The organism is Methylotenera mobilis JLW8 (genome assembly GCF_000023705.1).
In the GTDB taxonomy this organism is placed as follows: Bacteria; Pseudomonadota; Gammaproteobacteria; order Burkholderiales; family Methylophilaceae; genus Methylotenera; species Methylotenera mobilis.
In genome coordinates this window covers 1,787,817-1,845,487 of record NC_012968.1, presented here as the reverse complement: position 1 = coordinate 1,845,487, position 57,671 = coordinate 1,787,817, and the positions used below count along the sequence as shown (strand labels likewise).

The window sequence follows — 57,671 nt, the reverse complement described above, 5'->3', positions numbered from 1 at the left end:
AGTGGTGTCTGCGATTCGTAGCTTTATGCTGGAGAATCAATTTCTAGAAGTAGAAACGCCAATGCTACACCCAATTCCGGGCGGTGCATCGGCTAAGCCGTTTATCACGCATCACAATGCGCTAGATATGCAAATGTATATGCGTATTGCCCCTGAGTTGTATTTGAAGCGTTTGGTAGTAGGTGGTTTTGAGCGCGTGTTTGAAGTGAACCGTAACTTCCGTAATGAGGGTTTAAGCGTACGCCATAACCCAGAATTTACCATGATGGAGTTTTATGCGGCTTATACCGATTACCTATGGTTGATGGACTTCACCGAGCGTTGCATACGCGCTGCAGCGATTGCGGCGACAGGCTCTGCCGTGTTGCAATATCAAGGCCGTGAACTGGATTTAAGCAAGCCATTCCAACGTTTGACTATTGTGGGCGCCATTCAGAAATATGCACCGCAATATACGTTGGAGCAATTGAATGATGCCAACTTCTTGCGCGCAGAAATTCTTAAATTCGGCACCAAACCATTTGACCATGCAGGCCTAGGCGCATTGCAATTAGCGTTGTTTGAAGAAACCGCAGAAAGCCAATTGTGGGAGCCTACCTACATTATTGATTACCCTGTGGAAGTTTCACCGTTAGCACGTGCATCAGACAAAAACCCAGAAATTACCGAGCGTTTTGAGCTGTTTGTAACAGGGCGTGAGATTGCTAACGGCTTTAGCGAATTAAATGACGCTGAAGATCAGGCCGCACGTTTCCATGCACAAATGAAGGCGAAAGAAGCGGGTGATGCCGAGGCGATGTACTACGATGCAGACTTTATTCGTGCGCTAGAGTACGGTATGCCACCGACCGGCGGTTGTGGTATCGGTATTGACCGTTTGGTGATGATGATTACGGATAGCCCAAGTATCCGTGATGTGATTCTGTTCCCGCATATGCGTCCAGAAGCTTAAGTTTTAATTAGCGTTACTTGTTTTAAGCTTTAACTTGCTTCACCAAGGCCGTGGCTAGTAGATACTAGCCACGGCTTTTTTGTTGCGTAAATGCAACAAAAGTATAGCCTGTGAAAAATTATTTTTATAAATTGAACCATGTCATGAAACTGTAATACAGCTACCGCAAAATCGCCTCTGTCAAAAAACGCAGTAAATAATTATTAAATTAATAGAGGGAATGTAAATGAACTACAAATTACGTAGCTTGGTAGCTGCGAGTCTTACTGGCGCATTAATGTTAGGTGTTGCACAACAGGCATCTGCAGATTCTACTACGGATATTGTGAACGCGTTAGTTGCTAAAGGTGTTTTGACGGAAGAAGAAGGTGCTTTGTTGACTAAAGGCCGCGAGATGGAGTCTGTTAGTCAAGCAAAAGCAATGAAAAAAGCCTCTAAACTTAAAGTTTCTGATGCAATTGATAATGCTGAGCTTTATGGTGATATTCGCGTTCGTGTTGAGCAAAGAAACGGTGAAGATGTCGCAGGTAAAGAGCAAGACAGAACACGTGATCGTTACAAGTTGACATTGGGTGTGAAAACAGAGTCAGGTAACTTTTATACTGATCTAGCGTTGGCTATGGGGCAACATGGTCGCTCAGATAATGCAACATTTGGTTCGGCATCAGGTGGTTCTAATGGATCTAATACTAAAGAAGCTGCTTATATCAAACGAGCAATGGTTGGCTACAAAGCGACTGATTGGTTGGCTCTCGAAGCTGGTCGTGTGGCAAATCCACTTTACACCACGCAAATGGTATGGGATTCAGATTTAACTTTTGAAGGTTTAGTGGAAAAAGCTAATTTCAAAGTCGGTGATAACAAGTTTTTCTTAACAGGTGTTCAGTCACAATACCTCGGTGATACAAGGAAGTACGGAGGTACAGCAACTACAGCTGATTCAATATCAAACTGGATTATGGCTTTCCAAGCTGGTGCAGAAGTTCCATTGGCAGATGGTGTTAAAGGTAAGGCTGCATTAACTTACACAACATACTCTAATAATGACCGTGCTGGTAAGTTTGTTCCTGCAATTGGATCTGCTACTACACTAGGTACTAATGTCGTTGGTACAAATAATTTAAGAACAATTGAAATTCCAGCCGAGTTGAATTTTAGTACATCAGGTCCATTAAGTTACTCGTTATTTGGTGATTATGTTAAAAACCTAGATGGTAATGATCGCCGTGATGCAGCAGTTGCGGGTATTTCAGGTGCAGCAAATAAGGCTAAGTTAGATTCTAACGATGATAGCGCTTGGTTGCTAGGTGTTGGTATCAATTATAAAGCCGGTCCAAAAGTTGCTAAAGGTGATTGGTCTGCTAAACTTTGGTATCAAGATGTAGGTGTCTATGCGGTTGATCCTAATGCGGTTGATTCAGACTTTATGGATTCAAAAGTTAACATGAAGGGCGTTGTACTTAAGACACAATATAACTTACAAGAAAATGTGTTCATCAACTTTGCTGCTGGTCATGCTACAAATAAAAATGACAAGATATCTACCGCAGGTGTAGCAGGTGATCTTGGTTATAATTTGAAAAGCTATGACTTATACCAATTAGATTTAACTTATAGATTCTAATTAGAACTAACTAAAGTTAGTGACTTAAGATATTTATAAGTATGAATTAAAGCCCGCTCAAGTAGCGGGCTTTTTTATGAGTAATAACCTATTCACTTACTGTATGGCTAGGCATTTTAAATAGCGGGTTGTGCTCTTTTAGTGCGCGAAACAGCATGCGTGTTTCCAGTAGGTTCCATACCCTTAGCATGGCCTCAATAGAGTCAAACGGTTTAGTGAGAAAGTCTTTAGCGCCTAGGGATAGCGCTTTTCTTTTGGCGGTAATCGTGCTGTCTGCGGTGAGTATCAGCACCGGCAGGTATTCGTCTGGTGTGATGCGTTTTGATAGCTGCTCTAGCACTGCGTAGCCGTCTAGTTCAGGCATCATCAGATCGAGCAGAATAATATCCGGCTGTAGTGCGTTAAATAAATCCATGGCGCGAGTTGGGTCTGTCGTACTCAGCACCTGGGTGAAGCCTTCTCTTGCTAGTAGCTCTTCAAGTAAACGCAAGTTCGCATCAGAGTCATCAACAATAAGAATCTTTGCGTTAAGAATTAGTTTTTCGTTCATTTTTTTCAATCGAGTTGAGTAGTTTATTCAGCGTTTGGTTAAATGCTGCAATATCCAAGGGTTTGGTAAAGTATTCATATACCCCCATACGCTTTAGTCTACCAATACTTGCGCGCGTTGCATCTGCAGATAGAATCAGAATGGGGATATGTGCATGATGGGCGTGGTTTTGGATGTGCTCAACCAAGTTAACGCCAGAGCCATCTGGTAGATTCAAATCAATTAACGCAATATCCGGTGTAGATTTTACTAAAAAAATTTTGGCCTCTTGTATGGTGCTAACCGCATACAAATGAAAATTAGCGTTCCTGGCAATGATTGCCTCGATAAGCGCTCGGTTACTCGGGTTATCCTCTACGTAGAGTATTTTGGCTTGATGACGTAATGAGATGCTATTTAAGGCGGACGGTTCATCAATCGCGGGTTTTGGCATTCCTACCAGCTGCTTGTAGGGCAGAGTAAGTTGGAATAAGCTTTTATCACTCGCGATATTAATTTCCCCGCCTAGTGCTGCCATCATTTGGTTGCTGAGCGCCAGCCCTAGGCCTACACCTTCTACCTTGGTATTTTCTGCACCTAGGCGTTCAAACGGGGTGAATACCCGATGGTGCATGGACTTTGGGATGCCTTTGCCTTCATCGGCTACTTCAATGATTACCTTGTCATCTTTTTTGTAAGCTTGCATATACACTTTGGCATTGGCAGGGCCATATTTCAGTGCGTTAGAAATCAAGTTAAGCACGATTTGCAAGAGTCTTTGTCTATCGGTGGCAATGACGAGATCTGGTGGGTAGTAGGTTTTAATCTGAATATCCCGAGCTTTAGCCAGTGGGTGCATAAAATGCGTGGCTTCATCTAGTAGCGCAGAGATGTCGCATGGTTGTATGTCAATTTGCATATCGCCAGATTCGATCCTGGCGATATCCAGCACTTGGTCAATAAGCTTCAGCAGATGCTTACCGGCAGCAGAAATCATAGACAGACTTTCCTTTTGTTTCAGGTCGGTTAAGTCTGTTTCCAGGAGGTGTGCAAAGCCTAAAATGGCATTTAGCGGGGTTCTCAGCTCGTGGCTGGTTCTTGATAAAAAGATGCTTTTTTCAGCATTAGCCTCTTGTGCCTGTAGCTTGGCTAGGTTTGCTTCATACATGCTGTTGCTGAGTAGTTGTGCTGCTTGGTCTAGTTCATGCGCTAATTGGCCAAGCTCATCTTGGCTGATGGAGGGCAGTGCCAGTGCCTCGCCTCTGGCTAAGTGTGCTGCGCTGTCGCGGATGAGTTGTACGCGTTTGACGATGGTTCTGGAAAATACCCATGCGCTGGCCAGTGTGCCTAAAATACCGGCCAATGCCGAAATAATGGTGAGGTTGATATTGCGCTGACGTTCATAGTTCACTTGCTTTTGGTCGTCTGCTACCAGTTTTGCTTCTCGCGCACCCATTTCTTCTATCAAGGTGCGTAGGTTGTTTAAAGTTTTACCCTGCACGCTAAATTGTCTGACCAGTGTCGTGTTGTCAATTTCTAGGTTGCTACTGGCTAATTGAGCTAGGTCTGCTAGGTTTTTATTGACCAAGGGTTTGATGCGACTGAGTCTTGTGATTTGTTCTTCATCCTCGAGCTCCACCTCCAGTTTATTGAGTGTGGCGTCTAGATTTTTATTGGCTTGAAAGTAAATGCCCAGAAATGATTTTTCACCCGTGAGTAAATAATCACGCACACTGGTCGATGCCTCTACCAGTTGGGTATGCACCGCTTGAATATCACGCTGGTTTTGTAGGGCAACCCTTAGTTTGTTTTCGAGTATGGCGGCTTGCTTCTCGTGCAAGTAAAGCGAGAGCAGCGAAAGCAGCAAAATGGTGAGCGGCAATGCAATCACTATCGGCCCTTTAATCCGTAATGGCAGATCCTGCCAAATAGATGATGGAGCTCGCAGTTGCTGTATGTTTAGTTTCATCTGAATATTAATCACGCTAATCTGTGTCGTTAAGCTCTGTAGCCCAGCTCATAGGCCTTGACCGCGGCCTGGGTTCTATCACGTAAATTGAGTTTGCTTAACACTCTTTCTACATGAATTTTAACGGTTCCCGCTGAGATGCCTAATTTGGTTGCTAACTCTCGATTGCTTAAGCCGGATGGCAATAAGGCAAACACTTCGCGCTCTCTCGGCGTGAGGTGCTCAATAACGGTGAGGTCTTTATCTTCTGCGCTCATGGACGATGCTTGTTTAAGCGCTAGGCCGAGTATGCCACTGATTGATTGCAGCGTGATAAGTTCATGCGGTGAGAGTTGCAGGTTTTGTCCCGACAGAGCGATGAGGCCGACAGACTGTTGACCAATCGCAATTGGTATCAGGTATTCTTGGTCAGCATCGCTGGGTGTGTAAGTCCAGAACATGCTGCCCTGATATTGATGCGCCTTAAATTTCACGGGATATTTCAATAGCGAGGCAAAAATACCCAGCATAGGCACGCGAGTGCCTTGCGGCAGGGTTTGCCCTTTAGTGGCAACGATGTTGAGCTTGCCGGCTGACTCGGTTGCGATAATGCCATGTTCTGCCGCAATGTAGGCGGCGATTAACTCTAACAAGTATTGTGGCGAATCTGTGTTCCAGCCAGTTTCAAATAATGCAGCGCCCAAGCTGTTAAATAGCCTGACCTGTGCTTCTTTTGCCTGCGATTCGCGGTTGTTGAGTCGAAACTCTCTAGCGCTTTCCATAGAATCTCTTCGTAGAGGTATTAAGGAATTGTGTATGCCGAACAGTATATACTGATATACCTATATCGGTAGACTTTTGTTGCCATATCTCTCTATACAATTGACCCCGTTGTTAACGAGTTATTGTAATTAAGCGCCAAATACAAGGCGTAGCCTAAATACAGGGCGCAGCAATAACGATATAGGAGAAAAGAATGAAAGTATTGTCAGCATGGTTAATAGGTTTAATGTTTGTGCTTAATGCGTATGCCTCTGAAACACAAGACACAGAGAAAGAAAAAACAGCGCCGGTTAAAGAGAGCAAGGCTGAAACGGTAGAAAAGAATCAATCAGATAAGCACGATGTGCTTAAAACTAAATTTCTGGGTAGTAGACCTTACATGGAAAGCAAGCCAAGGTAGTTAATTCAGTTAAATATGCCTGGGGTATGGATTCCATTCTTGGCTCATCAATCATATTGTAGAGATAGTAATAATGAAAATAGCGACGTGGTTTAGTGAAATAAAAAATGATTTACCAGCGAGCATCGTGGTATTTTTCGTCGCATTGCCTTTGTGTTTGGGTATTGCGCTTGCGTCTGGAGCGCCATTGTTTTCCGGCGTCATTGCCGGGATAGTAGGTGGTATTGTAGTTGGCATGTTTAGTGGCTCTCAGCTAGGTGTGAGTGGGCCGGCTGCGGGGTTGGCAGTCATTGTGCTCACTGCAATCGGTACTTTAGGTTCATTTCAAGCATTTCTACTGGCTGTTGTGATGGCTGGTGTGATTCAGTTTCTGTTGGGGTATTTTAAGGCAGGATTTATTGCGTACTTTGTGCCATCTTCAGTGATCAAAGGCATGTTGACCGGTATTGGCTTATTAATTGTACTGAAGCAGATACCGCATGCACTGGGTTATGATTTTGATTACCAAGGTAGCGAGTCTTTTGTGCAGGCTGATGGCAGCAATACGTTTTCAGCGCTGGCTGATGCTTGGTCGTTGTTAACACCTGGTGCGCTATTGATTGCAGCCGTATCTATGCTGATATTAGTGCTATGGGATACTACGCTGACCAAGAAGCACCGTATATTTGAATTGCTACAAGGTCCGATCATCGTGGTGCTGGTTGGTATTTTGTTTAACTGGCTGTTTCAGAACGGAGTTCTAAACTTTACTTTAGCAGAAAATCAGATTGTGCAATTGCCGGTAGCACATAGTGTGGGCGACTTGATCGGACAGTTTACAACGCCTGATTTTTCGCAAATCACCAATATAGAAATTTATAAAGTTGCTGTGGTCATGGCGATTGTTGCAAGCTTAGAAACACTATTGTGTGTAGAAGCTACGGATAAGCTAGACCCATTAAAACGCGTAACACCTACGAATCAGGAGCTTAAAGCGCAAGGGATTGGTAATGTGCTCTCTGGCTTGATTGGTGGCTTGCCGATTACACAGGTAATTGTGCGTAGCTCAGCTAATATCACGTTTGGTGCTAAGACTAAATTGTCTGCGATTTTGCATGGTATTTGGTTATTATTGAGCGCGGTGACCATCGCTGGTCTGTTAAATATGATTCCTCTAGCCAGCTTGGCCGCTATCTTGATTATGGTGGGTTATAAGTTAGCCAAGCCAGCATTGTTTGCGCATATGTATAAGTTAGGCTGGGAGCAGTTTGCACCATTTGTGGCGACAGTTGCGGCAATTTTGTTGACTGATTTGTTAACTGGTATTGCCATTGGTTTAGTGGTTGGTGTGTTTTACACCTTGCACCATAGCTACCGTAACTCGCACTATATGAAAGAAACCACCACCACAGAAGATGGCCGTGAAGTACACCATATAGTGTTGGCCGAAGAGATATCATTCTTTAATAAAGCGAGCATTTTGAAAGTGCTGGAAGTGATTCCTGGCAATGCAAAGGTGATTATCGATTGTTCTAATTGCAAATCAATTGCATATGATGTTGTAGAATACATCCGTGATTACCCGCTTCATGCAAAATTAAGAAATATTGAAGTGGAAACGATTAAATTTATTCAACCTAAATATTAATCAACTGAATTAGAAGTTTGCTCATTATTATCAAAATAGGAAATAAGCATGTATAAACACCCATTACTTAACCGCGACCAAATGTCACCAAAAGAAGCTTTGGATATTTTAGTGGAAGGTAATATTCGTTTTATGAATAACTATTCACACGATAAAGACTTTCAAAGCTTGCTGAACATCACGCGAGATAAGCAACATCCTTTTGCGTCTTTTTTGAGCTGTAGTGACTCACGTGCGCCAGTTGAGCTATTATTTGATCAGGCATTGGGCGATATTTTCAGCGTGCGTTTGGCGGGTAATATTGCTTCTGATAAAGCGATTGGCAGCTTGGAGTTTAGCTCTAAGTATTTAGGCAGTAAGCTGATTGTGGTGATGGGGCATAGCAGCTGCGGCGCAGTAAAAGCAGCATGTGATGACTTTAAAGACGGTCATATCGGTGAAATCATCAACTTTATTAAACCATCAATTCGTCATGAAAAAACGGTGTTAAATAAAGAAGACAGAACTTCAAAAAATCCAGACTTTGTTGAGAAAATCAATGTGTTAAACGTTAAGCACCAGATTGAGACCATTATCCGTCAAAGTGATATCGTGAACGATATGATTGAAGCGCGCCAGATTGCGATTGTGGGTTCTATTTATGACCTGACCACAGGTAAAGTGAAATTTTTGGAAGAGACTTATATTGGTTAGTCATCTGCCGGTGAGGTATCAATAAAAAAAGCCACCTTTTTAGGTGGCTTTTTTGTATGAAAGCATTGATGTGCGCAGGGCTCAAGGCAAAGTGCGCAAGGCCTATAGTACAGCTTAGGTTCTCTAGCGGTGGCCTTCTTTTGCCATGTTAATGCTGTATTTTGGAATTTCTACCACCAAGTCTTCAGTACCTACAAGGGTTTGGCATGAAAGTCTGGAGTTTGGCTCTAAGCCCCAGGCTTTATCCAGTAAGTCATCCTCTTGCTCGGTAGACTCGTTCAGGGATTTAAAACCCTCACGCACAATTACATGACATGTCGTGCATGCACAGGCCTTGTCGCAGGCGTGATCAATATCAATATCATTATTTAACAAAACATCGCAAATAGACTCACCTGTTTGTGCTTCAATGGCTGCGCCATCTGGACAAAGTTCTACGTGAGGCAGGATAATAATTTGTGGCATATTGGCTTCTCAATCATACGGTGGTGCTAATTTTGTTAGTACCACATTGTTTTTAAATTATGTTTTAAAGTTATAAATCTGTAGTTGTGAATCTGAGCTTATAAGTCTAAGTTTTCTAAATGTTTTCCAGCTAAGGCACGGCTAACACTTGCATCCATACGCGCTGCGGCAAATGCTTCAGTTGCATGGTTGAGTGCATCCACAGCCTGATGAATTGCCGTTGCGTCGTCAGCGGCTATCAACTGCTGCAGATTTTGGATTTCGGCCTCAATCGCTGCTACTTCATCAGCGCTGATCAGGTTGCTGTCTACCGCTAACGCTGCGCTGATAGAGCCTATAATCGCACCAGCATCTACCCTGGCTTCTGCCAGCATGCGAGCTTTTTTGTCTTCTTCTGCACTGTTGAAAGAGGCTTTCAGCATATTGGTGATTTCATCTTCAGACAGGCCGTAAGATGGTTTTACCTCGATGTGTGCTTCCACGCCAGTGCTCTGCTCGCGTGCTGATACTGAGAGTAAACCGTCGGCATCTACCGTAAAGGTGACGCGGATTCTGGCTGCACCAGCAGCCATTGGTGGTATACCGCGCAGCTCAAAGCGGGCGAGGGAACGACAATCACTTACTAAATCGCGTTCACCTTGTACTACGTGTACACTCATAGCAGTTTGTCCATCTTTATAGGTGGTGAACTCCTGAGCGCGTGCGATTGGTAAAGTGCTGTTACGCTGAATCACTTTCTCTACCAGCCCACCCATGGTTTCCAAGCCCAGCGATAGCGGGGTGACATCCAGCAATAATAGGTCGTCATCGCTCTTATTGCCGGCCAAGATGTTGGCTTGAATCGCGGCGCCAAGTGCTACCACCTTGTCTGGGTCTAAATTGGTCAGAGGCTCTTGCTGGAAGTATTCTTGTACCGCATGGCGGATGTGCGGCATGCGCGTAGCACCACCCACTAGCACCACGCCGTTAATGTCTTCAATGCCAAGTTTGGCATCGCGCATGGCTTTACGGGTTGGTGATAAGGTTTTGCTGACCAAGTGCTCAGTCACCTCCACCAGCTGCGGTGCGGTTAAGGTAACGTCAACCAAAATACCATTGCCTAATTTACAGACGATCTGCGCTTCAAAATTGTCTGTGAGCCACTCTTTGGCCTGACGTGCTTTGGTGAGCAGTAGTCGGGTGTCTTCTTCACTCAGTGGGGAGAAGTTTTCGTTAGCGGTGCGCACTTGGTCTAACACCCAGCAGTAGATACGGTGGTCAAAGTCGTCACCGCCTAAGGCTGCGTCACCATTAGTAGCAAGTACTTCAAATACGCCCTTGGATAAGCGCAGGATAGAGACATCAAATGTGCCACCGCCTAAGTCGTAAATAACAAAGGTACCTTCTGCTGCGTTGTCTAAGCCATAAGCTACTGCGGCAGCTGTTGGTTCATTGAGTAAACGTAACACATTTAAACCGGCTAAGCGTGCTGCATCTTTAGTGGCTTGGCGTTGAGCGTCATCAAAGTAGGCAGGCACTGTAATGACCGCACCTACAAGTTCTCCACCTAGTGACTTCTCTGCGCGGGCTCTCAGGGTTTTTAAAATCTCAGCTGAAATTTCCACTGGTGTTTTAAGGCCTGCGCGGGTTTGCAATTGTAAGCTGCGTGTGGCGGTTGAGTCTGCGTCTTCAACAAAACGATACGGGATATGCGCTTTGTTGGTGATGTCGTTTAGATTACGACCCATAAAGCGTTTGACCGATATGACAGTATTGATCGGGTCTTCACTTTGGTGTGCTTGCGCCTCGTGGCCGACGACAATGTCACCATTGGGCATATAGCGTACTACCGAAGGCAACAGCGCATGGCCAAAGTCATCTTGCAGCACGGTGCTCATGCCGCTGCGTACAGTCGCAATCAACGAATTGGTTGTGCCTAAGTCTATGCCTACCGCAAGTCTATGCTGATGCGGTGCTGCACTCATGCCTGGTTCTGAAATTTGGAGTAATGCCATAAGTTTACAAGTTGCTTATCTGTTGGTTGCTACGCTAATGATTTAACTGTGCTAATCATCTAATTGTTCAATGATTTGGTCTATGTCTGCACGAACTTTATCGATAAAAATGAGTTTGCGCGTGATTTCTGTTGCCGTGGCGAGGTCTTGCTTGATATCGAATAACTCAGATAAGTTGCTAACCAAGGCTTTGGCTTCTGTCGCCAACTCACCAGCAATGCTATCTAGTTCGGCGATGTCGCGTGCTGCTTTTGCATCTTCAATACGCTCGCGCCACTCCATTTGCTGCATTAAAAAATCCATAGGCATGGCGGTGTTGGTGTCGGCAATGGCATCAATGCCATGTTGTTCCAGCATATATTTAGCGCGCTTGGCCGGATTTTTTAATACGGAGTATGCCTCATTGGCCGATGTAGCCAAGTGCATGGCAGAAAGTCTTTCTGTAGCCGGTGCCGTAATAAATCGATCCGGGTGGGCTGCAGACTGAATTTTGCGATAATTGTTTTCTAGTGCGTTTGCGTCGAGATTAAACTGTTCTGCAATAGAGAATAGTTCAAAGTGATTGTGGGGCGTGCTCTGCATGTGCATCAAAATTAAACAGTGAAGCTTTCACCACAACCACATTCATCTTTAACGTTAGGGTTGTTAAATTTAAAGCCCTCGTTCAGGCCCTCTTTGGTGAAGTCTAACTCGGTACCATCTAGGTAAACCAAGCTTTTTGGATCAATAATCACTTTAACGCCATGGCTCTCAAATGCAACATCTTCCGGATGCATTTCATCCACAAACTCTAGGGTGTAAGCCATGCCTGAGCAGCCTGTGGTTTTAACGCCCAAGCGTAGGCCTACGCCTTTACCGCGATTCGCAAGAAATTTTTCAACGCGGCTGGCCGCGGTTTCTGTGAGTGTAATTGCCATGGTTCTCTGTTTAATCCTTTAAGACTGCTATTTTATACTACAAAACAACGCTTACTCCGTTCGCCCGCATTTGGCTGAGGCCATGCGGTCTGAGAAGAGCATCAGGCTGATAGCCAAGGCGCGTTCGTAGTGTATGTAAGCTTAAGCGTTTTCTTTTGCAGCTTGCTTAGCTTTAATATCCGCCACTGCAGCTTTAATTGCATCTTCAGCTAATACTGAGCAGTGAATTTTTACTGGCGGTAATGCAAGTTCTTCTGCGATTTCAGAGTTCTTGATCGCATATGCTTCTTCAATGGTTCTGCCTTTTAGCCATTCTGTTACTAATGAGCTAGAAGCGATCGCTGAGCCACAACCGTAAGTTTTGAACTTAGCATCTTCAATAATGCCGCTGTCGTTTACTTTGATCATTAGTTTCATCACGTCGCCACAAGCTGGTGCGCCCACCATGCCGGTACCCACTTGCGGGTCGTTTTTATCTAGAGAGCCAACGTTACGCGGGTTCTCGTAGTGATCTAATACTTTGTCTGAATATGCCATCTTAGTTCTCCTGTGATGAATTAAAATGCATCGCAAACTCTGCGTTGGCAAGCCTTGCCGTACTAATTGTACTGTCTGCGGCTTGCCGTCTTGATTTTGCTTCGCTTTTAATTCACTTAAATAATATAACTGCTACAAAACCCGACCATGTTTGTATGACTAGGCTGAAGTGCATGAAGTTTAGTTTTCTAAACACATGCGCCGCTGGCTAAGTCAGACATGTAAAGCGTGTTTTCTAGTGCGCTGCCCATTCTACTTTTGATAAATCTACACCATCTTTAAACATTTCCCAAAGTGGTGAGAGTTCTCTTAATTTATCAATTTTGCCTTTCATTAAACTGATGGTGTAATCTACATCTGCATCAGTGGTGAAGCGGCCAATTGAGAAGCGGATTGAGCTGTGCGCTAACTCATCGCTGCGGCCAAGTGCGCGCAATACGTAGCTAGGCTCTAGGCTGGCTGAAGTACACGCTGAGCCGCTAGATACCGCAATGCCTTTTACCGCCATGATCAGTGATTCGCCTTCAACATAGTTGAAACTGATGTTCAGGTTGTGAGGCACACGTTGCTCAAGGTCACCATTCACATAAACCTCTTCAATGTCTTGCAAGCCATGTAGCAGCTTGTCGCGCAAGCGGCGGATGCGTACATTTTCTTCATCCATTTCTTCACGTGCGATACGGAACGCTTCGCCCATGCCAACAATTTGGTGGGTGGCCAAAGTGCCTGAACGCATGCCGCGCTCATGACCACCGCCGTGCATTTGCGCTTCAATACGGATACGTGGTTTGCGACGCACGTACAGCGCACCAACGCCTTTAGGACCATAAGTTTTATGCGCACTGAAGCTCATTAAATCTACAGGTAGCTTTTCTAAATCAATATGCACTTTACCTGTGGCTTGTGCGGCGTCCACATGGAAAATAATGCCATTTTCACGGCAGATATTGCCAATGGCAGTAATGTCCTGGATCACGCCGATTTCATTGTTCACAAACATGACAGAGGCTAATACTGTGTCTGGACGAATCGCTGCTTTGAATTTTTCTAAATCCAGCAAGCCGCTTGGCTCTGGGTCTAAGTAAGTGGCTTCAAAACCTTGACGCTCAAGTTCACGCACGGTATCAATCACCGCTTTATGCTCAGTGGTCACGGTAATGATGTGTTTGCCCTTAGCTGAGTAAAAGTTAGCAGCACCTTTAATGGCAAGGTTGTTAGATTCGGTTGCACCTGAAGTCCATACGATCTCACGTGGATCAGCGCCTACCAATTTGGCCACTTCTTCACGTGCGTTTTCTACTGCTTTTTCTGCAGTCCAGCCATATGGATGGCTGCGTGAAGCTGGGTTGCCAAAATGCTCTGTAATGTATGGAATCATTTTTGCGGCAACGCGAGGATCTACAGGCGTGGTGGCTGAGTAATCCAAATAAACTGGATGTTGGTCATCCCCAGAGCCTTTCAATACTTGCATTTCAATTGATGCTGACATTTCTTAATTATCCTTACCAGTTATATATATTCAGTAGTGGTGTGGGCGGTTTAGGCTGCCACACCGGTGAGCTGTTTTAGTCTCAAAATTTCATTTTTAAGCGTGGTTAAAAAATCTGTTACCTGCAATAAAGTGTTGTGTGCACCAAAGCTAACGCGCACTGCGCCACGTGCTAAGTCTGGCTTAATACCCATGGCCAGCAATACATGGCTAGGCTCCGTGCTGTCGCTTGAGCATGCAGAGCCACTGGCAACGGCATAACCTTTACGGTCTAATGCGGTTACTAAGGTTTCGCCCTCAATCCCATCTAATGCAAAAAAGCTGGTGTTGGGCAAACGAGTGCTTTGTTGGCTGAATATCGTGACATCCAGCGCTTTTAAGCCAAGCTCAAACGTATCGCGCAACATTTGTGTGTGGCTGGCAAACTGTGCCACATTGGCAACTGCCAGCTCACAAGCGGCACCAAAACCAACAATGGCGGCAACATTTTCTGTACCGCTGCGTAAGCCTCGCTCTTGACCACCACCATGTAATAACGGCTGTATGTCCACGCGTTTATCTAAAATCAGTGCTGCTGCGCCTTGTGGACCATGAATCTTATGGCTTGAGACTGTCATGGCGTGCACGTTTAAATCGGTAAAACTTACCGGTACTTTGCCCAGGCCTTGCACTGCATCTGTATGCATAAAAGCACCAGCTTTACGTACAATCTCTGCAATCTCAGCAATATTTTGGATGACGCCGGTTTCATTATTGGCGAGCATCACAGAAGCAACACTGGTCGGCTTTTGCAATTGTTGCTGTAACTGTGCAGTCGACAGCACACCATGTGCATCTACACCAATCGCGTCGCTTAACCATCCTGCTTGCTGCATCGCTCTCGCTGGACGTGAAACACAGGGGTGCTCAATCGCACTATATAAAATTTGGCTGCCAGCTTGGTTACCGGCAATGCCTTTTACTGCAAAGTTGTTGGCCTCAGTGCCAGATGCAGTAAAAATGACTTGTGAGGCATATGCGCCACAGGCTTCAGCCACTTGCGTTCTGGCATGTTCAACTGCATCACGCGCTGAACGACCAAATACGTGACGGCTGGTTGGGTTGCCGCTTTGCCGTTGCATCCAAGGCAACATGCTTTCTAGCACCCTCGGGTCTAGCGCGGTGGTGGCGTTATGATCTAGATAAATGCTGGACATCGTTTAAACTTAATCAGCCCACCTAGTTAGCAATGGCAGCGCTGTTAATGGCAGCGGCTTTATCTTGCGCTGCTGTGCAACTACGTGGCGTGAATAATATTTTTTGCCCACTTTTTTGCGATGCCACCATGTCTGCAAGGGTGATGCCGTCTAAATACTCTAAAATTTTGGTGTTTAATGCAGACCATAAATCATGCGTCATGCAGCGACCCTCATCTCGGCAGTTTTCATGGCCGCCACATTGTGTAGCGTCAATTTGCTCGTCCACCGCGTGGATAATTTCAGCCACTGAAATTTCACTGTGACTTTTGGCTAAATTATAACCACCACCTGGGCCACGAATGCTTTTTACCAAACCTTGTCTACGTAAACGGCTAAATAGCTGCTCTAAGTATGAAAGTGAGATGTCTTGTCGCTCGCTAATGCCTGCTAGAGTAACTGGCTTGGCTTCGAGCGCGTCTTTTGTTTCATTGATCGCTAGATCCAACATTGCCGTCACGGCAAATCGACCTTTGGTGGTTAATCGCATAGTGTTTTAAATCTGATTAAATATCATTGATGCGTGAATTGTATAATTCCTTACAATTTTAGTCAACTATTCCATTGCTTGCTTGGAGCTTGCCGAGCCCGCTACTAACGTTACTAGAGTTCAAGTGCCAGCCTAGAGTAGTTGCTGATGAGCTGGTGTTCGCTGCTTGTTATGGTTTATGACTGGTTGGTACCTTAAACGCTTCTGCTACTTCCGTATCGCTATGCTCATCGGTATTTAAGCGCGCTAATTGCGCCTGTAAATCAGAAATCGCATGATCTTGTTTGGCCGCATGATCAAGCAGTGAGTGTATCGCTTTAATCATGGGGTCGTTTTCGTCATTACCAACTGCATAGGCAGCAAAGCCGATTTTCTGCGCGGTTTCTTCACGTTTTTTCGATTTCTCTTCTTCCAGGATGCGCGCGGGGATGCCTACCGCTGTTGCGTTAGCCGGTACGTCTTTAACCACGACTGCATTGGAGCCGATTTTAGCGCCTTCGCCAATGACGATTGGGCCTAGTACTTTAGCGCCTGCGCCAATCACTACGCCAGATTCTAATGTAGGGTGGCGTTTGCCTTTGTTCCATGAGGTGCCGCCCAGTGTCACGCCGTGATACAGGGTGCAGTCATCGCCAATAATAGCGGTTTCGCCAATAACCACGCCCATGCCGTGATCGATAAAAACACGGCGGCCAATGGTCGCGCCGGGGTGGATTTCAATACCGGTAAACCAGCGGCCAATGTGCGAACAGAAACGACCTAGCCAGAAAAAGTTAGCCTTCCAGAATCGGTGGCTTAAGCGATGCATCAATAGTGCATGTACGCCAGGATAGGTGGTTAAAATTTCCCAATGCGTGCGCGCCGCAGGGTCGCGCTCGAAAACAATAGAAATATCTTCTTTTATGTGGTCAAACATGTGGTTGGGCGCAGGATTTTAGTTGGTTTTAAATTGGCGTAATTATGCCACAAACAACAATGGTTGACTAATTTACTAGGGCTCTGAGCGCGGGGTTAGTTGCTTAAGGCATGTCAATCCAGACACTTGGGCATACGCTAGCTTAGTCAATTGATACTGACGGCTAATCAACACTGATTGATTGAGCAGTCATCACCAGTTTTGATGCCTAATTTCTCGTTTAATTTCATGGCAGCGTCTTTATCTAGCTGATCCAGCAGTGCAGCGGTTTTGATGGCTTCCTCCTGATGGCCGGAGTCTGCAGCGATCAGGCCCAAATATAATAATGCATTAGAATGATGTTTATTTTGTGCGTAAAGCTGACTGAAATGCTGCTCGGCACTTTTTGTTTCTTTGAGGTTGTACTCGGCAATCGCCAAGTAGTTGATGGCTTCGCTGGTGGACGGCTCGGCTAGCACCCACTCGTTCGCTATTTTTTTTAAGGCCTCCCAGTCATGGGTTTGAAAAGGTTGAATTACACGCATGAAATAAGGGCGTTTTTCTTCCGGTGCGTCCCAAAACGGCAATTCACTTTTAGTATCCAGACTGACTTCGGGCTGTTTCAGCAGGTTTTTAATCCACTCTACCGGTAGGTTGTAGTAAAAAGCATTACGTCCCGGGCTTTTTAGGGTGATGATGCCCACCAGCTTCCCTTCGTCGTTGAACATGGCGCCGCCGCTGGCACCTAACCTAAAGTCGTTGGATGAACGAATGATCACGCTGTTATCCATGGGGTACAGCGCTTTTACTGCGCCGTAGGTGGTCAGCGGCCTAGGTGAGTTGTTGGGAAAGCTGATCGTGAACACAGACTGTTCGTATTGTAGATTGGTGCTTTCTCCCAGCGTTGCAATGGCGGTGTCTAAGCTATCAAATCCTGCAATGCAAAGGTCATGCTCCCAGTCTGCTCTGAGGCTAGTGGCACGGTGGCTTTCACCAAGTTTGATGATGTTAATCGCGTAAGCATTGGCGATAACATGGCAGTTAGTGACGACTTGGTCCTTTGCCACCACTACGCCAGAGCCTACGCCATAACGGCCATTAGGTAGCACCACGCGAATTTTTACCACGGTGGACTTGAGCCCATACACTAAGCCATCAGGTGGGGTGGCGAAGGCGAGGTTATGCGTGAAAATACAACCCATACCGAATAGGAAGCCAAGGCTTAGTGTCAGTTTGTGCATCAAAGAATCTCCAAATAATGGATAAAACTTGATATAACTATCTTGATAAGAAAATAGTGACTAAAAAAAGTTCGATGACTTCAATCTATCATTTCAAACTAAAGCCTTGTTTAACAATTGCTTACTGTGATGACCTGCCTTAGTATTTTTGATGCTTTTTGGGTGTGACCGATAAAGTGAGTATGCCCCTGAGTAGGTTGACTTCTTCTTTTTCTAGTTTGGCTCGTGCATAAATGCGGCGTATGCGTTCGCTCAGTTTCTTAGGGGCAGTAGGATTAAGGTAGCCAATTTTAACCAGTGTCTCTTCCAGGTGCCCATAAAAGCCTTCGAGTGCTTCATTAGTAGCAAGCTCTGGCGGGTTTTCAGCTGCTTCTAGTTTGCCTTCTAGTATTGCCATGCGGATTTCATAGGTCATTACTTGTACTGCTGCTGCTAGGTTAAGTGATGAGTACTCAGGGTTGGCTGGAATCATGGCTAATAGTTGGCAGCAATCTAGCTCTGCATTGGAGAGGCCGCTCATTTCCGTGCCAAATACCAAGGCAATCGGCTGGTTTTGTGCGAGAGAAGCGGCGCGGTGCGCGGCTTCACGCACGTTGACCAGTTCATGTGAGATTTGTCTTTTACGCGCGCTCATGCCGATTGCCAGCACGCAGCCGGTAAGAGCTTCTTGCAAGCTGCTGCAAACTGTAGCGGTTTCTAGCAGGTCAGCAGCACCGGTAGCGAGGGAGGTAGCTTGTGGATCAGGAAAGTGTAGTGGATTCACCAAATACAGGTGGTTTAAGCCCATGGTTTTCATGGCGCGCGCGGTAGAGCCAATATTGCCAGGGTGGCTGGTTTGGCATAAAACGACACGGATGTTATTGAAAATATTTTGTTTATCCACTTGGCTGACCTAAATTGTTAAAAATTATTTACTTAGCGCTACTTAACTTGGTATTAAGGCGATTAAAAGTTAAAATAGCATTTTATCAGCTCTTTAAGAAAATCTAGTCATGCATCCAATGCTATCTATCGCAGTAAAAGCCGCCCGTGAAGCGGGGCGAATTATTAACCGAGCCTCGCAAGATGTGGGTTCGATTGCTATTCAAACTAAAACCTACAATGATTTTGTCAGCGAAGTAGACAGATCAGCAGAGCAGGCAATTATTGATATTTTGAAAGATGCTTATCCTGACCATGGTTTTTGGGGCGAGGAAAGCGGACATGAAAACCATGAAGCCGATAATATCTGGATTATTGACCCATTAGATGGTACGACAAACTTCTTACACGGTTTCCCACAATATTGCATCTCAATTGCGTTGCAGCAAAAGGGTGTGCTGACGCAAGCCGTGATTTACGACCCAGTGCGTAATGATTTGTTTACCGCAACTAAAGGTCGTGGTGCATTTTTAAATGACAAGCGTATTCGCGTGACAAACCGTAGCAAGCTGCAAGACTCATTGATTGCCACTGGCTTCCCATACCGCGACTTTACACATTTAGATGCTTATTTAGGCATGTTTAAAGACATGATTAAAAAGACTACGGGTATTCGCCGCCCAGGTTCAGCTGCGTTGGATTTAGCATATGTGGCGGTGGGCTGGGTAGATGGTTTCTTTGAAATCAATCTATCTGCTTGGGATATTGCTGCGGGTGGCTTAATCGTGCAAGAAGCTGGCGGTATCGTAGGCGATTTTGAAGGTAACGAAAGCTGGATAGAAACCGGTAATATCGTTGCAGCTAACCCAAAAGTGTTTGCGCAAATGCTACAGGTTCTGAATCCACACCTAACCCCAGCACTGAAAACGCCTAAAAACGCTTAAGCTTACTTTTTGATCAAATGCGTCTGCCAAGCTGGCAGACGTTTCTAAAGGCTGAGCAGTATTCAGTATTGCTCAGCCACACTCTCTCTGTTAGTTATTATTCTGTTTGTTGTTTTCTGTGCACTGATGTATATGCAACACTATGTTCTCTCTCTACTATTTGAATGGTATTGAATTTAATGCTGGGGCGTTTGTCTGCAGAACCATACGTTTTAGATGATTTCTATGCATGAATTTATGCTAAGTTAAGCGCAGTTAGAAAACGCATTTAACGCATGCATGCGGCTTGGCTTTTAATGTGTACACTATCCTTGCCGGCGCATTACTAACTGAATAATACTGCCTTGTTTTACATGGAGCCACTTTAAATATGAGCCAACAAGTAATTAGCCATACCAATTTGATGGAGCAGGCATTTGAACAGCATACGCGGCATGCCGATGCGCCCAAGCTGGTTGCAGACTTATTGGCGCAGATTCGTCCAGCAAAGCCTGAACAAACGGATACTGCGATTAAATCCATACAAGCACTGTGTTACTTGGTTAGCACTGATGCAGCAAAAGCTTGCCAGTTGCGAGACGCTATATTGCAGCTATTAAGTGCTTACAATCCATTGTCGTTGTTTTTGATTGCACGCCACTCTGTATTTACTGGTTTCTTTTCTGAGATGCGTAGACGCATCTCACATAAAATTCTGCCTGAGGCGATTGATGGTGCCTACCTGCTTGATTTATTTTCAATTTTCTTCACAAAAACAACGGATGAAATATGGGTTAATGCCGTGCCTGATAGTGTTTGGGCGCAGTTAATAGGTGTGATGCGCTTTGACTTGGCAGATGAAGCACTTAGTTTGTCTTGTCAGCAAAACTTGCTGGCTGCTGCGCAGGTGCTTTCCTATCGTACGGCAGCACTTGGGCTAGAGCCGGAGTTATTAAAAAACTACCCTGAGCTGGAGCAGCACAGCTCGCCATTTATCATGCAGCAGGCTGAGCTAGCCGAATTCATGAGTGCACAGGATGTAGATGATGCGCATGTGGATATCAAACATATATTGGTAATGCTAGATCAGTGTAAAGTGATTGTGGCAAAGGTGCGCAGGAATAGCGCACTTACCGGGACCAGCATACATTTAACTCAGCTGTTACAGCGCATCTTAAAGCAGATTGCACGTTTGGAAGAGCTATTGACCATTCTGCATTGCTTTCAGCATCAAGAGTCGGCCAATGCGGTGATTGTGCCCTTGTTTAAAGATTTGGTGTACAGCGAGTGTCATAAAAATGATTTGCATGAGTATTGGCAAGAGAATGTAGAGGTAATGGCCGTACGGGTGACCGAAAACGCAAGTCGCGCCGGCGAGCACTACATTACCGAAAACCGCAGTGAATACTTTGCACTGATGCGCTCTGCCATGGGGGCTGGGGTGATTATTGCGCTCATGGCGATGTTGAAGTTGGTGTTAGCTAAGCAGCACTTTGCGCCATTGCTTGAGGCGATTTTATTTAGTTTGAATTACGGGATTGGCTTTATGCTGATTCATATCTTGCATTTTACGGTGGCGACCAAGCAGCCAGCGATGACGGCAGCGGTGATTGCCGCCACCATCGACAACGCTTCAGATGGAAAAACTAAAGATATGCATAACTTAGTCACTACCGTGACTAAGACCATGCGTAGCCAGGCCGTTGCCATTTTTGGTAACGTGGTGGTGGCCGTTCCTATGGCGATGCTGTTGTCTTGGGCCGTGTTTTATTTTTCTGGACAGCATTTTGTTAGCGCAGATAAAGCCCATCAGTTGCTGCGAGACATTCATCCGATTACCAGTGGTGCATTCTTTTATGCAGGTGTTGCCGGGGTGTGTTTGTTTTTAACCGGCTTGATTTCTGGCTATCACGATAATTTGGCAATTTATAACAATATCCCTCAACGCTTAAAGGCAGTGCCTTGGTTGCAACGTCTTTTGGGCGTAGAGCGCTTAGCACGTGTGGCACATTATATTGAACACAACTTGGGTGCGTTGGCCGGTAACTTTTATTTTGGCTGCATGCTTGGTGGCATGGGTTCACTTGGCGTATTGTTAGGCTTGCCGATTGATATCCGGCATATCTCGTTCTCTTCTGCGTTTGTCGGGTTTGCCAGCTTTAGTTTGGACTTTATGCTAACTTGGCAAGCGGCGGCCTGCGCTGCATTGGGGCTTGCATTGATCGGGTTGGGTAACCTGATGGTGAGTTTTGGTTTGGCGTTGTATGTCGCCATGAAGTCCAGAAAAGTGCATTTCAGTGACTGGCGTTTATTGCTCAGAAATCTAGCTAGTCGATTAAACCAGCACCCGATAGAGTTTATTTTCCCTCCTAAGGATTTGTCGCCAAAAGAAGACGACAAACAGGAGGGGGCCGCAGCTTAGTTGTGAGCACCGTGTGAATATGGCTGAGCTACGTGCGATTGATGTGTAAACAATCTTTAACACGGTAAGCACTCACTGCGCGAATGTGCTTTGAGTGTAATGTATTGAAATTTAAGTAGATAGTAGTTTTGCGTTAACACTGGTAGCTGGCAGGGCTAGGGTTGGCGCTGAGCGCCTAGCGATGCTGTAACTAGGCTTTTTACATTACTTAGTGACAGTGTTTTTTGTTGTTGATATGATGAAAATTATGCTTGACATATAGTACGGTTCCTTATTATCATCATCCTTACTATGTTGCTACTTAAAGATTTACCTACAGTTAAAAGTCTGGAAAAATTTGCGGAACGTTATCCCGATGCGGATACGCACGCCATTTCTGACTTTGCCAACTTGCTGCGAGCAAGCTCAGATATTTCTGATGCTTTAGATAAGCTACTTGGCCGACATGGCCTGCTGCAAGGGCGCTGGTGGATACTTGTGCTATTAATGCGACAGGACGATTTAACCTCTTCTCCATCTGAGTTGGCAGAAAAGGTGGGTGTAACCAAAGCTACTATGACGGGATTTATCGATAATCTGGAGCGCGAGGGGTTGATTACACGCTTTATGGATAGCGTGGATCGTCGCAAGTTTTTAATTAAACTCACACCAGCCGGGCAACAAAAGCTAGATGATGTGATGCCGTATTACCATAAAAAAGTACATGCGTTAATGACAGTATTGGCCAATGAAGAACGTGCTGCAATGCTTAACAGCTTGAAGCTATTAGCAGCAAATATAGACGTAATGAAGTAAAGTAATCAAGTAGCGATATTTTTTTTGCCTAATTAGTTAGGAACCAAACAAAATTGAAATCTACATTTAAACAATCGAATGAGCAATCTAGGCAAGTTGTTCCTGAGCTAAAAAGCGCAGTGATTAAGCCAGCTATTGCTAAATTGAGCGTATGCATCAGCCTGCTTTTATTAGTGGGCTGTGTCAGCATGTCTGGTATCACCCCGCAATCTGAGCTATTAAAACCAGGAAAACTAGACGCAGGAAAAACCATCACTCAAGCGGCAACGATAGCGTGGCCTAAACAAGATTGGTGGAAAATATATCATGACCCACAATTGGATAGTCTGATTGCAAAGGCCGTGGAGGGCAGCCCTACGTTAAATGCGGCAAAAGCTAGGGTGGCGCTTACACAGGCGGTTGCTGATAGCGCGCGTGCTGAAACCTTACCGAATATCAGCGGTAATGTTTCTGTAATTCGTGAGCGTTTTACCGAGCTACAGTTTATTCCACCACCATGGGGTGGTCATAGTGACTGGAACAACAAGGCGACCATTGCATTGGCCCATGATTTAGATTTATGGGGGCGCCAAGAAAGTATTTGGCAAGGTTCACTTGATGAATCTAAGGCGGCTGCTGCTGAAATGCAACAAGTGAGGCTGGGGTTGGAGTCCGCAATCATCCGCAGCTATGTGCAGTTAGCCATGGAGTTTGCTTTGCGCGACATTGCTGAAGAACATCAATCGCAGTTGAAAGAGCGAACTGCGATTGCACGTCGTGCATTAGCTGCCGGCATTGGTACGCAGATGGAGGTTGTTGAAACTGAGACTGAGTTGCCTACTGCTCATGCCCATATAGAGTCAATCAACACGCGCATTGACTTATTACGACATCAACTGGCCGCGCTATCTGGCCAAGGACCTGGTGCGGGTGAAGCGATTCAGCGCCCAAGCATGTCACTTAATCATTTAGTCGGTTTGCCAGATCAGTTGCCAGCTAATTTAATCGGTCGCCGTCCGGATGTGTTGGCCTATAGGTGGCATGTAGAGGCTGCATCACACAATATTGAAGGGGCAAAAGCCGCATTCTATCCCAACATTAACTTACTCGCTTTTGTTGGGTTTCAGGCGCTGGGCTTTAATCAACTGCTGTCGAGCGCAGCTGGTATCGCTGGGGTAGGGCCGGCAATTTCGCTGCCTATATTTGATGGCGGGCGTCGTCGTGGTAATTTGTCTGCAAAAACAGCTAGTTATGATATCGCGGTTGAGAGTTATAACGAAGCGGTGATACGTGCTTTGCAGGATGTGTCTGACCAGTTGGTCATATTGCAATCTAACATTAAACAGCGCAACGATGCAGCGCTGGCGATGACGAGCGCGCACAAAGCACATATGCTTGCGGAGAAAAGTTATCACGCCGGTTTGACTAATTATCAGCATGTGCTTGAAACGCATGCTGTTATGCTCAGACAGCAGGAAATAGCGACCCAATTAGAAGCGGTATGGTTGGATGGTTATGCCAATTTGATGCGTGCCCTAGGTGGCGGTACCATTGAATATCGCTTGGATGAGTATGGTGCAGGGCAGGGCTTATCAACCGGTGCGGCGGCGGAGCGCCAATAATTGTGAAATTTTTAGCTAACCTCATCACAAATCGCAAAGAGCGCGACCTAGTCGTAGTACAGGCGGCATGGCGTGAATGGCTGAGCGAAGATGCGCCGATTATTGCCTACATCTTTAAGGTGCTGCTGGCCTGTTTGTTGGCAATGTGGCTGTCGTTACGTTTTGAGCTAGACCAACCACGCACCGCTATGATGACGGTGGCGATCGTGATGCAGTTCCGCTCCGGTATGGTGTTCGCTAAAAGCTATTATCGCTTTTTAGGGACCAGTGTCGGTATTTTAGTATCATTTCTACTGGTAGCGCTTTTTGCGCAGGAGCGTGTACTGTTCTTAGTGTGCATGGGTGTATGGATAGGCTTATGTACCGCTGGCTCCATGATTTTCCGTAACTATCAATCTTATGCTTTTGTGCTGGCGGGCTACACATTATGTATTGTGGGGTTGCCTTCCACCATTACCCCAGAACTGACATTTAACATCGGTGTAACGCGCATCTCTGAAATATTAATAGGCCTGATTTGTGCAACGCTGGTGAGTGACTTGATTTTCCCGCAACGCATGTGGAATGTAATGCTGGCAGCTGTACGTAGAAGATTTAAAGATTTTTCAGATTTACTGCAAAGCACCGCAGTACAACCTGTAGCCTCCACTACATCAACCCCCACTTTGCTGCGTTTTCTTGGGGATATTTTCAGTTTAGAGACGTTTCAGGCTTCAGCCGGCATGGAGAATGACAAGTCACGTTTGCATAGGCAAAAACTCAGCCGGATGAATCATGAGTTTATGGAGGTTTCAACCAGTTTTCATGCCTTTGAGCAGTTGTTGCGACGTCAGCACAACATTGCTCAGCCTCAAGTTAGCGTGGCATTGCAAAGAGTTTACCAGTCTCTAGGTGCGGCCATCATGGTAGAGGGGCGTAGCGCACAAACTGAGCAGGAGGCAAAAGTTGTGAGCCGACAACTTTCGGTTTTCCGGAATCAATTCTCTGCCAATATTCATGCTGAGCGTGCACAGCTAACTCATGATATCGGCACAAGTGAGCGCTTAGATTTTGAGACCGGTTGTGAACTGCTGCAACGACTGACAGACGAGCTTTATGTCTATACCAGTACCTATGCATCATTAGCGGTGGCTCAGAGTAGTGAAGTTGCTCCAACAGAAACAGCACCTAAACTGGAGATGCACTTTGATCCGCTCGCTGTCACTCTAGCTGGAATACGTGGCACCTTGTCGCTGGCTATTTTATCTGCATTGTGGATTTTGACAGACTGGCGTTCAGGCGTTGAAGCTATCACGCTTGGCGTGATTTCTAGTACGTTATTTGCTACCACGCCATCACCAACGCGCACTATTAAGAACTTTATGATTGGTGCCATCATCGGCACGCTATTGGCGTATTTCTGTAACTTTCACTTATTGACGCAGGCGCATGGTTTTTGGATGCTGGCCGTTGCCGTTGCACCCGGGATCATTATTGCAGCATGGTTTACAACCAGACCAGCAACTGCCATTGTGGGGGCGGGGGTGTTTATGGTGTATCTGATGCACATTGGTTTTAACAGTGCCTATAACAGCAACCCGGTGACCTTTATCAATGATGCGATTGCAGATTTATTAGCAGTGCTGATCTCCGGCATTATGTATGGATTAATTGACCTGAGCGGTAGCCGCTGGTCACGCCAGCGCATTGCAAAATCCCTACGCAATCTGGTGGTAGTGGCTTGTCGCGACACAGTATCTTTACGTCGCGGTCGTTTGGAAACCGGGGCACGTGAACTGGTGCAACGTGCCGGCAGTGCGCAGCGCGTGGGAGACAAAGAAGACCGAGTCGTGATTGAGTGGCTGTTATCTACTTTAGAAATTGGCCATGCCGTGATTGCACTGCGCGAATATATGCAGGTGGTGGAGCATCCATACATCAGCAACCTGTTGTCTATGAGTCTTGAGTCGGTTGCGCAGTTATACGATGCACCTTCTGAGGCAAACCGCTTGCAGGCGGTTAATACTATTAATCATGCCATAGCGGAAATTAGCCTAGCCTATATTGACTTAGGTTTATCGCAATCTAGCCAGCACCAAATCACTGTGATGCTGCATTTTATTCGCAGTGCTTTGCTGGATGAGGAGTCTGTGCTTGTCTCTGGCACGCAGACAACATTGGAGAAATATTAACTATGCCCGTTGAAATTGCACTGTTGGACGCGCTTGTTCCCAGCTTGTTATTTGCCTTTGTTGCTGCCGGGCTAGTGTCATTGATACTTGATTGGATATTTGTACGTTATGAATTTTATCGTTATTTATGGTACCCAGCCCTGTTTAGGCTTGCGCTATTCATTTGCCTATTTGCCGTATTTGGGCTTTGCATCTATTGAAAGGAATCAGCATGAAAGTGTTCAGTAAAACGCTCATTAGAGTCTCTATCACCTTGCTTCTGGTGGTGATTGCTATCAGCCTAGGGCGCATGCTGTGGGTACGCTATATGGACTCACCATGGACACGTGACGGCAGAGTGCGTGCAGATGTGGTGAATATTGCACCGGACGTTGCCGGGCTGGTGACCGAGGTTGCGGTGCACGACAACCAAATGGTGCGTCGTGGCGATGTATTGTTCAAGATTGATAGCGAGCACTATCTACATGCACTCAACCAGGCTAAAGCCACCGTAAATCAGCGTAAAGCTATGCTGGATATGAAACGTGGGCAGGCTTCGCGCCGCGCTGCGTTGGATGATCAAGTGATTTCACGTGAAAATAGAGAAGATACTGACATGGTAGCCATCAGTGCCAAAGCCGAGTACGAAGCTGCTTTGTCGCAACTAGACCAAGCGAAGCTTAATTTGGAGCGTACCGTTGTTCGCTCTCCGGTAGATGGCTGGGTATCTAATCTGTTGGTGCGTCCTGGCGATTTTGCGCAGGTGGGTGCTGCTAAGTTGGCAGTAATTGATCAGCACTCATTTTGGGTTTATGGCTACTTTGAGGAGCATAAATTAGTGCTGATCAAAATTGGTGACCCGGCGGAAGTAAAGCTGCTGGGTACTAACCGAGTGTTACATGGGCATGTTGAAAGTATTGCCCATGGTATTACTGATAGAGATAACCCAACAGACGTGCGCTTGTTGGCTAATGTAAACCCAAGTTTTAACTGGGTGCGTTTGGCACAGCGCGTGCCGGTGCGCATTAGCTTGGATAATATCCCTAAGGATTTAACCCTAGTGGCTGGCATGACCTGTGCGGTGATTGTGCATCCTAGTAATGGTAAGTAATCTAGGTAACGCGAAATAATCAAAGTGTTATGCAGCCCCATAAGAGCTGCATAACGGTGATTAATACGATGGCTTAAACATGCTCCCAGTGCGCATTGACATATTCAGCCGTGATAACGCGTTTTGCCTGCGTTTGCATGTCGGCGAACTGCGGTTTAACTGGAGTATTTTGTCTAGCTACAGTGTTTGGCCTAATTACGTTTGGTCTAACGATAGCGTGCGGTCTAAGTGCAGGGTGCATTTCAATCACGTTGTCGGCAAGCGTGATATTCGTATCATCTAGTTTAAATACGCTGACCGCATCTGCCAAGGCGCTAGCTTGCTCTAGCAGTGATTCAGCAGCGGCGGTCGCTTCTTCTACCAGCGCTGCATTTTGCTGCGTAGCTTCATCCATACTGTTCATGGCGTTGTTGACTTGATCAATGCCCGTACTTTGCTCTACAGAGGCGGTTGCAATTTCACTAATGATGTCGGCTACTTGCTTCACTGAAGCGACCACTTCTTCCATGGTCTTACCTGCATTCTCAACTTGTTTGGTGCCTTCAAAGGTTTTGCTCACAGAGTCATTAATCAGCGCTTTAATCTCTTTTGCAGCACTGGCTGAGCGCTGTGCCAGGCTTCTCACTTCACCTGCCACTACGGCAAAGCCACGGCCTTGTTCGCCAGCTCTAGCTGCTTCAACCGCTGCATTAAGCGCAAGAATGTTGGTTTGGAAGGCAATGCTGTCAATTACCGCAATAATGTCTTCAATTTTGTGCGCACTGTCATTAATGGCATTCATGGTAACTACCGCGTCTGACACCACCTCACCACCTTTGACCGCAACATCAGAAGCATTCAGCGCCAGCTGGTTTGCACGTTTGGCGTTATCTGCATTACGTTTCACCGTTGATGCTAACTCTTCCATGCTGGCTGCGGTTTGTTCCAAGCTAGATACTTGTTTTTCGGTGCGCGCAGATAGGTCATTATTGCCTGAGGTGATTTCTGCCGCAGCAGTGTTAATGGTTTCAACCGAGGCTTTTACCGTGGCAATTGGTCCAACTATCATCTCTAAGGTTTCATTCACGCCTTCTACAATTTTTCTAAAATCGCCCAAGTGCGTGCTGGCGTCTACACGTACCGAAACACGGCCCTCATTCGCAGCATTAGATAGGATGTTGACATCGCTTACCAGAGCGTTAATTGAGGTAATGCAGGTGTTCAGGTTGTGTTTAATGTTGTTGAAGTCGCCATTGAAGCTGGCAGTGATTTTTGCAGGAATCTCACCACGCGCAATATGCTCTAAATTGTTAGCTGCCATGTTCAATGGCGTGACAATAGCATCCAGCGTTGCGTTGAGGCCTTCAATCACTTTGCGATACTCACCTAAATGTTTGGAGGCGTCGGCACGAGTGGTTAATGCGCCTGCTTCGGCATCTTTTGCTAGCAAGTTAGCATCGGCTACCAGCGCTTTAATCGCAAGGCCACATGCATTTAAGTTGTTTTTGATGATATTGAAATCACCATGGTAGTTGTCTGTGATTTCAGCTGGAATCACACCTTTAGAGAGGTGATCCACATAGTTTGCCGCCATGGTAAGCGGGGTGATAATCGCGTCTAACAGCTGGTTAATGCCGCTGCTGATGTCTCTAATCACACCGGTCGGTAGGGTGCTGGTGTCGATGCGTTCGCTCAAGTTGCCAGCCACCGCCTGTTGGATAAGTTTAGCGACATTTTTCTCTGCAATCACTTCTGTCGTGCGGTTGCTCCACTGCGTCATTTGGCCTAAGGCATAACCATCGGTTTCATCGTACACTGGGCTTACCACCAGTTGTAAGTGGTGATTAGCCATGGTGGTATCTATGGTTTTTGCGCTGCTGATTTCAGCTGCAAGCAGCTCACGGTCTGCGGCGTTTTCCACATACTGGTTTAGGTTCTCCCCCATCATTTTATCAAGTGCAAACTCAGGATGATATTGCTGGATGCCGGCACTCATGTTTTCAAACAAGGTTTTTGCCGCATGATTCATGTAGATTAGACGGTTATCGCGGTTAGATAAAGTCACAGCAATCGATGCTTGATCTAGCGTCGCCTTAATACGCTGGATGCTGCTAACTGCCTCTTTGTGGTCAAAGTCCAGTCTGGTTTTTAGTGCATGGTAAGCATCCACTACATCGGTGAGCTCGTCGCGGTGTTCCGATCTAGGCACCAACTTGTTATTCATTTCCTCTGCACTTTCACGCAGGTTGCTACCGATAGCACGTAGGCGTGGAATGATGGAGCGGTTGAGGTTCCATCCTAGTAAGGCGCAGATCATGAGGGCAACAAAAACAAAAGCAATTGCATAGTTTCTATGTTTGATATAGTTGGCTTGTGTAATTTCGTATTCTGTCGCGACACCTGTGTAATGCAAGCTACTTAGTTTATTCAGGCTTTCAGTCAGTGGGTCAATCGCTTTGTATACATCCGAAGTGTTGTATGTCATTAGGCGCTCAATGTCATCGCTACGGATAATTCCTTGCAGCAACACCGCAGACTCTAGCGCGGTATCAAACAGAGGCTGAATTTCAGTAGCTAAGGCGGATTCGCTTTCAGCATGCGGGCTGGCCAGATACTCTTTCCATTCTTTCTCTAATACCTGTAGCGCCTGGTCAACATTGGCGGCAGCTTCGCTTGAGGTGATAATGCCTCTTTGCAGCTTTTGGCCGGTGCTGACAATATTGGTGCTGAACATATCGTTAATCACTTTTAACTGCTTGAGCGGCAACACTCTGTTTTTATAGACGCTTTCCAGCCCGTGATTGCTTTCTTTAATGCCGGAAATGCCGTTAAAGCCAAGCATACAGGTGGTTAATGCCACCATAACAAATATGCAGGCGATTTTATTGTTGATGGTAATCCGGTTGCTAAAGTCTTTAGCTTTTCTCAAAAGTGCGGTATGCCAGCGCTCTTCGTGTTTAATGGCGCGGTAATGCGCGTGCGCTTTCTCAATTTGTTCTTTAGTGGATTTTTTGCTTACAGACATATAGCCAACCACTTTGCCATGCTCACGCACCGTAGTGACGCAGGAGTACACCCAAAAGTGGTCGCCGTTTTGGCATAGGCCTTGTTCCACGCCTATCCACGGTTTTTTGCTTTGCAGTGTCATCCAGATATCAGTGAGAATTTCTTTAGGCATCTCTGGGTGATGGATTACGCTTTGTTTTTTGCCTATCAGCTCTTGCTCGTTAAAACCGGTCACTTCAATAAAGTCACGGTTTACGTAGGTGATTTTTCCCTCTAAATCAGTTTTTAAAACGATGGAAACTGACTCATTAATCTCGCGTTCAATTTGCGTTAATGTAATACTTGTTTTCATTGCACACCTTTTTTATTCTTTGTGTAACAAACATGGAATAGCGCTAATGGCTGATAAGTACATGCGCTAGATTGTGGGTAGTAAATCCAGTTATGCCGCCATTTCTACAGTTGACTCATGTGGACTGCGACGTTCTATAAACAGGCTATTACCGGCAATTTCTTTGGCTTGCTTTTTGGCGTTGACGCACGCGGTAGAGACCTCGTGATGTGAGTGGTAAAGCGCAGAATTTACAATTAAAGCGCCTACAGATAAGCTGATAAATGGATGGAAGCGTTGCTCCCCCTGACGGTCTTGTGTAATGATGCCGCCGCACTTTTGGTCAGCAAGTGAGTAGAATGTTGGGGCTACTTTTTCAATCTGCGATAGAAGTGTGTTACAGCGACTTTCCCAGTTTTTACTCTGAAACAGGATGATAAAGTCGTCGCCTCCGATATGACCAACGAAGTCATAAGGACCACATGCGTCGGCTAATATTTGCCCAGTTCTTTGTATTACCTCATCGCCTTTTTTGTATCCGTATACGTCGTTGTATGGTTTAAAACAATCAAGATCACAATAGCACGCTACAAATTGTGTACCAGACTGAAGCAAGCTATCAATCTGTTCACTAATCGGTACGTTTCCTGGTAGTAAGGTAAGCGGGTTAGCGTAGCGGGCAGTATCAATCTGCATTTTGGTGATGAGCCTGAGTAGATCATGTCCGCTAGCCATGCCAGCGTACTGCCCATTCTCGGTGACAATAAATCCAGCAGAAAGGTGGTGCGGCTTACTTTGCAGGATTAAATCGCTGAGGTTTTTTAGGCTGGTGTCTTTATCTACAATCAGCGCAGATTTATCTGTCATAATTTCACATGGGCGCTGACCATACAGCTCTCTGCGGAAAGGGCGAGCATAATCGTTGATCATGATGGAGCGATTAATTAGACCCAATGGTCGACCATTTTCTACAACAGGGATGGAGTAAAGCTCTTGGTTCTCATCGAACATTTTAAATACATCTTCGTTGAGGCAGGTCGGGCTAACTGGTGTCGAATGTTTCAGTAGTTTTTCAACAGTCGCGCGATTTTGTAATAGATTCTCACGCTCAGATTCAAATCTGACCAGTGTGTGAATAATGTCAGAAGATGCTTCTAATATCGGTGTTGGGTGCGGCCTGGCGATATGGTAGCCTTGGCTGTAGGCAATGCCTAAATCACGAATCGCCATCAATTGCTCATGGGATTCAATCCCTTCTGCGATTACTTGCGCGCCAGATTTCTCCGCGATTTCTTGAATGGAACGTGCGAATTGCAGCTTGACCGGATCTTGATGGATGTTTTGTGTGAAATGTTTATCAATCTTTACGTAGTCAGGGCGTATTTCTGACCATAAGCGCAAGCCGGAAAACCCCTCGCCTAAATCGTCGATGGCAATTTCAAAGCCCATGTCACGATAGTGATGCGTCGCATCGCGCATCAGCTGGTAATCTAGGGTTTGCGCATTTTCCGTTAACTCAATGATGACCTGGCTAGGTTTTAAACCCAACGCATCCATATATTTCAGGGTTTCGCCAGATTTTGAGTATTTCTGTAATAAGATATCTGGGCTGATATTGAGAAATATCTTTCCCGGCAAATTTTGCTTGGAAAATGATTCAAGAACTGTTTGGCGACAAAGATACTCAAGCTCTGTTACCAAGCCACAATTTCTAGCCATTGCAAATAAAGCCATCGGGGAATGCAGCACGCTGTTTATTGGCCCGCGGATTAAGCCCTCGTAGCCAATAAATTTACCTTGCTGCATATTAAGAATTGGTTGGAAAACAGCAGTGAGCTGCCTATTTTGAATAATATCGTGTAAATGTAAGCAAGCAGCTTCATTGGCGCATGGGCCTAGCTCTGTTATCCAAGATGGATTACTCACTGTACTCATTTAGACCTCTAAATCGTCTTATCATGGGTAGCAATATTGACGCGCAAATGTGACATAAGCGTGACAGTTTGATGACATTTAATAATCGCTCTTACCGCTAGTTTTTGACGAGATTTACATTCGTCACCCAGATTCGTCATGAGTTTAATGTCGTCATTTGCACGTGATAGGTTAAAATCAAACTTAATTAAAACCAGTGAATCGTTGAATGACTATTGCACCGTCTTTCCATGCTGCTAGTGCAGCAGCGCCTAATCTCGAAAGCCACACACCCATGATGCGTCAGTATCTGGGCTTAAAGGCACAGCATCCTGATATGTTGCTGTTTTATCGTATGGGTGACTTTTACGAGCTGTTTTTTGAAGATGCTGAAAAAGCCGCCAGATTGTTAGGGATTACCTTAACGCACCGTGGTAGCAGCAACGGGCAACCGATTAAAATGGCGGGTGTACCTTATCATGCGGCTGAGCAATATTTAGCCAAGCTTGCCAAAATGGGCGAGGCGGTGGCGATCTGTGAGCAGGTGGGTGATCCTGCTACTAGCAAAGGCCCAGTAGCGCGCGAGGTAGCGCGTATCCTTACGCCAGGCACGCTCACTGATGCTGCGTTATTGGATGAGTCTAGGGATAATCAATTACTTAGTATTTTTCAGGCAGACGGTGTGGTTGGCCTGGCGCGCCTGAATCTAGCTTCAGGCAGTTTTATTCTGAGTGAAATTGCAGTAGGTTTGTTAGCGCAAGAGCTTGAGCGTATCGCCCCCAGTGAAATGCTGCTTGCCGATGATTTTCAGCACCATGCCTTGAACGCAAGCAAAGTAGCTAAGCGGCGTTTAAGTGCCTGGCAGTTTGATTTTGATAGTGCGTTTGCCACGCTGACCAAGCAATTCAATACTTATGACATGAATGGTTTTGGCTGTGCCGATATGCGGCCTGCGATTTGTGCAGCGGGTGCTTTGCTAGATTATGTAAAGCATACGCAACGCACCACTTTGCCCCATATTAATGCATTGAGTGTGGAAACCACCAGTGCCTATTTACAGCTGGATGCAGCTACCAGACGTAACCTAGAAATTGACCTTACCTTGCGCGGTGAAGCTAGTCCCACCTTATACTCCTTACTGAATACTACGCAGACGGCAATGGGGGCACGTTTGTTGCGCCATTGGCTACACCATCCTCTGCAAGACCGTAATTTGGTGATGCAGCGACATGAGGCGATTGCCGACCTTATGCAAACCAATCAGTTTTTAAATCTGCGACATACTTTAAACTCTGTAGCTGATATTGAGCGTATCACCGCACGTGTTGCACTGAAAACTGCGCGCCCTAGAGACCTGTCTGGATTAGCAGTGAGCTTGCAGCAATTGCCGTTGTTGCAAGCCCAGCTTGCACAGCAGTCGGCTAACTTGCTACAAACCCTGGTGCTGAGTTTAGCTCCACCCGCTGCAGTGCTAGGTTTATTAAGCACGGCAATTAAGGCTGAGCCTAGTGTGGTGCTGCGCGAGGGCGGCGTGATTGCGGATGGCTATGATGCTGAGCTGGATGAACTGCGGGCGATACAAACTAATCATGGTGAGTTTTTGCTTAGTTTTGAAGCTGCAGAAAAAGAGCGCACAGGTATTACCAACCTCAAGGTTGAGTACAATAGTGTGCATGGCTTCTATATTGAAATGAGCCGCACGCAGGCTGAGTCTGCACCTGCGGAATACAGGCGCCGCCAAACGCTCAAAAATGTAGAGCGCTTTATCACGCCGGAGCTAAAGGCGTTTGAAGATAAAGTATTAAGTGCGAATGACCGTGCTTTAGCCCGTGAAAAAATGCTGTATGAGCAAGTACTGGCAGAGCTTGGGCAATATATCTCGGCATTACAAACCAATGCAGGTGCAGTAGCAACGCTAGATGTGCTGTGCTGCTTTACTGAGCGTGCCATTAGTTTAAATTATGTAGCGCCTATGTTCACGACAGAGGCAGGAATAGAAATCGTCAATGGACGCCATCCGGTGGTTGAGCAGATTTCCCAGGCCTCAGGTCAGCCATTTATCGCCAATGATGTGGTGCTTAGCCCCTATCGCCAGCTGTTATTGATTACCGGCCCCAACATGGGCGGTAAATCTACTTTTATGCGGCAGACTGCATTGATCGTACTACTAGCGTACTGTGGCTGCTACGTTCCGGCAACAAGTGTGAAAATAGGCGAGATTGACCGCATCATGACGCGCATTGGTGCATCGGATGACTTGGCGGGTGGACGCTCTACTTTTATGGTGGAGATGACGGAAACTGCCAATATCTTGCATAACGCGAGCGATAAGAGCTTAGTGTTGTTGGATGAAATTGGTCGTGGTACCTCTACTTTTGATGGCTTGAGTTTGGCTTGGGCAGTGGCCAAGCAGCTGTTAGAGAAAAATCGTGCCTATACTTTATTTGCCACGCATTATTTTGAGCTGACACGCATAGTGGACGAGTTCAAATATGCCGCCAACGTGCATTTAGATGCAGTTGAGCATGGCAACAGCATTGTATTTATGCATAAAGTAGAAGAGGGTGCCGTCAACCAAAGCTATGGTTTGCAGGTGGCACAGTTAGCGGGCATTCCTAAGCCCGTTATTAGTGCAGCAAAACGAAAACTCGCCCAGTTGGAGCTCAATCAGGTGGCAAGTCAAGACGCATCTACAGTGCCGCAGGTGGATATGTTTATGCACACCGAGCCAGCGGCAGAAGCACCGCTGCACCCAGTGTTGGCGGAGTTAGAATCACTGCAAGTGGACGACCTTACTCCTAAGCAGGCGCTAGACCTGCTATATCATTTAAAAGCCGCCGCCAATCAGGTTTAACAGCCCCAGAAACAACTACAACATCAATAACTAAAAGCTAAAAGCCTGGCAATCAAACTCGACAATCTAGCCTAGCTTTAAGCTTGGTAGTTGGGCTAACGCTAGGTAAGCAACGTATATTTCCTTTCTGCCAATTTTGCAGCAAATGTACGTATGCGCCACAGCGCAGGCCTTGGTCACCAATAGTGCTTCATCTTGGTACAAGCGCGTGCATGCGCACTCAATTTGTGCAAACTCCTAATCTTTAATTAGTTCCCTGATTCCCTCAAAATGTTGCGTTAAAAAATTATATTTGATGTAAAACAATTGCTTATGGTATTTTTTAATAGTTGGCATAGCTATTGCTTATACTAGTTCAAATGATAAGGTTTTAAGCTGCTATGTTAAAAGTGATGATCGTAGATAATAATTTGGAGCGCATTAAGCCACTGAAGCAATCTTTGCTCGATAGTGGTTACGATGTAATTGCGCATCTGAGAGATACCATCAATTTAAATGATGCATGCAGTAAGTTGCAGCCGGATGTGGTGGTGATTGATACGGATTCTCCCAGCCGTGACACATTGGAACATATTTGTGTGATGACGATGAATGATCCGCGCCCGGTGATGATGTTTACGCATGATGGTGACAAAGAGCAGATTAAATTGGCAACGCAGGCCGGTGTGTGTGCTTATGTGGTGGGTACTTTACCTAATGAGCGCTTACAGCCCGTGATTGATGCAGCAGTAGCTAGATTTGAAGAGTTTAAGAATTTACGTGTTGCCTTGCAAGAGGCAAACACTAAGTTAAGCGAACGTAAGGTGATTGAACGTGCAAAAGGTTTGATCATGAAGCAACGCAACGTTGATGAAAACGAGGCTTATAGCATGTTAAGAAAGATGGCGATGGAAAAGCATACGCGCATCGGTTCTTTAGCAACACAAATTGTAGAGGCAGCAGAATTGCTGCTTTAGCAGAGCAAATTAAGCACTAGGTAGTACTTGAGTATAAAAGCCCAATGGTGGGCAGTTAACTCAAGCAATAAAAAAACTAAGCCAATGGTGGCTAAGATCAAGTAATACAAGACAAAGGCGTCTTGATAAGCAATCAACTCTCTATGCATGGGTTGGTTTAACTTATCAGACGCCTTTTTTTATACATTTTTTAGATTGTTAGTATTATTTTAGGAGCGCTAAGATGGGCAATGACAATACAAGTAACAAAGTAAAAACACTTGATCAGCAACCAAATGTAGTCGTTGATCCGGCACGTCGTGATTTTTTTAAAATGAGCGCAATGGGCGCATTTGGAGCAGCGGCAATGATGGGTTTAGTGCCTAATGGTATCCGTACACAGGCATATGCAGCAGGCTCTGATGCCCCGGAAATTAAAGAAGTAAAAATTGGTTTTATTCCATTGACAGATTGTGCACCGATTGTCGTAGCTGCGGAGATGGGTTTTGATAAGAAGTACGGTATCAAAATTACTCCATCAAAAGAGGCGTCTTGGGCTGCTGTGCGCGATAAAGTAGCTAATGGGGAGTTACATGCAGCCCATATACTTTACGGTATGGTGTACGGTGTTCAGCTTGGAATTGGTGGTCAACAAAAAGATATGGCAGTGCTTATGGGTTTAAACCATAACGGCCAAGGTATTACACTTTCTAACCAATTGAAAGAAAAAGGTGTGAAAGATGGTAGAAGTCTAAAACGTTTACTTGATAACGAAAACCGCGACTATACCTTTGCGCAAACTTTCCCAACCGGTACACATGCAATGTGGTTGAATTACTGGCTTGCTGCGAATGGCATCCACCCACTGAAAGATGTTAAAAATATCGTTGTGCCTCCACCGCAAATGGTAGCAAATATGCGAATTGGTAACATGGATGGCTACTGTGTTGGCGAGCCTTGGAATGCAAGGGCTATCTTTGATAAGGTTGGTTTCTCAGTTGCTACTTCACAGGATATTTGGACTGATCATCCAGAAAAAGTATTGGGTACAACAGCAGAGTTTATGGAGAAAAATCCAAACACTGCTAGAGCAATGGTGATGGCGATTCTTGAGGCTTGTCGCTATATCGATGCAACAGAGAACCGTGCAAAAGTAGCTAAATTGATTTCAGGTAAAGCTTACGTAAATGCCCCTGAGCAAGTGATTGCAGGGCGCTTTGTGGGTGACTATGACAATGGTAACGGCAAGGTTTGGAAAGACCCTAACTACATGAAGTTCTTTGAAGATGGCAAAGTGAACTATCCATTCTTGTCTGACGGTATGTGGTTCTTAACGCAGCATAAACGTTGGGGCTTGCTCAAGTCTGACCCTGACTACTTAGCAGTGGCTTCAAAAGTCAACCAAACCAAACTGTATACCGAAGCCGCATCGCAATTGGGTATCAGCGTGCCGAAAAGCACTATGCGCAGCAGTAAGTTGATGGATGGCGTAGTGTGGGATGGCTCTAACCCAGCTGCTTATGCTGCATCATTTAAGATTAAAGCGTAAGCCATAAACACAGCGTCAATAGAGTTGCGCCTTAAGGAATTGAAATGACAAATACTGTAAATAAATTAATGCCTATTGCTAAATGTTTTACTTTCGGCAGTTCAAGTAGTTTAAATGTTCAGGCGTATCGTTTTTTTAGATGGATATTGCCACCTATCTTTGGTTTGTTCTTTTTGGTTGTAATTTGGGCCATGATTGCAGCACACACACCAGAGTTGCCTGGACCAATTAAAACATGGGCTTCTGCCGTTGAGTTGTTTAGTGATCCGTTTTACGACCGTGGTATCAATGATAAAGGGGTGGGTTGGAATATCCTGGCATCATTACAACGCGTTGGTTTAGGGTTTGGTTTGGCAGCACTGATTGGGATACCTCTGGGTTTTATCATCGGTCGTTTTGAGTTTGTTGCAAGAATGACCGCGCCAGTGATCAGTTTGCTGCGCCCAGTATCACCTTTGGCATGGTTGCCGATTGGTTTGCTGGTGTTTAAAGCAGCTAACCCTGCGGCGATATGGGTAATCTTTATTTCTGCAGTATGGCCCATGATTATCAATACGGCAGTTGGCGTGAATAAAGTCCCGCAAGACTATATGAACGTTGCCAAAGTATTGAACTTAAGTGAGTGGAAAATCGTAACCAAAATTCTGTTTCCGTTCGTATTGCCTTACATGATGACTGGTGTGCGCTTATCTATCGGCGTGGCATGGTTGGTGATCGTGGCTGCGGAAATGCTGACGGGTGGGGTTGGTATCGGTTTCTGGGTGTGGGATGAGTGGAACAATCTAAATGTGGAACATATCATCATCGCAATTTTTATCGTAGGTATTGTTGGTTTGCTGCTTGAGTATGCTCTTACACAAATCGCCAAAAGATTTAGTTACGAATAACACACTTAAAATATCATTTAGGAACGATCATGGAAAAAGCAAACGCCGATAAATATGTACAGTTAGAGCATGTGAATATGTCTTTCCATACAAAAAAAGGCACATTCAATGCACTTAAAGGTATTAATCTAAATATTAAAGAGGGCGAGTTCATTTCAATTATTGGGCACTCCGGTTGTGGTAAGTCTACGGTGTTAAACTTAATCGCAGGCTTGTTACAGCCGTCAGAAGGCTTGATCTTCTGTGCTGGCCGTGAAATTGCAGGTCCAGGCCCGGAACGTGCTGTCGTGTTTCAAAACCACTCATTATTGCCATGGCTCACTTGTTTTGAGAATGTGTACTTGGCCGTAGAGCGTGTATTTGAAACAGAAACCAAGGCGCAACTTGAAGCGCGTACGCATGCAGCAATTGAATTGGTTGGCTTGTCGCACTCTAGCGACAAACGCCCCAATGAGATTTCCGGTGGGATGAAGCAACGTGTTGGTATTGCACGTGCTTTGGCGATGGAGCCAAAAGTGCTGCTGCTAGATGAGCCATTTGGTGCGCTGGATGCACTGACCCGTGCTAACCTGCAAGACGAACTAATGAAAATTATGGCGAAATCAGGCTGTACTGCAGTAATGGTGACGCATGATGTGGATGAAGCTGTGTTGTTATCTGATCGTGTAGTGATGATGACTAACGGCCCAAGTGCTACTATCGGTGAAATTTTGGAAGTTAACTTACCACGCCCAAGAGCACGTCTGGCATTGGCAGAAGATAAAGAATACAACCATTTACGCAGTGAAGTATTGCGCTTCCTATATGAGCGCCATGCTAAAAAATCGGCATAACACTAGATATTTAAAGCATTAAAAACTAACTTTTAATTTAAAAGGGATTAACAACATGAAAACTAGAGCAACATTTAAGACGAATATGGTCATGGCTTGCACCGCGTTGGCATTGGCTGGCATGGCGCAAACAGCTTTTGCAGAAGATGAGGCTGCAGAGTACACCTTCTTGGACTCAATCAAAGAAGGTAAGCAAATGACTAACTTTCGTTTGCGCTACGAGAATGTGAATCAAGAAGCATATGCGAATGGTAAGAGGCTGGATACTGGGGAGGCATTTACTTTGCGCAGCTTGATTGGCTGGCAAACTGCCCCATACAAAAACTTCAGTATCGGTGCTCAAATTACAGATGTACATGAGTTTAACGATAGCTTTAACGACCGCAGATACAATACGCCAGAGCATAACAATGGCACAGCAAATGCGAGCTTGGATAAGGCGCGCTACCCGAATATCGTAGATCCTGGCTTTACCGACATTAATCAGTTGTATGTAGATTGGACCGGCATCAAAAACACTAAACTGCGTGTAGGCCGCCAACAGGTGAATCTAGACAACGTACGTTTTATCGGTGATATCGGTTTCAGACAAAACATGCAGGTGTTTGATGGTGTTTCTGTGATGAACAAGAGCATTTCTGATGTAGAGCTGTTCGCTGCGCACTTTGATAATGTGCGTCAAATCACCACTAAAGATCGCCGTGGCAATATTGAAATTGTAAATGCTAAATATCGAATTTCACCATCAGAGTCAGTGATTGGCTATGGCTACTTGGTCGATATGGAAAACTTGGCACAAAACGGTGGTAACCCGACTCAGGCTGGTACTGTAGCACAAGGTGGTAACGGCTTAGGTGGTAGTGCAGATATTCCAGCAAGTGGAACTAATTACAAACCATCTTTAACCGATGCTAGCAGTAAAACCTTTGGTTTGCGTTTAGATGGTGTGCGTCCAATCAACCCAGACTGGAAAGTGCTCTACACAGCAGAGTATGCCAAACAAACCGATTATCGTGGCGGCAGTTCATTAATTGATGCGTATTACTTCAAACTTGGTGGCGGTGCAGCTTACGGTGCATGGTCAGTGCGTTTTGATCACGAAAAACTCTCTAGCAACGATGGTAAATATGCATTCCAAACACCGCTAGGTACTAACCACTTATTCCAAGGTTGGGCTGATCAGTTCTTAACCACACCACGCCAAGGTATTGAAGATAGCTTTGTGACTGTGGCTGGTGCAATTGATAAAGTGAAACTTTATGCTGAGTACCACGTGTTCATGTCTGATGAGAAGTTCCAAACGGTAGGTACCAATAAGTTTGGTGATAAATACGGTACGGAGTTTGATGTAAGTGCAACCTATGCATTCAATAACAACCTGACCGGCAAGCTTGAGTATGCAAACTTTAGAGAAAGTGATGTATATGGCAATAATCTAAAAGGTGCTGCACGCAAAGGTGATAAAGAAATCATTTGGGCCACTGCGATGTACACATTCTAAGTATTGCACCAAAGTAGTAAATGTAGAATAAATGCACCATTATGGAATCCCATAATGGTGCATTAGCACTGTTAGAGAGCCTGCCTTAAAAAAGTGCCAATTGGCTATAAAAAATAAGTATTTGTTTTTAATGATAAAAATTATTTCATTAAAATGTGAAACTTGGCATGAATCCTGCCTATATGAGGGCAGGGTGACAATTTAGATTAATGATGGTGAAAACATGCAAAAGATGAAATTAGTAGTAGTTGGTAACGGTATGGCCGGGATGCGTACAGTGGAAGAGTTGCTGAAAATAGCACCCGATCTTTACGATATCACCGTGTTTGGTGATGAGCCTTACCCTAATTACAACCGCATTATGTTGTCTCCGGTGCTTGCAAACGAGCAAACGATTGATGACATCATTTTAAATACCAGAGAGTGGTATGCAGAGAACAATATCACCTTGCACACGAGTGCACGGGTGAACAAGATCGACCGTAAAAACCGTGTGGTTTATACAGAAGACGGCGTGAGTGCTAGTTATGATCGCCTATTAATTGCGACAGGCTCTAAGCCTTTTATGCCGCCAGTGCCTGGTAATGAGTTTGAAGGTGTGTTGGGCTACCGTGATATTAAAGATACCAACGACATGATTGAGGCTGCCAAAGTCTATAAACATGCAGTGGTGATCGGTGGTGGTCTATTAGGCCTAGAGGCTGCGAATGGCCTCAAGATTCAAGGTATGGATGTTACTGTAGTGCACAAGAATGAGTGGCTGTTAGAGCGTCAGTTAGATAAAACTGCGGGTGGCATGCTACAAAAAAACCTTGAAGCTAAAGGCTTGAATTTCTTATTGAAAAAGAATACAGAGCAGTTGGTTGGCGATGATAAAGGTCGCGTGAAAGCGGTAAGATTTAGTGATGGCCAAGAAATCCCGGCAGACTTAGTGGTCTGGGCGGTAGGTATCCGTCCAAATTATGCATTGGCAGAGTCAGCTGGCATTTACTGTAACAAAGGTATCGTGGTGAATGACACCATGCAAACTTATGACCCACGCGTATATTCAGTGGGCGAGTGCGTAGCGCACCGTGGTATTTCATACGGTTTGGTAGCACCATTGTTTGAAATGGCGAAAGTTTGTGCCACACACTTGGCTAACTTTGGTATTGGCCAATATAAAGGATCAGTGACATCAACAAAACTTAAAGTAACTGGCATTGATTTATTCAGTGCGGGTGACTTTATGGGCGGTGGTGACACAGAAGAAATTGTTTTGCACGACGCAGTTGGTGGGGTTTACAAAAAGCTCATCATCAAAAATGACAAAATCGTTGGTAGCGTGCTTTATGGGGATACCACGGATGGTTCGTGGTATTTTCAAATGCTTAGAGATGGCAAGGCGATCCATGAGATTCGCGACCACTTGATGTTTGGTCAAGATAGCCTTGGCAACACTGGTCACCAAGGCCAGGATAAAGCAGCAGCCATGACCAACGAAATGGAAGTGTGCGGCTGTAACGGTGTGTGTAAAGGCACCATCGTTAAAGCAATTCAGGATAAAGGTTTATTCACGATTGATGACGTGAAAAAACAAACTAAAGCGGGTTCAAGCTGTGGTTCTTGCGTAGGCTTGGTTGAGCAGATTCTTGCCTCTACCTTAGGTGGCGGTTACGCACCTCCATCCAGCAGCAAAGCTGTGTGCGGCTGTACCACGAAAAACCACGAAGAAGTACGTGCGGAAATCCGTACTCATAAATACTTGAGCATCCCGGATGCGATGCAAGGCATGGCTTGGTCTACACCAAACGGCTGTGCAACTTGCCGTCCAGCGCTTAACTATTACTTGCTATCAACATGGCCACACGAGGCTAAGGATGATCCGCAATCACGCTTTATTAACGAGCGCGTGCATGCCAATATCCAAAAAGATGGTACCTACTCAGTGATTCCACGTATGTACGGTGGCGTTACTACCCCAGACCAGCTACGTAAAATTGCTGACGTTGCAGATAAATATGCAGTGCCTATGGTTAAAGTAACCGGCGGTCAACGTATCGACTTGTTAGGCGTGAAAAAAGACGACCTAGTGGATATGTGGAAAGACCTCGACATGCCATCTGGCTATGCTTACGGTAAATCTATCCGTACCGTTAAGACTTGTGTAGGTTCTGAGTTCTGCCGCTTTGGTACACAAAACTCTACCCAATTAGGCATTGATATCGAAAAAGCGTTTGACCATATGTGGGCACCACATAAAGTGAAGTTTGCGGTTTCAGGATGCCCACGTAACTGTGCTGAGTCTGGCATTAAAGACGTTGGTATTATCGGTGTGGATTCAGGTTGGGAAATCTACGTAGGCGGTAATGGCGGTATCAAAACCGAGGCTGCTCACTTCTTATGTAAAGTGAAAACTTCAGAAGAAGTCATGGAGTACTCTGGCGCATTTATCCAGATTTACCGTGAAGAAGCGCGTTATTTAGATCGTACCGTGCACTGGATTGAGCGTGTAGGTTTAGAGTATGTGAAACAGCGTGTGTTGGAAGACGCTGAAGGCCGTAAGGCTGCGTACGAGCGCTTGATTTACGCATTGCAAGGTGCATCAGACCCTTGGGCTGAGCGCGTGAACAACCGCGAGCAACATAAAGAATATGAAACAATTACTGTGTAATATTTTGTTTAAAGATTAGGAAACGACATAATGAAGTCTAGTTTTTGGAAAGCAGGTCATACCCCGACCTTATTATCAGCCTTTTTGTATTTTGATTTGAGCTTTATGGTGTGGGTAATGTTAGGCCCGTTAGCAGTGCAAATTGCGACAGACCTGCAACTGACACCGGCGGAAAAAGGTTTGATGGTGGCAACACCTGTGCTGGCGGGTGCGCTGTTACGTATCGTAATGGGTGTTTTGGTTGACCAGATCAAACCTAAAATGGCAGGTTTGATTGGCCAAGTGATCGTAGTGGTGAGCTTGCTTACCGCATGGCTGCATGGCCTACAAACCTTCCAGCATGCGTTAATGCTGGGCTTGGGTTTAGGTTTTGCTGGTGCGGCATTTGCGGTGGCACTGCCTTTGGCCAGCCGCTGGTATCCACCAGAGCACCAAGGTACTGCATTAGGTATTGCTGGTGCAGGTAACTCAGGTACTGTTTTTGCTGCATTGTTTGCTCCTAGCTTAGCGGTGGCTTATGGCTGGAATAACGTATTCGGTCTAGTGTTGATTCCATTAGCTATCGCTATGTTTGTTTACCTGGTTTTTGCTAAAGATGCGCCTGATGCACCGCCTGCAAAATCATTGAGCCAATACATGATGATTCTTAAAGACAAAGACGCTTGGTGGTTCATGTTCTTCTACAGTGTTACTTTTGGTGGCTTTGTGGGTTTGGCTTCATCATTGACCATTTACTTTAATGACTTGTATGCATTAGGCCCAGTGGTGGCAGGTTACTGTACTGCAGCTTGTGTGTTTGCCGGCTCATTGGTGCGCCCATTCGGCGGCTGGTTAGCTGACCGTGTTGGTGGTATCCGTACTTTATTAACCATGTACATCCTAGCTGCCATCTTATTGGTGATTATGAGCTTTGGTCAGCCGACTTACCAATCAGCATTGATGGTGATTATTCCAACCATGGCAATCTTGGGCATGGGTAATGGTGCGGTGTTCCAGTTAGTGCCACAACGTTTCCGTAAAGAAATCGGTGTGATGACTGGTCTGGTAGGGATGGCAGGCGGTGTAGGTGGCTTCTACCTGGCTTCTAGCTTGGGTGTAATTAAACAAGCAACCGGTAGCTACCAAGTAGGCATCCTGATTTTTGCTGGACTAGCTGCTTTAGCAGTATTAGGCTTGACTGGTGTTAAAACACGCTGGCGTACAACTTGGGGTGCAGCTACAACTGCTAAAGTGTAAGCGCGCCAAGATTAGCTATAAACGCTAAAGTAAGGTATAACCCCAAGGCATCAAGCTTAGTAGCAAAGTAAAATATGTCACTTAAATTCACTGTTGGTCAGTCTAGCCTTACCGGGCCTAGAACACGTAATGAAGATTATGTTGGAGTAGTAACGCCGTCAGGTGAGCAGTTAAGTGTCAAAGGTGCGCTGTTTGCCATCGCTGATGGTGTGAGTGGCAATGCCGGTGGTGGTGAAGCTTCTGAGATGACGGTACGTACTGTCACTACAGATTACTACGCCACACCGGATACCTGGGAACCATTCACCGCGCTCGATAAAGTGCTGGTGGCGGCTAATCGCTGGTTAATTGCACAGGCTAACGCCAACAGCGCGATGGCTGGCATGGCAACCACCCTGTCTTTATTGGTATTGCGTGGTCAGCGTTATTACGCTGCACATGTTGGCGATACACGTATCTACCTATTACGCAATGGCGTATTAAAGCAACTGACCACAGACCATGTGTGGGACAGGCCAGATATGCGCCACGTGTTAAAGCGCGCGGTAGGTTTAGATCGCCATCTTGAAGTGGATTTTTCTGAAGGTGCGCTGCAAGAAGGTGATGTGTTTGCGCTAATGAGCGATGGCGTGTGGGATAGTGTAGGTGAGCAAACCATCCATAAGGTGCTGGGCTTATACAACAACCCGCAAATGATGTGCGATCATCTGACTAAAGCCGCGATTGAAAAGGGCAGTCAGGATAACTCCACTGCAATTGCGTTAAGAGTAGAAGCGCTGGGCGAAGATACTTTACTTGAGTTGTTAGCCGGCGGCAGACATTTAACGGTGCCAGATAAGCTCAATGTGGGTGACATCATTGATGATTTTGAAGTGCTGGAAAACATGTATGAGTCACGTGCCAGTCTGCTTTATAAAGTCAGGCACACGACGACTAAACAGTTCTTTGTACTGAAAACCTTACAGCCTGCGCTGGCAACTGACACCGAGAGCTGCAATGGTCTGTTGAATGAAGAGTGGCTGGCGAAACGTGTGGTTTCACAGTATGTGCCGCAGGTATTCCCGGTCTCTGTAGAAAAGCGCAGCAAGCTTTACTATGTGATGAGCTGGCATGAAGGTTCAACCTTGCAGCAGCGCATAGATAGCGGACATCACTTTACGGTGGCTGGTATTGGCAAAGTAGGCGTGGATATGATGCGCGGTATCGGCGCCTTGCATCGTCTAAATATCGTACATCGTGACATTAAACCTGCGAACGTGCATCAAGGCAGTGATCAACGCCTGCGTATTTTAGATTTAGGGGTTGCACTTAGCATGCAGACTTCTAAGTCAGATGTAGTGCAAAACCCGGGCACGCCTAGCTATATGGCGCCAGAATTGTTTGAAGGGGCCGTGGCAACGCCACAAAGTGATATTTATGCAGCGGGCGTTACGTTGTATCATCTACTGACACGCAAGTATCCGCATGGTGAAATAGAGCCTTTTCAGAATCCAAAGTTTGGTACTCCAACTGCCCCAACCAGATACCGTCCAGATATCCCGTACTGGTTAGAGAATATAGTGCTAAAAGCCATTGCAACCGATCCTAAGCAGCGTTTTGAAACTGCTGAAGAAATGTTGATAGCTTTAGAGCATGGCGAATTAAAGCCCATTTTGCCACCGGCCCGCACACCATTGATTGCACGCGCTAGGTTGGTTAAGTGGCAATGGATAGCGATATTTTCGCTTATCTTGAATTTTTTATTGATTTATTTATTAGCTGTTTCATGATTCAACTTGATATAAAGGTAGGACTAAAATGAGTAATTGGGTAAGAGTTGCACCTCTTGAGGAAATCCCTAAATTAGGCGCACGTGTTGTGCGTAGTAAAGACGTTGATATCGGTGTGTTCCGTTTAGAAGATGACCGCATCTACGCTGTAAATAATAGCTGCCCACACAAAGGCGGCCCATTGTCAGAAGGTATTGTGTACGGCGACAGAATCGCCTGCCCATTACATAGCTGGAAAATCAGCTTGGTAGATGGCAAGGCAGATGAGCCGGATGTAGGCGAAACTGCATGTTTTAATACTAAGATTGAAGATGGCGTAGTTTATTTAGAATTAAAAGAGTAATTGACTTGATTAAGCAAACTAAAAGTACCTGTTGTTATTGCGGCGTAGGCTGCGGGGTGATTATTCACTCTGAAAACGACAAAATTATCGATGTTAAAGGTGATCCGAACCATCCGGCCAACTTTGGGCGTTTGTGTACCAAAGGCTCTACGCTGCATCTGTCAGCTAAGCTGGATAATCGCCTGCTATACCCAGAACTGCGTACTAACCGTGATTTACCACGCAAGCGCGCGACATGGGATGAGTCACTAGACTTAGCGGTTGAGAAGTTTGCTAAAACTATTGAAACACATGGTCCTGATAGCGTTGCTTTTTATCTTTCCGGGCAGTTACTCACTGAAGATTATTACGTCTTTAACAAACTGGCTAAGGGCTTGATTGGTACGAATAACGTAGATACTAACTCGCGTCTGTGCATGTCGTCTGCCGTCGCAGGTTATAAAGTGACCTTAGGTGCAGATGCACCGCCTGCCTGTTATGAAGACATCGATCATACCGAGTGCTTATTCATTGCCGGCTCCAATACAGCTTTTGCGCATCCGATCATTTATCGTCGGATTGAAGATGCCAAAGCAAAGAATCCTAATTTAAAAATAGTAGTGGTTGACCCACGCCAAACCGATACCGCCAAGGCTGCTGATTTGCACTTAGCAATTTTGCCGGGTACGGATGTCGCATTATTTAACGGCATGTTGCATGTCATGCTATGGGAAGGTATGTTGAACCATGCCTATATCGAGCAATACACCAATGGCTTTGCAGAGCTAAAAGAAACCGTACGTGAATACACGCCTAAAATGGTAGCTGATATTTGCGGTATTAAAGAGGCAGATATTATCACTGCCGCTAAATGGTTTGGCAAAGGCCCTAGTCTTTCTATGTACTGTATGGGTTTGAACCAGTCTGTGCACGGTACAGAAAAAAATGCAGCGCTGATTAACCTGCATTTGGCCACTGGGCAAATCGGTAAACCGGGTGCTGGACCGTTCTCGCTGACAGGTCAGCCTAATGCCATGGGTGGGCGTGAGGTGGGCGGTATGGCTACGCTGATGTCTGGCCATAGAGATTTAGCTAATGCTGAGCATCGCGCAGAAGTCGCTGACTTATGGGGCGTAGATAGCGTGCCGGAAACACCTGGTAAATCAGCCATTGAGATGTTTGATGCGGTAAAAGAGGGCAGTATTAAAGCCATCTGGATTGCCTGCACTAACCCAGCACACTCTATGCCAGACCTGAATAGTGTGCTGGAGGCCTTGGATACCGCTCAGTTTGTGGTAGTACAAGATGCTTTCAATAATACCGAAACCGCAAAATATGCCGATGTGCTGCTGCCAGCAAGCACATGGGGCGAAAAAGAAGGTTCAGTGACCAATTCAGAGCGCCGTATTACGCGCGTGAACCCTGCTGTGGCAACGCCTGCGGAAGCGCGCCATGACTGGGCAATCGCAGTAGACTTTGCGCAGCGTCTAGAGCAAAGGCTTGCGAAAGGTAGCGCTTTATTTCCTTATAGCACTACAGAGCAAATCTTTAACGAGCACCGCGAAACCACACGTGGACGCGACCTCGATATTACAGGCTTAAGCTACGACTTGCTTAACGAGCAAGGTCCACAGCAATGGCCGTTTAAAGAGGGCGATGCTAGTGGTAAGGCACGTTTGTATGCCGACGGCGTGTTCCAAAAGCCTGATGGTAGAGCGCAGTTTGTGAATGCTGTTTATAAAGCGACGGCGGATAAAACCGATGCACGTCATCCATTACACTTGCTTACTGGCCGATTACGCGATCAGTGGCATGGCATGAGCCGCACCGGTAACGTTGCGCAGCTGTTTAACCATGCAGAAGAGCCAGTGATTCAGATGAACGCTGACGACATGATGCGCCGTTCTATTAACAATGGCGACATCGTTAAAGTCAGTAACAAGCGGGGTAGCCTAGTATTACCGGCTCAGGTGTCAGATGAGGTAAGACCATCACAAACTTTTATTCCGATGCACTGGGGCAGCCAGTATATGAATGGTTTGGGTGTGAATGCGTTAATGCCGCCAAGTTTTGACAAAACCTCTAAACAGCCAGAACTCAAACACACCGCGATTAAGCTAGAGAAGTTAGAGTTGCCTTGGCGGATGACGGTGATGCGCACCATCCATAATCTGGAGGTGCTGCAAAAAATCAGAGGTTTCTTATCGCACTTTGAATACGCCAGCTGTGGGCTGTTTGGTCGCCAGACCGAAACCCATAGCGGCATGCTTATCCTGCGAGCTGCACATACGGAGGCGCCGGATGCACAGATGATTGAAGAGATTGATGCGATACTCGGTATGACTGGTGATGCACCTTTACTCAATTATCTGGATGCTAAACGTGGTATCAGTAAGCGTATTCTGGTTGAAACCAATTTGGAAAATAAAGCCGAAGTGACAGGTGTAAGGTTGGTTGGTGAGACCCTGGCGACTGCATGGCTTAAAGACGTGATGGGTACCGGTGAGTTTAGCCCAGAGCTACGCCGTTGGGCGTTGGCACCGTTAAGTGCGCCGCCAGCTGGTCAGCGTAGCCGCGGTAAGATTGTATGTAACTGCCTAGATGTTGCCGAAAACGAAATTATCGACAATATTCAGTTGGGTGCAGATTTGATTACGCTACAGAACAAGCTTAAATGCGGTACGCAGTGTGGCTCATGTGTGCCTGAGTTAAAACAATTGGTACGTATCTATGCTAAAAATTAAGGCTAAAGCACGTTAGCTAAAAAAAAAGCGCACTGCGATGTAGTGCGCTTTTTTATTTTTAAGCTGCTTGTCTCATGGTAATCAAATTGAATCGCTATTTCCAATACAGGCTAGAACTGTTCCATCACTAATTTTTTTACCAGCGGTGCTAGTGCTTCCGGTAATGTTGTCATGGATAAAATAAACTGATGCGCTTGTGGTGAGGTTTTACGTAGAGATTTAACCAATATATCTACGAACTTTGCTTCTTCGTAGTCGCTGTGCGTGGCGACAAACTGCGCAAGATAGTGCTCAAGGAAGACTAATACGATGACATCTTCCAGTGTCTGCGCTTCAAGGTTGGTTCTTGGCAGTTCTTTTTTTACCAATGCGCATACATGGTCAATTGTCGCTGCATCATAGGCAAGTTCGCTCAGAATACTGCGTGCGGTATCAGCATGAAACGACTTTAGTGCATTGCGCCATTGGTGGTATCCCGGCTTGGTCATTGGGTAGTCGCTACGCGGTGTTTTCCAACGGCCGATATGCTGGCATCTTGCTGCCAGCAACAGCGCCTCAGAAGCCTCTGCACTGTAGCGTTTGAGCATCTCCGTCATGCGCTGTGCATAAACTAACTCTTTAGGCTGGCTGGCACCGGTCATATCTTCCAGGTTGGGGTCTAAAGCATTAAATGCGTCAAAGCGCGCGATGGCTTGGTCAAACTGTGATGGATTAGATATATTCATGGGCGGTAGATTTGAAGGCTTAAGTTTTTAAAGTCTTGGGTTAAACAGGGGTATTGATTTTAGCGCATGCGAAGTGCGCATTTTGGTTGGTATCAGTTTTTATTGGCTTTGCCGGTAGCGGTTGGCTCAGGTGTTGCGGCCGTTGAATTGTCATGCCGTTTCAGCTTGTTTGCCGCTAATAATAACTGCGCTGCGAGCTTATCTTTTTCTTTCTGTTGCATACAGGCTAGCTCAACATTGTTTCTGACTTCTACAACAGTACCGCGCTGGTTGTAAACCTCGCTAATTAGCGCATGTGTCGGTGTGTCTTGCGTAGCCTCTAGCTGTTGTTCTTTGGTTTTACCTACCTGACGCTGCCACATGATTTTCTTGGCGGCATCGCCACGTTGTTTGCAATCAGCATCCACGACATATGGAGCTGGGGCTTTGGTTGGTTCAGGGTTAGTTACCGTTTTTGCCGCTGATTTCAATGGTTTGCTGTGGCTGTAGTTCAGGCATGGCGTATCTTGAAAGCTATTGCTGCTACAACGGTAGGTTGTGGCAGCAATAGCTGCCTGCGCACAGTATAGCAAAGCGCAGGCTAACAGATTCAGCAAAAACGGTTTCATCAATATGCGCTAGAAAGTTGCTAGTTGGCAATTGATTAGTGGTGGTGGCCGCCTGCACCGTGTACGTGTTGGTGGGCAACTTCTTCTTTGTTTGCACTGCGTACAGCTGTAATGGTTGCTGTGAACACAACGCGCTCACCAGCCCAAGGGTGGTTGCCGTCTACAATCACTTTACCATCTGCAATTTCTGTTACGGTGTATAGCACAACGTCGCCAGTTTCATCTTCACCTTCAAATTGCATGCCTACTTTTAGGTCTGCAGCAGGAAAAGCGCTCGCTGGCTCAATTTGTACCAACTCTTCGTCATACTCACCAAAAGCATCGGCTGGTTGTAAATCTACAACCACTACATCACCGATATTTTTGCCGTGCATAGCTTCTTCAACTTTTGGGAAAATGTTGTCATAACCACCGTGTAAGTACGCTACTGGCTCATTGCTTGATTCAAGCACATTGCCATCAGCATCTTTCAGTTCGTAAGTCATTGTGACAACAGTGTTCATTGCAACTTGCATGGTTAAATCCTCTAACTGGGTTTGTTGAAAATAATGTTGAAATTTTAATCTAAATTTCTGGAATAACTTAAATATAGGTGATATTTATTTTGTATCTACTGGTAAAACACTATTGGATAAAACCTGATTATTTTTCAGATAGTTAGCAATTAGTTTATCCAGTGCAGAGGCAAACGCTTGGCGATCACCCTGATTGAATGCAGATTGCCCGCTAATCTCCACACCATTGCTGCGTAGCTCTTCCATTAAGTTACGCATGCTTAAGCGTTCTTTGATGTTGGCTTCGGTATAGAGTTCACCGCGCGGGTTCAGCGCGTAGGCGCCTTTTTCTACTACCTGTGCCGCGAGCGGGATATCCGCGGTAATCACTAAGTCACCAGCCTGTAGGGCTAACACAATATGATTGTCAGCAACATCAAAGCCACTGGCAACCTGCACCGTCTTAATATAGGTGGAAGGTGGCGTGCGCAGAAACTGATTAGCCACCAGCGTGGTGGTAATCTTGGTGCGTTCTGCAGCCCTGAATAAAATTTCTTTTATCACAACCGGGCACGCGTCTGCATCTACCCATATCTTCATCGTATGCTGACTTTGTTTGGCTAGCGTTAGCGGTCTCTACCACCCGTTCTGTATTGGCTGCCAGGGTTGGCATTACCACGGTTTTGCTGTCCGCGCGCTACTTGCCCGCGGTTGCTATTGCCGCGATTGCCACGTTGGTTGCTGTTAGTTGGTTGAGGTGAAAAAAGCGCACTTTGTGGCATGGCCTGATGTCTAGCCGCCTCAGACATTGGTTTTTGTGAGCGAGGCTGTGCTGGTTGCGAGCGCTTGGCTTGTTGGCTTGGTGCCGCAGCATTGTTCTTTGCTGGCGTGGCTTGTTTGCTATTTTCCTGAGGTTTGCGGCGTTGCCCTTGCTGCGGACGCGGTGCGCGTGGCGCTTCAGGCTCCGGATTAGCGGCAGGTGTAAATCCTTCAACACTGACTCTTGGGATTTCGCGCTTAATCAGCTTTTCAATATCTTTTAATAGTTTGATTTCTTCTCTATCAACCAGAGAAACCGCAGCGCCGCTGCTGCCGGCACGGCCAGTACGGCCAATACGGTGTACATAGTCTTCCGGTACATTGGGTAATTCAAAGTTTACTACTTGCGGTAATTGGTCAATATCCAAACCGCGTGCTGCAATATCGGTTGCTACCAATACACGCATGCTGCCATCTTTAAATTGTGCCAATGCCTTGGTACGTGCACCTTGGCTCTTGTTGCCGTGAATCGCCGCTGCCTGAATATCGTCTTTGATCAGCTTTTCCGCCAAGCGGTTAGCACCATGCTTGGTACGTGTGAACACTAATACTTGCTTCCAATCATGGTGTTTAATCAGGTGGGTAACCAAATCACGTTTATGCGCTTGCGGCACCATATGTACCGTTTGTTCAACTAACTCTGAGGCGGTATTGCGGCGCGCTACTTCAACAAAGCCTGGGTTATGCAGCAGGCCATCTGCCAATGCTTTAATTTCTTCAGAGAAGGTGGCTGAGAACAGCAAGTTTTGGCGCTGCTTAGGTAGTATTGCCAGAATTTTCTTAATATCACGGATGAAGCCCATATCTAGCATGCGGTCAGCTTCGTCTAGTACTAAAATCTCAATGCCGGATAAATCAACATTTTTTTGATTGGCATGGTCTAGCAGACGGCCTGGTGTTGCCACCAAAATATCCAGTGGTTTTTTTAATCGGGCAATTTGCGGATTTGCATTCACGCCGCCAAAAATCACGGTGGAGGTCAGCGGCAGATGTTTACCGTAAGTTTTTACTGACTCTTCAATCTGCGCTGCAAGTTCACGTGTGGGTGAGAGCATCAAGCAGCGTGGGCGGCTGGCAGCAGCTTCAGCACGTGGCTTTTTGCTAAGTAAGTGCAGAATCGGCAGGGTGAAACCTGCAGTTTTACCGGTACCGGTTTGTGCGCCAGCTAATAAGTCACCGCCGGATAATACCAGTGGAATAGCATTGGCTTGAATCGGAGTAGGGGCGCTGTAACCAGCGTCATTAATTGCACGTAGGATAGGTTCGGATAAACCTAAAGAGTCAAAGGTGGTTGTGTTGCTTGTTTCAATAGTCAAAGTGTAGCCTCAGCTGGGAAATTTAAGCCGACCTATTACTTTGTGAAGCAACACCAATCGAGGTAGGCATAGGTAAAAATCAATTACGTGATTGTATGAATCAGGAAAGATTTAATGTTTTAAGACCGCTACGCTGATTGGTTTGCGCAGGGAATAACCTGAATTATACGGAGTATTCGGATTAAAGTCAGATTTTGTTTAAAAGTCAGATTTTTTTGGTGTTGATATGCTGTGTTTTTAAGGAGTGACAAAGTTAATGCTGATGTTTAAGCCCATGCTCTCTATCTAGTAGGCTGTAGTAATTGGAGGGCTCCAGCACAGTGGGAATGGCTTCCTCCTCTAAATTGGGGTGGTCTTTGCTACAGTGCAGGCCACGACTCTCTTTGCGTTCAATCGCACTTAATACAATCAGTTCTGCCACTTGCAGCAAGTTACGCAACTCAATCAGGTCGTTGCTAATTTTAAAGTTGCTATAGAACTCATGCACTTCATCACGCAACATATGTATGCGATGCAGCGCACGGCTAAGACGTTTGTCTGTACGAACAATACCAACGTAGTTCCACATAAAGCGACGTAACTCATCCCAGGTGTGGGTGATTAATACCTCTTCATCTGCGTCTGTTACACGGCTTTCATCCCAATATGGCAGGTTGGTCACTGTGTGTTGGGCCTGGCTTAAAATGTCCTCAGCCGCTGCTTTGCCAAATACTAAACACTCTAATAATGAGTTGCTGGCTAAGCGGTTTGCCCCATGCAGGCCGGTGCAAGAGGTTTCGCCAATTGCGTAGAGGTGGTTCACGTCGGTTTGGCCCTTATCATCTGTCATTACGCCGCCGCAGGTATAGTGTGCAGCTGGTACAACAGGGATGGGTGCTTTGCTGATATCAATGCCCAGCTCTAAACAACGCTTATAGATATTCGGGAAATGCTCTTGTATAAAGCTGAGCGGTTTGTGCGAAATGTCTAGATACACGCAGTCAAGCCCGCGTTTTTTCATTTCAAAGTCTATGGCGCGCGCTACGATATCCCTTGGCGCCAGTTCTGCACGCTGGTCATACTCTGGCATAAATCTGGTGCCATCCGGCAGCTTAAGTAAGCCACCTTCACCTCTCACCACTTCTGAGATTAAGAAGGATTTAGCGTGAGGGTGGAATAAGCAGGTTGGGTGGAATTGAATGAACTCCATATTGGCTACGCGGCAGCCAGCGCGCCACGCCATGGCGATACCGTCGCCAGTACTTACATCAGGGTTGGTCGTGTAAAGGTACACTTTGCCGGCGCCGCCAGTGGCCAAAATAGTATTGTGTGCGCCTATGGTGATGACTTTGCCGGTGCTGTTGTCCAACACATAAGCGCCTAAGCATGCGTTGTTTTCAGTGATTTTTGGGTCTAGATTTTTCACCTTGTGCGTAGTGATTAAATCCACCGCAATGTGGTTTTCAAGTAGGGTGATATTAGGGTGTTGTCTTACCTGGTCGGCCAGCGTAGTTTGTACCGCGTGGCCAGTGGCGTCTGCCGCATGGATAATGCGACGGTGGCTATGGCCGCCCTCGCGCGTTAAATGGTACTTGCTGTTATTACTGTCACGGGTGAACTTCACCCCTTGTTCGATCAGCCATTCTACGGTTTCTTTACCGTGCTCCACTACCTTCCTCGTGACTGCCTCATCGCAAAGGCCGGCGCCCGCAATCAGCGTGTCTTGAATATGAGCGTCTATAGAATCCTCGTTATTTTGTACGGCTGCAATACCACCTTGTGCCCAATTACTGGCTGTGTCGTTAATGCTGCGTTTGCTGACTAAGCAGATTTTTTTATGATCGGCAGTTCTGAGTGCAAGCGAGAGTCCTGCGAGGCCGCTGCCAATAATTAAAACATCAAATTGCTGCATAATTTACAAGGATTTGTGTGGGGGAGGATTGAATTGTTCGGAACTTCTAAGAGTGTATCGCGGTCTTTATAAAAGGCAATAGAAATAACGTAGTAAACATAAAAAAGTAATCGTTTAGTTGTCATTAGATGAAAAGTAATTAGATTAAAAATCTTATGCTGTGGAGGCAAAGTAATGATACAACCCAGTAAAATTCAGGAATTAGTCCAATTTAACTTCGTTCAACCTGCAGGCCAGGGTTATACTTACAGAAGTGAAAGATTTGATAATAAAATTGAACAGACCAAAGTGGGTGCGACAGAGGGGTTGCAAGTAGTGGCTAATGCACCAGTTTCTGGTAATCGTGAGATTGATCATGAGCTCGTAGTGCGCGCGCAACGCGGGGATAAGCGTGCGTTTGGCCTGCTTGTTGATAAATATCAGCGCAAGTTGGCGCGTCTGTTATCACGCATGATTCGCGATCAGGCTGAGATTGAGGATGTGGTGCAAGAGTCCTTTATCAAAGCGTATCGTGCATTACCAAATTTCCGAGGCGATAGTGCTTTTTATACTTGGCTCTATCGTATTGGTATTAATACGGCAAAAAACTACTTGGTTTCTATGGGACGCCGTCCTACGGTGTCTACTGATATTGAAATCGAAGATGCCGAGAATTTTGACAGTGGTGATGAGTTGCGTACCACAGAAACCCCTGAATCCAGCATGATGACCAAGCAGATCGCGCAAACGGTTAACGATACCGTGGAAGGCCTGCCTGAAGAGTTGAAGACGGCTATTACCTTGCGTGAAATTGAGGGTTTAAGTTACGAAGAAATCGCAACCATTATGAGTTGCCCAATTGGCACAGTGCGTTCAAGAATCTTCAGAGCGCGTGAGACGATTGCGCTGAAATTAAGACCTTTGTTGGATACACCAGAAAATAAGCGTTGGTAAGTAAACGTTTGTCGTTAAGTTTTGCCGCTATTTAGATTTTAACGATTTGATTAAAGCACGAAATTATCGATGCGTTGTTAGTAGTGTATTAGGAGTAAGTGATGAGTGAACAAATTTCTGCTTTAATGGATGACGAAATTGCAGTAGAAGATGCTGAGCATCTGATTGCGTCCATACACACTAGTAGACAAGCCTCGCAAACTTGGCATCAGTACCACTTGATTGGCGACGCGATGCGTGGCGATGTGGCGTTAGGCGCGAGCTTTAAACAAAAGCTCATGCAAAGAATAGAACAAGAACCCACAGTGCTGGCCCCTAGTGCATCAAAGGTTACAGCCCATAAAAAAACTACAGCAGTATTAAAAGATAAATTACCCGCTAGCTGGTCTATTGCGGCATCCTTTGCTGCTGTAATGGTGGTGGGTTGGCTGGCATTGCAGCAGCAAACTGAGCCTAACCCCGCCGCAGCACTAGAAGTCGCGCAAGTCACAACTACCAGCGAATCCATTCCCAATGAGTATTTGATGGCGCATCAATCACTAGCCCCCTCAACGAGTTCATACTATATTCAATCAGTGAATTATTCAGAATGATTTCAAGCAGTCGCGTTTTTTCGGCTAAGCCACTCGCCGGGCTTACGCTATTTGTTTTATGTGTAACGAGTTTTGCTAGCTATGCCACTAGCGATGA

Annotated in this window: 48 protein-coding genes (2 of these 48 cut by a window edge); 26 read left to right on the top strand and 22 right to left on the bottom strand. The window is 45.8% G+C overall.

Annotation, left to right across the window (positions count from 1 at the left end):
- Positions 1 to 952, top strand: the 3' portion of a protein-coding gene (lysS, locus tag MMOL_RS08545) for a lysine--tRNA ligase (RefSeq protein ID WP_015832625.1). It extends 599 nt beyond the left edge of the window; only the last 952 of its 1,551 coding nucleotides appear in the window; the start codon falls outside the window, past its left edge; the stop codon is at positions 950 to 952.
- Positions 953 to 1,178: 226 nt separating this feature from the next.
- On the top strand, positions 1,179 to 2,576 hold the full coding sequence (locus tag MMOL_RS08540) for a putative porin (protein WP_015832624.1): 1,398 nt from the start codon (positions 1,179 to 1,181) through the stop codon (positions 2,574 to 2,576).
- Positions 2,577 to 2,664: 88 nt separating this feature from the next.
- Here the strand turns inward: MMOL_RS08540 and MMOL_RS08535 are convergent, their stop codons facing one another.
- Genes MMOL_RS08535 through MMOL_RS08525 form a run of 3 tightly spaced genes read right to left on the bottom strand, consistent with a single transcriptional unit; the run spans position 2,665 to position 5,835 of the window.
- Entirely contained in the window at positions 2,665 to 3,126 is a 462-nt protein-coding gene (locus MMOL_RS08535) for a response regulator (protein WP_015832623.1), read from the bottom strand.
- Positions 3,104 to 5,074 (bottom strand): ATP-binding protein, encoded by a 1,971-nt coding sequence (locus tag MMOL_RS08530; protein ID WP_015832622.1) that lies wholly within the window; start codon positions 5,072 to 5,074, stop codon positions 3,104 to 3,106. Before MMOL_RS08530 ends, MMOL_RS08535 begins: the two co-directional genes overlap by 23 nt.
- A 29-nt stretch (positions 5,075 to 5,103) precedes the next feature.
- A complete protein-coding gene (locus MMOL_RS08525) occupies positions 5,104 to 5,835 on the bottom strand; it encodes a response regulator transcription factor (protein ID WP_015832621.1) in 732 nt (243 codons plus the stop codon).
- A 194-nt stretch (positions 5,836 to 6,029) separates the two neighbouring features.
- On the opposite strand from MMOL_RS08525, the gene MMOL_RS08520 reads away from it, so the two are divergent.
- From MMOL_RS08520 to MMOL_RS08510, 3 genes are all read left to right on the top strand, one after another.
- Positions 6,030 to 6,236 (top strand): hypothetical protein, encoded by a 207-nt coding sequence (locus tag MMOL_RS08520; protein WP_015832620.1) that lies wholly within the window; start codon positions 6,030 to 6,032, stop codon positions 6,234 to 6,236.
- A 73-nt stretch (positions 6,237 to 6,309) separates the two neighbouring features.
- On the top strand, positions 6,310 to 7,863 hold the full coding sequence (locus MMOL_RS08515) for a SulP family inorganic anion transporter (RefSeq protein WP_015832619.1): 1,554 nt from the start codon (positions 6,310 to 6,312) through the stop codon (positions 7,861 to 7,863).
- Positions 7,864 to 7,911: 48 nt separating this feature from the next.
- On the top strand, positions 7,912 to 8,556 hold the full coding sequence (locus tag MMOL_RS08510) for a carbonic anhydrase (RefSeq protein ID WP_015832618.1): 645 nt from the start codon (positions 7,912 to 7,914) through the stop codon (positions 8,554 to 8,556).
- A 123-nt stretch (positions 8,557 to 8,679) separates the two neighbouring features.
- On the opposite strand, the gene fdx is transcribed toward MMOL_RS08510, so the two are convergent.
- From fdx to MMOL_RS08455, 11 genes are all read right to left on the bottom strand, one after another.
- Positions 8,680 to 9,021, bottom strand: a complete 342-nt coding sequence (gene fdx, locus MMOL_RS08505) for an ISC system 2Fe-2S type ferredoxin (protein WP_015832617.1) — start codon at positions 9,019 to 9,021, stop codon at positions 8,680 to 8,682.
- 98 nt (positions 9,022 to 9,119) lie between these two features.
- The gene (gene hscA, locus MMOL_RS08500; RefSeq protein WP_015832616.1) at positions 9,120 to 11,015 is read right to left on the bottom strand and encodes a Fe-S protein assembly chaperone HscA; all 1,896 of its coding nucleotides are present in this window, start codon (positions 11,013 to 11,015) and stop codon (positions 9,120 to 9,122) included.
- Positions 11,016 to 11,066: 51 nt separating this feature from the next.
- The gene (hscB, locus tag MMOL_RS08495) at positions 11,067 to 11,597 is read right to left on the bottom strand and encodes a Fe-S protein assembly co-chaperone HscB (protein ID WP_041928789.1); all 531 of its coding nucleotides are present in this window, start codon (positions 11,595 to 11,597) and stop codon (positions 11,067 to 11,069) included.
- An 11-nt stretch (positions 11,598 to 11,608) separates the two neighbouring features.
- Positions 11,609 to 11,932 (bottom strand): iron-sulfur cluster assembly protein IscA, encoded by a 324-nt coding sequence (gene iscA, locus MMOL_RS08490; RefSeq protein ID WP_015832614.1) that lies wholly within the window; start codon positions 11,930 to 11,932, stop codon positions 11,609 to 11,611.
- A 141-nt stretch (positions 11,933 to 12,073) separates the two neighbouring features.
- A complete protein-coding gene (gene iscU, locus MMOL_RS08485; RefSeq protein WP_015832613.1) occupies positions 12,074 to 12,469 on the bottom strand; it encodes a Fe-S cluster assembly scaffold IscU in 396 nt (131 codons plus the stop codon).
- Positions 12,470 to 12,704: 235 nt separating this feature from the next.
- The gene (locus MMOL_RS08480) at positions 12,705 to 13,958 is read right to left on the bottom strand and encodes an IscS subfamily cysteine desulfurase (RefSeq protein WP_015832612.1); all 1,254 of its coding nucleotides are present in this window, start codon (positions 13,956 to 13,958) and stop codon (positions 12,705 to 12,707) included.
- Between the two features lie 50 nt (positions 13,959 to 14,008).
- A complete protein-coding gene (locus MMOL_RS08475; protein ID WP_015832611.1) occupies positions 14,009 to 15,154 on the bottom strand; it encodes a cysteine desulfurase family protein in 1,146 nt (381 codons plus the stop codon).
- A 22-nt stretch (positions 15,155 to 15,176) separates the two neighbouring features.
- A complete protein-coding gene (locus tag MMOL_RS08470; protein WP_015832610.1) occupies positions 15,177 to 15,683 on the bottom strand; it encodes a Fe-S cluster assembly transcription factor in 507 nt (168 codons plus the stop codon).
- Positions 15,684 to 15,852: 169 nt separating this feature from the next.
- Positions 15,853 to 16,599, bottom strand: coding sequence for a serine O-acetyltransferase (gene cysE / locus MMOL_RS08465; RefSeq protein WP_015832609.1), 747 nt, complete (start codon positions 16,597 to 16,599; stop codon positions 15,853 to 15,855).
- Between the two features lie 167 nt (positions 16,600 to 16,766).
- On the bottom strand, positions 16,767 to 17,819 hold the full coding sequence (locus MMOL_RS08460; RefSeq protein WP_015832608.1) for a S1 family peptidase: 1,053 nt from the start codon (positions 17,817 to 17,819) through the stop codon (positions 16,767 to 16,769).
- Between the two features lie 139 nt (positions 17,820 to 17,958).
- Positions 17,959 to 18,702, bottom strand: coding sequence for an RNA methyltransferase (locus tag MMOL_RS08455; protein ID WP_015832607.1), 744 nt, complete (start codon positions 18,700 to 18,702; stop codon positions 17,959 to 17,961).
- Positions 18,703 to 18,811: 109 nt separating this feature from the next.
- On the opposite strand from MMOL_RS08455, the gene MMOL_RS08450 reads away from it, so the two are divergent.
- The 7 genes from MMOL_RS08450 to MMOL_RS08420 all read left to right on the top strand — a co-directional run bounded on the left by MMOL_RS08450 (position 18,812) and on the right by MMOL_RS08420 (position 27,682).
- Positions 18,812 to 19,624: an inositol monophosphatase family protein gene (locus MMOL_RS08450; protein WP_041928567.1), complete on the top strand. Its 813-nt coding sequence runs from the start codon at positions 18,812 to 18,814 to the stop codon at positions 19,622 to 19,624.
- Between the two features lie 370 nt (positions 19,625 to 19,994).
- Positions 19,995 to 22,025 carry a site-specific recombinase gene (locus MMOL_RS08445; protein WP_015832605.1) on the top strand — a complete coding sequence of 677 codons (2,031 nt, stop codon included), beginning with the start codon at positions 19,995 to 19,997 and terminating at the stop codon, positions 22,023 to 22,025.
- Positions 22,026 to 22,316: 291 nt separating this feature from the next.
- Positions 22,317 to 22,820 carry a MarR family winged helix-turn-helix transcriptional regulator gene (locus tag MMOL_RS08440; RefSeq protein WP_015832604.1) on the top strand — a complete coding sequence of 168 codons (504 nt, stop codon included), beginning with the start codon at positions 22,317 to 22,319 and terminating at the stop codon, positions 22,818 to 22,820.
- Between the two features lie 53 nt (positions 22,821 to 22,873).
- A complete protein-coding gene (locus MMOL_RS08435) occupies positions 22,874 to 24,421 on the top strand; it encodes an efflux transporter outer membrane subunit (protein ID WP_015832603.1) in 1,548 nt (515 codons plus the stop codon).
- 2 nt (positions 24,422 to 24,423) lie between these two features.
- Positions 24,424 to 26,592, top strand: a complete 2,169-nt coding sequence (locus tag MMOL_RS08430; protein ID WP_015832602.1) for an FUSC family protein — start codon at positions 24,424 to 24,426, stop codon at positions 26,590 to 26,592.
- Positions 26,593 to 26,594: 2 nt separating this feature from the next.
- Positions 26,595 to 26,792 carry a DUF1656 domain-containing protein gene (locus MMOL_RS08425; protein ID WP_015832601.1) on the top strand — a complete coding sequence of 66 codons (198 nt, stop codon included), beginning with the start codon at positions 26,595 to 26,597 and terminating at the stop codon, positions 26,790 to 26,792.
- Positions 26,793 to 26,803: 11 nt separating this feature from the next.
- Positions 26,804 to 27,682, top strand: coding sequence for an efflux RND transporter periplasmic adaptor subunit (locus tag MMOL_RS08420; RefSeq protein ID WP_015832600.1), 879 nt, complete (start codon positions 26,804 to 26,806; stop codon positions 27,680 to 27,682).
- A gap of 73 nt (positions 27,683 to 27,755) precedes the next feature.
- Here MMOL_RS08420 and MMOL_RS08415 read toward each other — a convergent pair whose 3' ends face one another.
- Together MMOL_RS08415 and MMOL_RS08410 are read right to left on the bottom strand one after the other, a co-directional pair.
- On the bottom strand, positions 27,756 to 31,019 hold the full coding sequence (locus tag MMOL_RS08415; protein WP_015832599.1) for a methyl-accepting chemotaxis protein: 3,264 nt from the start codon (positions 31,017 to 31,019) through the stop codon (positions 27,756 to 27,758).
- Between the two features lie 90 nt (positions 31,020 to 31,109).
- Entirely contained in the window at positions 31,110 to 32,933 is a 1,824-nt protein-coding gene (locus MMOL_RS08410) for a GGDEF domain-containing protein (protein WP_015832598.1), read from the bottom strand.
- Between the two features lie 208 nt (positions 32,934 to 33,141).
- On the opposite strand from MMOL_RS08410, the gene mutS reads away from it, so the two are divergent.
- The 11 genes from mutS (at position 33,142) to MMOL_RS08355 (ending at position 50,195) form a co-directional block, all read left to right on the top strand.
- Positions 33,142 to 35,766, top strand: a complete 2,625-nt coding sequence (gene mutS, locus MMOL_RS08405) for a DNA mismatch repair protein MutS (protein ID WP_015832597.1) — start codon at positions 33,142 to 33,144, stop codon at positions 35,764 to 35,766.
- A 380-nt stretch (positions 35,767 to 36,146) separates the two neighbouring features.
- Positions 36,147 to 36,722, top strand: a complete 576-nt coding sequence (locus MMOL_RS08400) for an ANTAR domain-containing response regulator (RefSeq protein ID WP_015832596.1) — start codon at positions 36,147 to 36,149, stop codon at positions 36,720 to 36,722.
- 223 nt (positions 36,723 to 36,945) lie between these two features.
- Complete coding sequence (locus MMOL_RS08395) at positions 36,946 to 38,250, top strand: CmpA/NrtA family ABC transporter substrate-binding protein (protein WP_015832595.1); 1,305 nt, start codon at positions 36,946 to 36,948, stop codon at positions 38,248 to 38,250.
- 44 nt (positions 38,251 to 38,294) lie between these two features.
- Positions 38,295 to 39,137, top strand: coding sequence for a nitrate ABC transporter permease (ntrB, locus tag MMOL_RS08390; protein ID WP_015832594.1), 843 nt, complete (start codon positions 38,295 to 38,297; stop codon positions 39,135 to 39,137).
- A 29-nt stretch (positions 39,138 to 39,166) separates the two neighbouring features.
- On the top strand, positions 39,167 to 39,970 hold the full coding sequence (locus MMOL_RS08385) for an ABC transporter ATP-binding protein (protein ID WP_015832593.1): 804 nt from the start codon (positions 39,167 to 39,169) through the stop codon (positions 39,968 to 39,970).
- A gap of 55 nt (positions 39,971 to 40,025) precedes the next feature.
- Positions 40,026 to 41,471 (top strand): alginate export family protein, encoded by a 1,446-nt coding sequence (locus MMOL_RS08380; protein ID WP_015832592.1) that lies wholly within the window; start codon positions 40,026 to 40,028, stop codon positions 41,469 to 41,471.
- A gap of 223 nt (positions 41,472 to 41,694) precedes the next feature.
- On the top strand, positions 41,695 to 44,124 hold the full coding sequence (gene nirB, locus MMOL_RS08375) for a nitrite reductase large subunit NirB (protein ID WP_015832591.1): 2,430 nt from the start codon (positions 41,695 to 41,697) through the stop codon (positions 44,122 to 44,124).
- A gap of 30 nt (positions 44,125 to 44,154) precedes the next feature.
- Complete coding sequence (locus MMOL_RS08370) at positions 44,155 to 45,360, top strand: nitrate/nitrite transporter (protein WP_015832590.1); 1,206 nt, start codon at positions 44,155 to 44,157, stop codon at positions 45,358 to 45,360.
- Between the two features lie 74 nt (positions 45,361 to 45,434).
- Complete coding sequence (locus MMOL_RS08365) at positions 45,435 to 47,129, top strand: bifunctional protein-serine/threonine kinase/phosphatase (RefSeq protein WP_015832589.1); 1,695 nt, start codon at positions 45,435 to 45,437, stop codon at positions 47,127 to 47,129.
- A gap of 28 nt (positions 47,130 to 47,157) precedes the next feature.
- Entirely contained in the window at positions 47,158 to 47,472 is a 315-nt protein-coding gene (gene nirD / locus MMOL_RS08360; protein ID WP_015832588.1) for a nitrite reductase small subunit NirD, read from the top strand.
- A gap of 5 nt (positions 47,473 to 47,477) precedes the next feature.
- Complete coding sequence (locus tag MMOL_RS08355) at positions 47,478 to 50,195, top strand: nitrate reductase (protein WP_015832587.1); 2,718 nt, start codon at positions 47,478 to 47,480, stop codon at positions 50,193 to 50,195.
- Positions 50,196 to 50,305: 110 nt separating this feature from the next.
- On the opposite strand, the gene MMOL_RS08350 is transcribed toward MMOL_RS08355, so the two are convergent.
- From MMOL_RS08350 to nadB, 6 genes are all read right to left on the bottom strand, one after another.
- Positions 50,306 to 50,920 (bottom strand): DUF4202 domain-containing protein, encoded by a 615-nt coding sequence (locus MMOL_RS08350; protein ID WP_015832586.1) that lies wholly within the window; start codon positions 50,918 to 50,920, stop codon positions 50,306 to 50,308.
- Between the two features lie 92 nt (positions 50,921 to 51,012).
- Positions 51,013 to 51,528, bottom strand: coding sequence for a hypothetical protein (locus MMOL_RS08345; RefSeq protein ID WP_015832585.1), 516 nt, complete (start codon positions 51,526 to 51,528; stop codon positions 51,013 to 51,015).
- Between the two features lie 35 nt (positions 51,529 to 51,563).
- Positions 51,564 to 52,043, bottom strand: a complete 480-nt coding sequence (locus MMOL_RS08340; RefSeq protein ID WP_015832584.1) for an FKBP-type peptidyl-prolyl cis-trans isomerase — start codon at positions 52,041 to 52,043, stop codon at positions 51,564 to 51,566.
- 84 nt (positions 52,044 to 52,127) lie between these two features.
- Entirely contained in the window at positions 52,128 to 52,622 is a 495-nt protein-coding gene (locus MMOL_RS08335; protein WP_015832583.1) for a YaiI/YqxD family protein, read from the bottom strand.
- 26 nt (positions 52,623 to 52,648) lie between these two features.
- Positions 52,649 to 54,157 carry a DEAD/DEAH box helicase gene (locus MMOL_RS08330; RefSeq protein WP_015832582.1) on the bottom strand — a complete coding sequence of 503 codons (1,509 nt, stop codon included), beginning with the start codon at positions 54,155 to 54,157 and terminating at the stop codon, positions 52,649 to 52,651.
- A 253-nt stretch (positions 54,158 to 54,410) separates the two neighbouring features.
- Entirely contained in the window at positions 54,411 to 56,048 is a 1,638-nt protein-coding gene (gene nadB, locus MMOL_RS08325; protein WP_015832581.1) for an L-aspartate oxidase, read from the bottom strand.
- Positions 56,049 to 56,363: 315 nt separating this feature from the next.
- On the opposite strand from nadB, the gene rpoE reads away from it, so the two are divergent.
- From rpoE to MMOL_RS08310, 3 genes are all read left to right on the top strand, one after another.
- Positions 56,364 to 56,981, top strand: coding sequence for an RNA polymerase sigma factor RpoE (gene rpoE, locus MMOL_RS08320; protein WP_148207898.1), 618 nt, complete (start codon positions 56,364 to 56,366; stop codon positions 56,979 to 56,981).
- A 101-nt stretch (positions 56,982 to 57,082) separates the two neighbouring features.
- The gene (locus MMOL_RS08315; RefSeq protein WP_015832579.1) at positions 57,083 to 57,574 is read left to right on the top strand and encodes a sigma-E factor negative regulatory protein; all 492 of its coding nucleotides are present in this window, start codon (positions 57,083 to 57,085) and stop codon (positions 57,572 to 57,574) included.
- Positions 57,571 to 57,671: the 5' end (the start) of a MucB/RseB C-terminal domain-containing protein gene (locus tag MMOL_RS08310; RefSeq protein ID WP_015832578.1), read on the top strand. Its footprint extends 895 nt past the window's final position; 101 of the gene's 996 nt are visible here — the first part of the coding sequence; the start codon lies at positions 57,571 to 57,573; the stop codon falls past the right edge of the window. Before MMOL_RS08315 ends, MMOL_RS08310 begins: the two co-directional genes overlap by 4 nt.

Bases quoted from the DNA above. Each gene is read 5' to 3' on its own strand.
- MMOL_RS08540 (WP_015832624.1), top strand. From the start codon at position 1,179: ATGAACTACAAATTACGTAGCTTGGTAGCTGCGAGTCTTACTGGCGCA.
- MMOL_RS08535 (WP_015832623.1), bottom strand. From the start codon at position 3,126: ATGAACGAAAAACTAATTCTTAACGCAAAGATTCTTATTGTTGATGAC.
- MMOL_RS08530 (WP_015832622.1), bottom strand. From the start codon at position 5,074: ATGAAACTAAACATACAGCAACTGCGAGCTCCATCATCTATTTGGCAG.
- MMOL_RS08525 (WP_015832621.1), bottom strand. From the start codon at position 5,835: ATGGAAAGCGCTAGAGAGTTTCGACTCAACAACCGCGAATCGCAGGCA.
- MMOL_RS08520 (WP_015832620.1), top strand. From the start codon at position 6,030: ATGAAAGTATTGTCAGCATGGTTAATAGGTTTAATGTTTGTGCTTAAT.
- MMOL_RS08515 (WP_015832619.1), top strand. From the start codon at position 6,310: ATGAAAATAGCGACGTGGTTTAGTGAAATAAAAAATGATTTACCAGCG.
- MMOL_RS08510 (WP_015832618.1), top strand. From the start codon at position 7,912: ATGTATAAACACCCATTACTTAACCGCGACCAAATGTCACCAAAAGAA.
- fdx (WP_015832617.1), bottom strand. From the start codon at position 9,021: ATGCCACAAATTATTATCCTGCCTCACGTAGAACTTTGTCCAGATGGC.
- hscA (WP_015832616.1), bottom strand. From the start codon at position 11,015: ATGGCATTACTCCAAATTTCAGAACCAGGCATGAGTGCAGCACCGCAT.
- hscB (WP_041928789.1), bottom strand. From the start codon at position 11,597: ATGCAGAGCACGCCCCACAATCACTTTGAACTATTCTCTATTGCAGAA.
- iscA (WP_015832614.1), bottom strand. From the start codon at position 11,932: ATGGCAATTACACTCACAGAAACCGCGGCCAGCCGCGTTGAAAAATTT.
- iscU (WP_015832613.1), bottom strand. From the start codon at position 12,469: ATGGCATATTCAGACAAAGTATTAGATCACTACGAGAACCCGCGTAAC.
- MMOL_RS08480 (WP_015832612.1), bottom strand. From the start codon at position 13,958: ATGTCAGCATCAATTGAAATGCAAGTATTGAAAGGCTCTGGGGATGAC.
- MMOL_RS08475 (WP_015832611.1), bottom strand. From the start codon at position 15,154: ATGTCCAGCATTTATCTAGATCATAACGCCACCACCGCGCTAGACCCG.
- MMOL_RS08470 (WP_015832610.1), bottom strand. From the start codon at position 15,683: ATGCGATTAACCACCAAAGGTCGATTTGCCGTGACGGCAATGTTGGAT.
- cysE (WP_015832609.1), bottom strand. From the start codon at position 16,599: ATGTTTGACCACATAAAAGAAGATATTTCTATTGTTTTCGAGCGCGAC.
- MMOL_RS08460 (WP_015832608.1), bottom strand. From the start codon at position 17,819: ATGCACAAACTGACACTAAGCCTTGGCTTCCTATTCGGTATGGGTTGT.
- MMOL_RS08450 (WP_041928567.1), top strand. From the start codon at position 18,812: ATGCATCCAATGCTATCTATCGCAGTAAAAGCCGCCCGTGAAGCGGGG.
- MMOL_RS08445 (WP_015832605.1), top strand. From the start codon at position 19,995: ATGAGCCAACAAGTAATTAGCCATACCAATTTGATGGAGCAGGCATTT.
- MMOL_RS08440 (WP_015832604.1), top strand. From the start codon at position 22,317: ATGTTGCTACTTAAAGATTTACCTACAGTTAAAAGTCTGGAAAAATTT.
- MMOL_RS08425 (WP_015832601.1), top strand. From the start codon at position 26,595: ATGCCCGTTGAAATTGCACTGTTGGACGCGCTTGTTCCCAGCTTGTTA.
- MMOL_RS08420 (WP_015832600.1), top strand. From the start codon at position 26,804: ATGAAAGTGTTCAGTAAAACGCTCATTAGAGTCTCTATCACCTTGCTT.
- MMOL_RS08415 (WP_015832599.1), bottom strand. From the start codon at position 31,019: ATGAAAACAAGTATTACATTAACGCAAATTGAACGCGAGATTAATGAG.
- MMOL_RS08410 (WP_015832598.1), bottom strand. From the start codon at position 32,933: ATGAGTACAGTGAGTAATCCATCTTGGATAACAGAGCTAGGCCCATGC.
- mutS (WP_015832597.1), top strand. From the start codon at position 33,142: ATGACTATTGCACCGTCTTTCCATGCTGCTAGTGCAGCAGCGCCTAAT.
- MMOL_RS08400 (WP_015832596.1), top strand. From the start codon at position 36,147: ATGTTAAAAGTGATGATCGTAGATAATAATTTGGAGCGCATTAAGCCA.
- MMOL_RS08395 (WP_015832595.1), top strand. From the start codon at position 36,946: ATGGGCAATGACAATACAAGTAACAAAGTAAAAACACTTGATCAGCAA.
- ntrB (WP_015832594.1), top strand. From the start codon at position 38,295: ATGACAAATACTGTAAATAAATTAATGCCTATTGCTAAATGTTTTACT.
- MMOL_RS08385 (WP_015832593.1), top strand. From the start codon at position 39,167: ATGGAAAAAGCAAACGCCGATAAATATGTACAGTTAGAGCATGTGAAT.
- MMOL_RS08380 (WP_015832592.1), top strand. From the start codon at position 40,026: ATGAAAACTAGAGCAACATTTAAGACGAATATGGTCATGGCTTGCACC.
- nirB (WP_015832591.1), top strand. From the start codon at position 41,695: ATGCAAAAGATGAAATTAGTAGTAGTTGGTAACGGTATGGCCGGGATG.
- MMOL_RS08370 (WP_015832590.1), top strand. From the start codon at position 44,155: ATGAAGTCTAGTTTTTGGAAAGCAGGTCATACCCCGACCTTATTATCA.
- MMOL_RS08365 (WP_015832589.1), top strand. From the start codon at position 45,435: ATGTCACTTAAATTCACTGTTGGTCAGTCTAGCCTTACCGGGCCTAGA.
- nirD (WP_015832588.1), top strand. From the start codon at position 47,158: ATGAGTAATTGGGTAAGAGTTGCACCTCTTGAGGAAATCCCTAAATTA.
- MMOL_RS08350 (WP_015832586.1), bottom strand. From the start codon at position 50,920: ATGAATATATCTAATCCATCACAGTTTGACCAAGCCATCGCGCGCTTT.
- MMOL_RS08345 (WP_015832585.1), bottom strand. From the start codon at position 51,528: ATGAAACCGTTTTTGCTGAATCTGTTAGCCTGCGCTTTGCTATACTGT.
- MMOL_RS08340 (WP_015832584.1), bottom strand. From the start codon at position 52,043: ATGCAAGTTGCAATGAACACTGTTGTCACAATGACTTACGAACTGAAA.
- MMOL_RS08335 (WP_015832583.1), bottom strand. From the start codon at position 52,622: ATGAAGATATGGGTAGATGCAGACGCGTGCCCGGTTGTGATAAAAGAA.
- nadB (WP_015832581.1), bottom strand. From the start codon at position 56,048: ATGCAGCAATTTGATGTTTTAATTATTGGCAGCGGCCTCGCAGGACTC.
- MMOL_RS08315 (WP_015832579.1), top strand. From the start codon at position 57,083: ATGAGTGAACAAATTTCTGCTTTAATGGATGACGAAATTGCAGTAGAA.